Annotated in this window: 33 protein-coding genes and 14 pseudogenes (2 of these 47 cut by a window edge); 25 read left to right on the forward strand and 22 right to left on the reverse strand. The window is 68.2% G+C overall.

Annotated elements, in window-relative coordinates; genetic code table 11:
* The 4 genes and pseudogenes from efeU to ACHMXE_RS34405 form a co-directional block, all read right to left on the reverse strand.
* On the reverse strand, positions 1-556 hold the 5' portion of the coding sequence (efeU, locus tag ACHMXE_RS34390; RefSeq protein WP_395348446.1) for an iron uptake transporter permease EfeU. Its footprint begins 278 nt before the window's first position; only the first 556 of its 834 coding nucleotides appear in the window; its start codon is at positions 554-556; its stop codon lies beyond the left edge, outside the window.
* A gap of 168 nt (positions 557-724) precedes the next feature.
* Entirely contained in the window at positions 725-1,186 is a 462-nt protein-coding gene (locus ACHMXE_RS34395; protein ID WP_395348447.1) for a metallophosphoesterase family protein, read from the reverse strand.
* Between the two features lie 4 nt (positions 1,187-1,190).
* On the reverse strand, positions 1,191-4,067 hold the full coding sequence (locus ACHMXE_RS34400; RefSeq protein ID WP_209541269.1) for an aconitate hydratase: 2,877 nt from the start codon (positions 4,065-4,067) through the stop codon (positions 1,191-1,193).
* 190 nt (positions 4,068-4,257) lie between these two features.
* A pseudogene (locus ACHMXE_RS34405) lies at positions 4,258-4,684 on the reverse strand (hypothetical protein).
* Positions 4,685-4,822: 138 nt separating this feature from the next.
* On the opposite strand from ACHMXE_RS34405, the pseudogene ACHMXE_RS34410 reads away from it, so the two are divergent.
* A pseudogene (locus tag ACHMXE_RS34410) lies at positions 4,823-5,684 on the forward strand (helix-turn-helix domain-containing protein).
* A 213-nt stretch (positions 5,685-5,897) separates the two neighbouring features.
* Here ACHMXE_RS34410 and ACHMXE_RS34415 read toward each other — a convergent pair.
* The 6 genes and pseudogenes from ACHMXE_RS34415 to ACHMXE_RS34440 form a co-directional block, all read right to left on the reverse strand.
* On the reverse strand, positions 5,898-7,001 hold the full coding sequence (locus tag ACHMXE_RS34415; RefSeq protein WP_395348448.1) for an acyl-CoA dehydrogenase domain-containing protein: 1,104 nt from the start codon (positions 6,999-7,001) through the stop codon (positions 5,898-5,900).
* The gene (locus ACHMXE_RS34420; protein ID WP_395348450.1) at positions 6,989-7,645 is read right to left on the reverse strand and encodes an acyl-CoA dehydrogenase family protein; all 657 of its coding nucleotides are present in this window, start codon (positions 7,643-7,645) and stop codon (positions 6,989-6,991) included. Before ACHMXE_RS34420 ends, ACHMXE_RS34415 begins: the two co-directional genes overlap by 13 nt.
* A gap of 350 nt (positions 7,646-7,995) precedes the next feature.
* On the reverse strand, positions 7,996-8,619 hold the full coding sequence (locus ACHMXE_RS34425) for a hypothetical protein (protein WP_395348451.1): 624 nt from the start codon (positions 8,617-8,619) through the stop codon (positions 7,996-7,998).
* Positions 8,620-8,645: 26 nt separating this feature from the next.
* Positions 8,646-9,775: pseudogene (locus ACHMXE_RS34430) on the reverse strand (DUF2827 domain-containing protein).
* Entirely contained in the window at positions 9,772-10,860 is a 1,089-nt protein-coding gene (locus ACHMXE_RS34435) for a DUF2827 family protein (protein WP_395348452.1), read from the reverse strand. The pseudogene ACHMXE_RS34430 and the gene ACHMXE_RS34435 overlap by 4 nt, the downstream one beginning before the upstream one ends.
* A gap of 246 nt (positions 10,861-11,106) precedes the next feature.
* Positions 11,107-11,409 carry a hypothetical protein gene (locus ACHMXE_RS34440; RefSeq protein ID WP_395352923.1) on the reverse strand — a complete coding sequence of 101 codons (303 nt, stop codon included), beginning with the start codon at positions 11,407-11,409 and terminating at the stop codon, positions 11,107-11,109.
* On the opposite strand from ACHMXE_RS34440, the gene ACHMXE_RS34445 reads away from it, so the two are divergent.
* Positions 11,375-12,043 (forward strand): hypothetical protein, encoded by a 669-nt coding sequence (locus tag ACHMXE_RS34445; protein WP_395348454.1) that lies wholly within the window; start codon positions 11,375-11,377, stop codon positions 12,041-12,043. The genes ACHMXE_RS34440 and ACHMXE_RS34445 overlap by 35 nt on opposite strands.
* Positions 12,044-12,078: 35 nt before the next feature.
* Here ACHMXE_RS34445 and ACHMXE_RS34450 read toward each other — a convergent pair.
* Both ACHMXE_RS34450 and ACHMXE_RS34455 read right to left on the reverse strand, forming a co-directional pair.
* A pseudogene (locus tag ACHMXE_RS34450) lies at positions 12,079-16,082 on the reverse strand (hemagglutinin); the annotation flags it as partial.
* Positions 16,083-18,316: 2,234 nt separating this feature from the next.
* Positions 18,317-21,118 (reverse strand): YadA family autotransporter adhesin, encoded by a 2,802-nt coding sequence (locus tag ACHMXE_RS34455; RefSeq protein ID WP_395348456.1) that lies wholly within the window; start codon positions 21,116-21,118, stop codon positions 18,317-18,319.
* Positions 21,119-21,681: 563 nt separating this feature from the next.
* On the opposite strand from ACHMXE_RS34455, the gene ACHMXE_RS34460 reads away from it, so the two are divergent.
* A complete protein-coding gene (locus ACHMXE_RS34460; protein WP_395348457.1) occupies positions 21,682-22,818 on the forward strand; it encodes a DUF2827 domain-containing protein in 1,137 nt (378 codons plus the stop codon).
* Here the strand turns inward: ACHMXE_RS34460 and ACHMXE_RS34465 are convergent.
* Positions 22,740-23,222, reverse strand: a complete 483-nt coding sequence (locus ACHMXE_RS34465) for a hypothetical protein (protein WP_395348458.1) — start codon at positions 23,220-23,222, stop codon at positions 22,740-22,742. The genes ACHMXE_RS34460 and ACHMXE_RS34465 overlap by 79 nt on opposite strands.
* A gap of 55 nt (positions 23,223-23,277) precedes the next feature.
* Between ACHMXE_RS34465 and ACHMXE_RS34470 the strand changes: the two genes are divergently transcribed.
* On the forward strand, positions 23,278-23,694 hold the full coding sequence (locus tag ACHMXE_RS34470; RefSeq protein WP_395348459.1) for a hypothetical protein: 417 nt from the start codon (positions 23,278-23,280) through the stop codon (positions 23,692-23,694).
* Positions 23,695-23,795: 101 nt separating this feature from the next.
* On the opposite strand, the pseudogene ACHMXE_RS34475 reads toward ACHMXE_RS34470, so the two are convergent.
* From ACHMXE_RS34475 to ACHMXE_RS34495, 5 genes and pseudogenes are all read right to left on the reverse strand, one after another.
* Positions 23,796-26,380, reverse strand: a pseudogene (locus tag ACHMXE_RS34475) (bifunctional aconitate hydratase 2/2-methylisocitrate dehydratase).
* Positions 26,381-26,492: 112 nt separating this feature from the next.
* Positions 26,493-27,069: pseudogene (locus ACHMXE_RS34480) on the reverse strand (hypothetical protein).
* Positions 27,070-27,101: 32 nt separating this feature from the next.
* A complete protein-coding gene (locus tag ACHMXE_RS34485) occupies positions 27,102-28,073 on the reverse strand; it encodes an HpcH/HpaI aldolase/citrate lyase family protein (protein WP_395348461.1) in 972 nt (323 codons plus the stop codon).
* Positions 28,074-28,112: 39 nt separating this feature from the next.
* A complete protein-coding gene (tam, locus tag ACHMXE_RS34490) occupies positions 28,113-28,895 on the reverse strand; it encodes a trans-aconitate 2-methyltransferase (protein ID WP_395348462.1) in 783 nt (260 codons plus the stop codon).
* Positions 28,896-28,908: 13 nt separating this feature from the next.
* Entirely contained in the window at positions 28,909-29,895 is a 987-nt protein-coding gene (locus ACHMXE_RS34495) for a malate dehydrogenase (protein WP_057595824.1), read from the reverse strand.
* 208 nt (positions 29,896-30,103) lie between these two features.
* Between ACHMXE_RS34495 and ACHMXE_RS34500 the strand changes: the two are divergent.
* The 7 genes and pseudogenes from ACHMXE_RS34500 to gltA all read left to right on the forward strand — a co-directional run bounded on the left by ACHMXE_RS34500 (position 30,104) and on the right by gltA (position 36,199).
* Positions 30,104-30,864: pseudogene (locus ACHMXE_RS34500) on the forward strand (GntR family transcriptional regulator).
* 228 nt (positions 30,865-31,092) lie between these two features.
* Entirely contained in the window at positions 31,093-31,539 is a 447-nt protein-coding gene (gene sdhC / locus ACHMXE_RS34505) for a succinate dehydrogenase, cytochrome b556 subunit (protein WP_057595822.1), read from the forward strand.
* A 13-nt stretch (positions 31,540-31,552) separates the two neighbouring features.
* Entirely contained in the window at positions 31,553-31,918 is a 366-nt protein-coding gene (gene sdhD, locus ACHMXE_RS34510) for a succinate dehydrogenase, hydrophobic membrane anchor protein (protein ID WP_203204885.1), read from the forward strand.
* A 15-nt stretch (positions 31,919-31,933) separates the two neighbouring features.
* Positions 31,934-33,742: pseudogene (sdhA, locus tag ACHMXE_RS34515) on the forward strand (succinate dehydrogenase flavoprotein subunit).
* Positions 33,743-33,847: 105 nt separating this feature from the next.
* A pseudogene (locus tag ACHMXE_RS34520) lies at positions 33,848-34,491 on the forward strand (succinate dehydrogenase iron-sulfur subunit).
* Between the two features lie 6 nt (positions 34,492-34,497).
* The gene (locus ACHMXE_RS34525) at positions 34,498-34,875 is read left to right on the forward strand and encodes a succinate dehydrogenase assembly factor 2 (protein WP_395348463.1); all 378 of its coding nucleotides are present in this window, start codon (positions 34,498-34,500) and stop codon (positions 34,873-34,875) included.
* 12 nt (positions 34,876-34,887) lie between these two features.
* Positions 34,888-36,199 (forward strand): annotated as a pseudogene (gene gltA, locus ACHMXE_RS34530) (citrate synthase).
* A gap of 82 nt (positions 36,200-36,281) precedes the next feature.
* Here gltA and ACHMXE_RS34535 read toward each other — a convergent pair.
* The 3 genes from ACHMXE_RS34535 to ACHMXE_RS34545 form a co-directional block, all read right to left on the reverse strand.
* Positions 36,282-40,751, reverse strand: a complete 4,470-nt coding sequence (locus tag ACHMXE_RS34535; RefSeq protein WP_395348464.1) for an autotransporter outer membrane beta-barrel domain-containing protein — start codon at positions 40,749-40,751, stop codon at positions 36,282-36,284.
* Entirely contained in the window at positions 40,673-41,530 is an 858-nt protein-coding gene (locus ACHMXE_RS34540) for an ESPR domain-containing protein (protein ID WP_395348465.1), read from the reverse strand. The genes ACHMXE_RS34535 and ACHMXE_RS34540 overlap by 79 nt, the downstream gene beginning before the upstream one ends.
* A gap of 136 nt (positions 41,531-41,666) precedes the next feature.
* A complete protein-coding gene (locus ACHMXE_RS34545; RefSeq protein ID WP_395348466.1) occupies positions 41,667-42,656 on the reverse strand; it encodes a GyrI-like domain-containing protein in 990 nt (329 codons plus the stop codon).
* Positions 42,657-42,829: 173 nt separating this feature from the next.
* Between ACHMXE_RS34545 and ACHMXE_RS34550 the strand changes: the two genes are divergently transcribed.
* The 12 genes and pseudogenes from ACHMXE_RS34550 (at position 42,830) to accD (ending at position 55,952) form a co-directional block, all read left to right on the forward strand.
* Positions 42,830-43,780 (forward strand): LysR substrate-binding domain-containing protein, encoded by a 951-nt coding sequence (locus ACHMXE_RS34550; protein WP_203204880.1) that lies wholly within the window; start codon positions 42,830-42,832, stop codon positions 43,778-43,780.
* A 43-nt stretch (positions 43,781-43,823) separates the two neighbouring features.
* Positions 43,824-45,246, forward strand: a pseudogene (leuC, locus tag ACHMXE_RS34555) (3-isopropylmalate dehydratase large subunit).
* Positions 45,247-45,260: 14 nt separating this feature from the next.
* Complete coding sequence (leuD, locus tag ACHMXE_RS34560; RefSeq protein WP_093348732.1) at positions 45,261-45,917, forward strand: 3-isopropylmalate dehydratase small subunit; 657 nt, start codon at positions 45,261-45,263, stop codon at positions 45,915-45,917.
* Between the two features lie 34 nt (positions 45,918-45,951).
* Positions 45,952-47,051, forward strand: a pseudogene (gene leuB / locus ACHMXE_RS34565) (3-isopropylmalate dehydrogenase).
* Between the two features lie 93 nt (positions 47,052-47,144).
* Positions 47,145-48,286: pseudogene (asd, locus tag ACHMXE_RS34570) on the forward strand (aspartate-semialdehyde dehydrogenase).
* A gap of 261 nt (positions 48,287-48,547) precedes the next feature.
* Positions 48,548-51,100 (forward strand): FimV family protein, encoded by a 2,553-nt coding sequence (locus tag ACHMXE_RS34575; protein WP_395348467.1) that lies wholly within the window; start codon positions 48,548-48,550, stop codon positions 51,098-51,100.
* A complete protein-coding gene (locus tag ACHMXE_RS34580; RefSeq protein ID WP_395348468.1) occupies positions 51,024-51,260 on the forward strand; it encodes a FimV/HubP family polar landmark protein in 237 nt (78 codons plus the stop codon). The genes ACHMXE_RS34575 and ACHMXE_RS34580 overlap by 77 nt, the downstream gene beginning before the upstream one ends.
* 32 nt (positions 51,261-51,292) lie before the next feature.
* Positions 51,293-52,105: a tRNA pseudouridine(38-40) synthase TruA gene (truA, locus tag ACHMXE_RS34585; RefSeq protein WP_209541289.1), complete on the forward strand. Its 813-nt coding sequence runs from the start codon at positions 51,293-51,295 to the stop codon at positions 52,103-52,105.
* On the forward strand, positions 52,102-52,803 hold the full coding sequence (locus tag ACHMXE_RS34590; protein WP_057592269.1) for a phosphoribosylanthranilate isomerase: 702 nt from the start codon (positions 52,102-52,104) through the stop codon (positions 52,801-52,803). Before truA ends, ACHMXE_RS34590 begins: the two co-directional genes overlap by 4 nt.
* A gap of 48 nt (positions 52,804-52,851) precedes the next feature.
* Positions 52,852-54,131 (forward strand): annotated as a pseudogene (trpB, locus tag ACHMXE_RS34595) (tryptophan synthase subunit beta).
* Complete coding sequence (gene trpA, locus ACHMXE_RS34600) at positions 54,131-54,976, forward strand: tryptophan synthase subunit alpha (protein ID WP_057592271.1); 846 nt, start codon at positions 54,131-54,133, stop codon at positions 54,974-54,976. Before trpB ends, trpA begins: the two are co-directional and overlap by 1 nt.
* A gap of 103 nt (positions 54,977-55,079) precedes the next feature.
* Entirely contained in the window at positions 55,080-55,952 is an 873-nt protein-coding gene (accD, locus tag ACHMXE_RS34605) for an acetyl-CoA carboxylase, carboxyltransferase subunit beta (protein WP_057592272.1), read from the forward strand.
* 76 nt (positions 55,953-56,028) lie between these two features.
* Here the strand turns inward: accD and ACHMXE_RS34610 are convergent, their stop codons facing one another.
* Positions 56,029-56,583, reverse strand: a complete 555-nt coding sequence (locus ACHMXE_RS34610; RefSeq protein WP_057592332.1) for a YggT family protein — start codon at positions 56,581-56,583, stop codon at positions 56,029-56,031.
* Positions 56,584-56,632: 49 nt separating this feature from the next.
* Here ACHMXE_RS34610 and ACHMXE_RS34615 point away from each other — a divergent pair, with 49 nt between their 5' ends.
* On the forward strand, positions 56,633-57,286 hold the full coding sequence (locus ACHMXE_RS34615; protein WP_281081179.1) for an LON peptidase substrate-binding domain-containing protein: 654 nt from the start codon (positions 56,633-56,635) through the stop codon (positions 57,284-57,286).
* A 172-nt stretch (positions 57,287-57,458) separates the two neighbouring features.
* On the forward strand, positions 57,459-57,671 hold the 5' end (the start) of the coding sequence (gene lysS, locus ACHMXE_RS34620) for a lysine--tRNA ligase (RefSeq protein ID WP_395348470.1). 1,338 nt of this gene lie beyond the right edge of the window; 213 of the gene's 1,551 nt are visible here — the first part of the coding sequence; the start codon lies at positions 57,459-57,461; its stop codon lies off the right edge, out of view.

The raw sequence follows: 57,671 nt of genomic DNA on the forward strand, positions 1-57,671 counted from the left end.
CGGTGAAGCGGAAGAAGCGCCGCAGGTCGAGCCGCACGCCGCCCGAATAGAGGCCGTAGCCGACCACCACCGACACCGCGATGCCTGCGAGCGCGCCCACGGGCGCCTCCCAGCCGCTGCTCTGCTGGAAGATCGCGAGCAGGAAGAACACCGACTCCAGGCCTTCGCGCGCGACCGCGAGGAACACCATGCCGATCAGCGCCCAGCCCTGGCCGTCCGAGCCCTTGGCGAGCGCCTGGTCGATCGAGGCCTGCAGCTCGCCCTTGATCGAGCGCGCGGCCTTGCGCATCCAGAACACCATCGAGGTCAGCATCACCACCGCGATCAGCCCGACCACGCCCTCGAACAGCTCCTGCTGCTTCTGCGGGAATTCGGCCGCGAGCAATTGCAGCCCGGCGCCCGCAAACAGCGACAGCGCGGTGGCCAGCAGCACGCCGACCCACACCGCGGGCATCAGCGCGCCGCGTCCGCTCTGCTTGAGGTAACTGGCGACGATGCCGACGATCAGCGCGGCTTCGATGCCTTCGCGCAGCATGATGAGAAAGGGGATGAGCATCGGCTTCGGAAATCAGGGCGAGAGGAGCCCTCCGGAACCGTCGCGATCAGCGGCGCTGCCTGTCGGCTCCACGGAGGAGCGGACGAGGATAACCCATCAAACAAGAACCATTCTCATCTGATGGGCTTTTCTTACCAAATGGTAATGAAAGCCCTGTGACAGGCGGGCTCAGACCGCCAGTTCGACGATGCGCGCGTCGACCGCGCCGCCCTCGATCCGAAGTTCGGCAACGGCGATCGGCAGGCTGAAGCGCCGCGGCCCCGCGCTGCCCGGGTTCACGTAGAGCACGCCGCCGCGTTCCTCGATCCTGGGCTTGTGCGAATGGCCCGAGACCACCACGCGCACGCCGGCCACGGCCGGGTCGATGGCGAGTTGCGCGAGATCGTGAATGGCATAGAGATGCACGCCGCCGAAGGCCACGCGCTCGGTCTCGGCAATGCCCTCGGCCCAGGCCTCGCGGTCGTTGTTGCCGCGCACCACGGTCAGCGGCGCGATCGCGCGCAGCGCGTCGAGGATGGCGGGACTGCCGATGTCGCCGCCGTGCACGATGAAGTCGCAGCCCTGCAGGGCCGCCACGGCCTGCGGGCGCAGCAGGCCGTGGGTGTCGGAGATCAGTCCGACGCGCGTCACCGGATCAGGCCGCCAGCAGCTGCCGCAGCACGAACGGCAGGATGCCGCCGTGCTTGTAGTAGTCGACCTCGATCGGCGTGTCGATGCGCAGGCGCACCGTCACCTCCTGGTGCGTGCCGTCGGGGCGGTGCACGACCAGCTTCACGTCCATCTGCGGCTTGAGCTCGCCGCCGATCACCACGTCGATCTGCTCGTCGCCCGTGAGGCCCAGCGTCTGCCAGGAATCGGCGCCGCGGAACTGCAGCGGCAGCACGCCCATGCCGACCAGGTTGGCGCGGTGGATGCGCTCGAAGCTGCGCGCCACCACGGCCTTGATGCCCAGCAGCTGCGTGCCCTTGGCGGCCCAGTCGCGCGACGAGCCGGTGCCGTACTCCTCGCCGCCGAACACCACCGTGGGCGTGCCCTGGGCGATGTACTTCATGGCCGCGTCGTAGATGAACATCTTCTCGTTGCCGGGCTGGAACAGCGTGACGCCGCCCTCCTCCTGCGTGCCGTTGGCGTCCGGCGGAATCATCAGGTTCTTGATGCGCACGTTGGCGAAGGTGCCGCGCATCATCACGTCGTGGTTGCCGCGGCGCGAGCCGTAGCTGTTGAAGTCGGCCTTGGGCACGCCATGCGCCTTGAGCCAGATGCCCGCGGGCGAGCTTTCCTTGATCGAGCCGGCCGGCGAGATGTGGTCGGTGGTGATCGAGTCGCCGAACAGCGCCATGATGCGCGCGCCCTTGAAGCCCGCGTCCGAGGCGTGCGGCTTCATCTTGAAGCCCTCGAAGAACGGCGGCTCGGCGATGTAGGTCGAGGTGGGCCAGTCGTAGACCTGGCCCGTGGTGCCCTTGATGCTGCTCCAGAACTTGCCCGGATCGGTCTTGACCTTGTCGTAGTTGGCGCGGAACGACTTGGCGTTCATCGCGAAGCGCAGGTTCTGGTCGATCTCCTTCGGCGTGGGCCAGATGTCGCCGAGATAGACGTCCTTGCCGCCCTTGCCCTTGCCCACCGGCTGGGTCATCAGGTCGACCATCACGTTGCCCGCGATCGCGAAGGCCACCACCAGCGGCGGCGAGGCCAGGAAGTTGGCCTTGAGGTTCGGATGGATGCGCGCCTCGAAGTTGCGGTTGCCCGACAGCACGGCCGCGCCGATCAGGTCGTTCTTCGTGATGATCTCGTTGATCTCGGGCGTGAGGTCGCCCGCGTTGCCGATGCAGGTGGTGCAGCCGTAGCCCGCGAGGTAGAAGCCCAGCTTCTCGAGGTAGGGCAGCAGGCCGGCCTTCTCGAGGTACTCGGTCACGATGCGCGAGCCGGGCGCCAGCGAGGTCTTGACGTGCGGCTTGACCGAGAGGCCGGCTTCCACCGCCTTCTTGGCCAACAGGCCCGCGGCCAGCATCACGCTCGGGTTCGAGGTGTTGGTGCACGAGGTGATGGCGGCGATCAGCACGTCGCCGTTGCCGATGGTCACCTCGCCCTTGGACTTGGACGGCGCCGCCGGCGCGGTGGCGCTCACGTGCGCGGCCGCCTTGGTCGTGCGGTTGGCCACCATCTCGACCAGGTCGCGCGGTGCGCCCGGCGCGGGCGCGGCGGTCTCCTCGTCGTTGCCGGCACCGGCCGGCGCGAGCGGGTAGCGCAGCTTGAGCTTGTCGGCCGGCTGGTTGAAGCCGTTGGCGTCGTTGGGCTTGCTGTAGAGCTCGGAGAACTTGGTCGACAGGTGGCCCAGGTCGATGCGGTCCTGCGGCCGCTTCGGGCCGGCCAGGCTCGGCGAGACGGTGCCGAGGTCGAGGCGCACGACCTTGGTGTAGTCGATGTCGCCGGGGTTGGGCATGCCGAACAGGCCCTGCGCCTTGTAGTAGGCCTCGAAGCGCTCGACCTCCTCCTTGGTGCGGCCCGTGCCCTCGAAGTAGGCGACGGTCATCTCGTCGACCGGGAAGAAGCCCATGGTGGCGCCGTACTCGGGCGCCATGTTGCCGATGGTGGCGCGGTCGGGCACGGCGATCGAGGCGGCGCCCGGGCCGAAGAACTCGACGAACTTGCCCACCACCTTCTCGGCGCGCAGGATCGCGGTGACGAACAGCACCAGGTCGGTGGCGGTCACGCCCTCGCGCAGCTTGCCGGTGAGCTCGAAGCCCACCACGTCGGGCGTGAGCATGTAGACCGGCTGGCCCAGCATCGCGGCCTCGGCCTCGATGCCGCCCACGCCCCAGCCGACCACGCCCACGCCGTTGATCATGGTGGTGTGGCTGTCGGTGCCGACCAGCGAGTCGGGGTAGTAGACCGGGACCTCGCCCTTGTCGTTCGGGTTCGAATAGACGCCGCGCGCGAAGTACTCGAGGTTGACCTGGTGCACGATGCCGAAGCCCGGCGGCACGACGCGGAAGGTGTCGAAGGCCTGCATGCCCCACTTCATGAACTGGTAGCGCTCGTTGTTGCGCTGGAACTCGAGCTTCATGTTGAGGTCGAGCGCCTTGGGTGTGCCGTAATAGTCGACCATCACCGAGTGGTCGACCACCAGGTCGACCGGCACCAGCGGCTCGATGGTCTTCGGCGACTTGCCGAGCTTGGCGGCCACGCTGCGCATGGCGGCCAGGTCGGCCAGCAGCGGCACGCCGGTGAAGTCCTGCAGCACCACGCGGGTCACGACGAAGGGGATCTCGTCGGTGCGCTCGGCGTTCGGTGCCCAGTGGGCCAGTTCCTCGACGTGCTTGGCCGACACCTTCTGGCCGTCGCAGTTGCGCAGCACCGACTCGAGCACGATGCGGATCGACACCGGCAGCCGATCGACGCTCGGATGCTGCTTGGCCAGTTCCTTGAGGGACCAGTACTTGCCGGACTTGCCCGATGCGGTCTTGAAGGTCTTGAGGGTGGACGCAAAGGCGTGAGCCGGTGCTTTGGCCATGTGTGGAACTCCTTGGGAATGTGTTCGTGAAGCGCCTCAAAGGTTAGCAGGGATGAATGTCAATTGCTGTAGTCAGGCATCGCATCGGCGGGGGCGGAAGGCCATGGCGGCCATTGACGAAAAGACCTCCCGCACGGCCATGAAAAAGGCGCCCTCGCGGGCGCCTCGACGGCCTGAGGGCGAAGGGCGTTCAGGCCAGCGCCATCCGCGCCGCCGGCCGGCTCGCGCGCAGCCCGCTCCATTGCAGCTCGGCCAGCACCAGCACGCACACCGCCTGCGCCAGCACCCAGGCCACGCCCAGCGCAGTCACCGGGAACAGGCCGCCGGCCAAGCAGCGCGGCGCAGCCCACGGCCCAGCCCAGGTTGCCGAGCATGACCACGCCGATCAGCGTGCGCGGCGGCGTCGCACGGCTGGCCATGAAGGCGGCCGCGGCGGCATAGGCCAGCAGGAACACGCCGGTGCCCATCAGCAGCGCGGCCGGCAGGCCGGTGAGGCGGGCCAGGGTGTCGGTGACAGCGACCTGCAGCGCGCCGGTGCCGGCGCAGGAGGCGGCGTCGGCCCACATCACGCGGGGCAGGAAACGCGGCGAGGCGAAGAGCGTGGAACGTGCGGTCATGAGGTTTCTCCTTCGGTTCGGGTGGTACGCCGCAAGAGGATCTCGCTGCGTTGGGGTCGATGATTCCGGGACCGGCGCACAGCGTCCATGACCTGCCAGGTCATGGCGATGCGCGGCCCGCGCGCCAGAATGCGGCCCATGAACACCCCCCGCCCCCACCCCACGAAGCCCGGCCAGCCGGGCGCGCGCGACCCCTTCGGCGTGCACCTGCGGCACTGGCGCACGCACCGCCGCCTGAGCCAGCTCGACCTGGCGCAGGAGGCCGAGGTCTCGACCCGGCACCTGAGCTACGTGGAAACCGGCCGCGCCGCGCCCAGCCGCGAGATGGTGCTGCGGCTGGCCGAGCGGCTGGACGTGCCGCTGCGCGAGCGCAACGCGCTGCTGGTGGCCGCGGGCTTCGCGCCGATGTACCGCCAGCGCTCGCTCGACGACCCGGCCATGGCCTCGGCGCGCCGCGCGGTCGATCTGGTGCTCAAGGGCCATGAGCCCTTTCCCGCGCTGGCGGTGGACCGCCACTGGAACCTCGTGGCCTACAACGCGCTGGTGCCGCTGTTGATGGAAGGCGCCTCGGCCGAGCTGCTGAAGCCGCCGGTCAACGTACTGCGCCTGAGCCTGCGGCCGACGGGCTGGCCTCGCGCATCGCCAACCTCGCGCAGTGGCGCACCCACCTGCTCGAACGGCTGCAGCAGCAGATCGCGGCCACCGGCGACCGCGTGCTGGTCGAGCTGCACGACGAACTCGCGGCCTACCCCGTGCCCCACGTGGGCCACGACACCCCGCCCGCGGGCGGCGAGCTGTCGGCGTGGTGGTGCCGTTCCAGCTCGTGACGCCGAACGGCGTGCTGAGCTTCATCAGCACCACCACCATCTTCGGCACGCCGGTCGACATCACGTTGCAGGAACTCGCGGTGGAGTCGTTCTTTCCGGCCGATGCGCAGACGGCGGCGGCCCTGCCGGCGCTGGTTGCGCAGGCGAAGGCGCTGGCTGGCGCCGCGGGCTGAGCGCGCCCTCCCCCGCCTCGTCTTCGTCGCGCGCCTTCGGCCCCGGCACGTCGTCGACCTGGATCACCTTGTCGGCCGCGCGCAGATAGGCCAGCGCGAGCGCCGGATCGGCCGCCGTGCGGGCCGCGGCCTCGAGCGAGTTCGTGCGCCGCAGCACCTTGTTGAGCGCCGCGGTTTCGTCGCCGAGCCGGTCGCCGAGTTCCAGCGCGCTCATCAGGTCGCGCAGGCCGCCGGCCGCGGGTTCGCTGAGATCGGGCACCAGCCGCTCGACCACGTCGGCCGGGTGCGCAGCGTCTCGGCCAGCGCCAGCAGCTGCACGTCGCGCAGCGGCGCCAGGTGCGCGGTGCGCCGCAGCACCAGCGCACCGATGAAGCGCCGGCCCGGCGTGGGCAGGTCGGCATAGAGGTCGTGCAGGATCGCCGCCGCCTGGTCGAGCTGCACGCGGATCGCGGCCTGCGCGAAGGGCAGCATCTGGGGCGCCGCCTCCACGCCATAGCGCCAGACGCAGGCGCTCGCCAGGTACAGGTGGGCCAGCACGTCGCCGAGCCGCGCCGACAGCAGTTCCATGCGCTTGAGCTTGCCGCCGAGCATGCCCATGGCGAGGTCGGCGGTGAGCGCGTACTTGGCGCTCATGCGCGCGATCAGCCGGGCCTCGGGTGCCAGCGCCTCGGGCGGGCGGCCCAGCACCGGCGCGCCGAACAGGCTGTGCCAGAGGTTGCGCGCCACGTGCCCGCCATGCGTCATCAGCGCCTTGCCGAGCGCGGTCTCGTCGTTCGCCTGCACCGCCGCCATCTCGTCGAGCACGTGCGGATGGCAGCGCACCGCGCCCTGGCCGAACACGATCAGCGCGCGTGTGAGGATGTTGGCGCCTTCCACCGTGATCGCGATCGGCGCCTGCCTGTAGGCCACGCCCAGCAGGTTCGAGGGGCCGGAGATGATGCCCTTGCCGCCGAGGATGTCCATGCCGTGGTTGACCGCGCGCCGGCCGGCCTCGGTCAGCTGCACCTTGAGGATCGCGCTCGCCACGCTGGGCCGCTCGCCGGCGTCGAGCGCGCAGGCGGTGAAGCGGCGCGCGGCATCGCTCGCGTAGAGCTGGCCGACGTATCGCGCCACCAGCCCCGCCACCGCGTGGAACTTGCCCACCGGCAGGCCGAACTGCTCGCGGATGCGGCCATAGCCGTTGCTCACGAACAGCGCGGTCTGCTGCATCGCCGAGCCGAGCGCGGGCAGCGAGATGGCGCGGCCCGCGGCCAGGCACTCCATCAGCATGCGCCAGCCCTGGCCGACCTGCGGCTCGCCGCCGATCACCCAGTCCATCGGCACGAAGACCTGGCGGCCGTGGATCGGCCGTTCATGAAGGCGCTGTCCATCGGACGATGGCGCCGGCCGATCTCCATGCCCGCGTGCGGCACCGGGATCAGCGCGCAGGTGATGCCGAGATCGCGCTGGCCCTCGGGCCGGCTCTCGTCGACCGCGTGGAAAGCGAGGCCGACCACGGTGGCCACGGGCGCCAGCGTGATGTAGCGCTTGTCGAAGTCGACCAGGAAGCCGCGCGTTGGCCGGCCCTCGAATTCGCGTTCCACCAGCACGCCGCGGTCGGGGATCGAGGCGGCATCGGAGCCCGCGTAGGGCGAGGTCAGGCCGAAGCACGGCAGCTCGCGGCCATCGGCCAGGCGCGGCAGGTAGTGGTGCTTTTGATCGTCGGTGCCGTAGCGCAGCAGCAGCTCGGCCGGGCCGAGCGAGTTGGGCACCATCACCGTGACCGCGGTAGCGACGTTGACGGTGGCGATGCGCGCCACCACCGTCGCATGGGCGTGGTGGCCGAAGCCGAGGCCGCCGAACTCCTCGGGAATGATCATCCCGAAGAAGCGCTTTTCGCGCAGGTGGCGCCACACCTCGGGCGGCAGGTCCTTCGCTTCGTCGATCGCATGGTCGTCGAGCATCGCGCACAGCGTGCGCACCTCGCCGGTCGATGAAGTCCTGTTCGCGCTCGGTCAGGCGGTTGGGCCCGAAGGCCGCAAGCGCGTCGAAATCGGGGCGGCCGGCGAGACAACTGGCCTTCGAAACCGACGGTGCCCGCCTCGAGCGCGGCGCGTTCGGTGTCGCCCAGCGGCGGCAGCGCCTTCGAGAAAAGGCTTCATGGCCCAGCGGCCGATCAACGAGGCCAGCGGCATGCGTGTCTCCTTCGCCGCGAGGCAGGCGCGCGGCGCTCAGCCATGGTGCGGCCGCAGGGGCCCGGGACGGCCGGCCGAGGACGACCGCGCGTGTCGGAGACGGGCTTGCATTGCCGGCGCGCCCGGCGCCGCGCGGCTCAGCGCCGCTTCGGTGCCTGCTGCGCGGCCGGTGCGGGCGCGGCCGCCGGGGCCGCTGCCGCGGCAGTCGGCTCGCGCCAGCCGTATTCGACATAGCGCCGGATCACGAGGCAGCCCGGCGGCGAATCGATCAGCGACACCGACGAGGTCGGCTCCTTGTCGTCGGTGTAGACCGTGTAGACCGGCAGCAGCCTGGTCGCGCGGTAGTTCGGCAGCTCCTGCTGGGCGATGCTCGCGCAGGTGAAGGGTGCCACCGAGATGCGTTCGGCCGCCACGGTGCAGGCGCCGCTGTCGTCGGGGATCGCGGTGATCGAGCCCGCCACGCCCGCATTCGGGAACTCGATGCCGATCAGCGAGAACACCGGGCCGCTGTCGGGGCGCTTGCGGTCCCAGTCGACAGCACGTCGTGGCTGCGACTGCCCTGCACGGTCAGCGAGGAGCAGCCGCGTGATCGCCGGCAGGCAGCGCTCCACGCCCACGCTGGTGGCCGCGCGCGTCAGCACGTCCTGCGGCGGCGCGGGCGGTGCCTGGGGCACGAGCACGCCCTGCGCGAAGGCGGTGGCCGTCAGGGTGCAGGCCGCGGCGCACGGCAGCAGACGAAGGAGAAGCGATGTCGGGGTCATGGGGGTCGTTCCGAAGTCGGCCGCGTTCAGGCGTAGAGCGCCTCGATCGCGGCGGTGTAGATGCACGCGTCTCCTCGCCCTCGGGATCGAGCCGCTCGAGCAGCGCCCGCGCGCGCTCGCGGTAGCCGGGCAGGTCGGCGTCGTGCTCGGCGAAGGCGCGCCGCAGCGCGCGGCCGCCCTCCTCGCAGTCGAAGCCCTGGTAGCGGTAGCCGCAGTCGCCGATCAGGTGCGAGTTGTGCACCAGCGGATAGCCGCCGTACAGCGCCTCGTAGTAGAGGTAGTTCTGGCCGTTCTCCCAGTGGTGCGCGAACACGCAGTCGACGTTGGGCGGCACCACCTGGTAGACCGGGAAGCGCCCCTCGAACGAGGCCAGCCCGTGCTGCACCAGGTCCAGGCTCTGGGCGAAGCCGACGAACTGCGGCTTCTCGCGCAGGTGGAAGCTGTTGTAGACCCACAGGCGCTCGATCAGGTCGGGCTGCGCGCGGTGCGCCGCCTCGCAGCCCAGCATCGGGATGAAGCTGGTCTTCACCATGCAGATGTTGGGCTCGAAGATCGCCACGCGCCAGTGCCGGCGTCCGGGCTCGTAGGCGAAGGGCTTGCCGCCGCCGCTGCGCGCCAGGGCGCGCTCGAGCACCATCGGGCTCCACAGGTGCGGCATCAGGCGCACCGGCGTGCGGAACGCGGCCTCGAAATAGGGTTTGCAGGTGGCCTCGTACTCGGGCAGCGTCCAGACCTCGTTGTAGGGCGCGAGCGTCAGCAGCAGGCCGTGCGGCTTGTCGAAGATCATGCGCTCGATGTCGATCACGTAGTCGTTGCCGACGCGCATCGACACGATCTTGCCGCCGCATTCGCGGAAAGCCACGGCCCAGTCGCGCCCGAGCTGGGCGCTCATCTCGATCATCACGTCGAGTTCCTGCGCGGCGGTCGCCATGTCGATGATCGGCACCGGCGAATCGGCCAGGAAGCCGGCCGCATCGGCCGGCGCGCCGTCGCCGCCGCCGGCCACGAGCACCGTGCTGGCCACGCGCGGCGAGCGCAACAGCAGCATCACGAGGAACAGGCAGTTCTGGTAGACGCCGTTCTCCCACAGGCTCTGCTCGCCCTTGCGGATGAAGATCGAGACGCCGACGCGCAGCTTGTCGGGCATGGCGTTCATCGCGCGGCACCTCCAGCGCGGAAGTTCGCATCGCCGCCCACGAGCTGCAGCAGCCGCTGCGCATAGCCCTCGACATTGGCGCGCGCCAGCGGATCGAGCGCGTCGAACACGCGTTGCGAGCGCGCCCTGTAATCGTCGAGTTGCCCATCGTGATGGCGCGCCGCGTTCAGCAGCTGCTCGACGCCCGCGCCGACCTCGAAGCCCGGGTAGTAGTAGCCCGCGTCGCGCAGCCAGGGCGAGTTGTGCACCAGCGGGTAGTTGCCGTAGAGCGCGTCGAGGTAGCTGTAGTTCTGGTCGTTCTGCCACTGGTGCGAGACCACCGCGTCGGCATGCTGCACCATCAAGCCCGCGAAGTCGTTCCGGCCATGGAAGATCGCCTTGTGCTCGCGCACGATGTCGAGCGAGTTCGCGAGGTAGAGCATGGTCGGGTGGTCCTTCATGTGCAGCGTGTTGAGCGCATGCATCCAGTTCACCGCCTTCGGGTCGGCGCGGTAGGCGCCGTCGCAGATCAGCATCGGCAGGGTGCCGGCCTTCACCACCGAGATGTTGGGTTCGAAGATCGCGACCCGCAAGCCAGGCTGCTCGGCCGTGCGCGGCGCGTAGCCGAAGCGGAAGCCCGCGGCCTCGACCTCGGCCACGCGCTGCGCGAGGAACTCGGGGACCGGAGGTAGGGCACCACGTGCACCGGGCAGCGGTTGTACACGCGCATCATCGGCGCGAAGCTTTTCGTCCTTGGGCAGCAGCCAGACCTCGTCGCAGCGGTCGGGCCGGCTGAAGTGGCCCTTGTCGGAGAACACGATCGGCTCGGCCAGCGACACGAAGGGCTGGCCCACGCAATGGAACACCACGCGCCCGCCGCGCGCGCGGAAGTACGACAGCCACGAGACCTCGAGCGCGCCCGCCATCTCGAACACCACGTCGAGCGCATCGGTGAGCTCGCGCGCCCGGCCGATCGCGAGCCCCCGCGCCGCGAGGTCGACCTGCGGCGGCATCGCCGACTGGTCGCCCGCGTCGATCAGCGTGACCGATTCGACGAAGGGGATCTGCCGCAGCAGCCGCGCCAGGAACAGCACGTTCTGCCCCATGCCGTTCTCCCAGATGTTCTGGCCGGCGTGGGTGAGGACCGAGTACCGATGCGCATGGACGGTGAGTGTCCCTCAAAAAGAGGGCTCCCGCACCCCTGGCGCGGGAGCCTTCCCATGGGGCTTTTTTCTCTCCCTGTGGCCTACTTCCACTTCCAGCCGATGCCGGCGTTGATGCCCCATTCCTTGCCCGTGGTCGGAGGCCCGCGCCCCACGACATCTTGCCGTCGTCCGACAGTGCCTTGAAGGTCAGCGCCACCGCGCTGTAGCCCTTGTAGCTGCCCAAGCCCACGCCCACGGTCTTCTCGCCCGGGTAGAGCGTCGGCAGGTAGGTGCCCGACATCGCGAACGCCATCGCCGTGCCCAGTAGGCGACGCGCGCCACGTCGCCGATCTGGTTGCGCACGTCGTTCAACTGCTGCACGTTGACCGCGTCGCCCGGCAGGATGCCCGGCGCCACGTTGCCGATGCGCGTGCCGCCCGGCGCCTGGCCGGCGCCCAGCGTGATCTGGTTGTAGTTGACCGACCCGTCGGGGTTGGTGTCGTATTGCACGCTGCTGGCCTTCGATGCCGCCGAGGCCGCCTTCGAGCTGCGCCACATTGGTGGCGTCGCTGTCGGCCGAGCCCGCGGCCACGCCGGTGATCTGGCGGAACTGGCCGTTGGCCGCATCGCCGACCGACACCGCGCCCTGCGTGCTGGTGGTGGCCTTGATCGCCGCCTCCTGCGCCGCGGTGGCGCTGCCTGGCACGTAGCCAGCCACGCCCGCGCCCCTGGAGGCCACCGAGCCCGAGCCCAAGGCCACGCCGCCGGTCTGCTGGGCCACCGCGTTGAAGCCGACGGCCGTGCCGTTCGAGACGTTCGACGCCGCGCTCCTCGAGGTGCCGCCCGCATCCGCGCCGTCGCCGATCGCCACGCCCTTGCCGCCCGCGCTGGCACCCGCACCGATCGCCTGCGAACCGGTGGCCAGTGCTCCGGTACCGATCGCGATCGCGTTGGTGCCCGTGGCCTGCGCCCGAAGCCCACCGCCACCGCGCCGTCGGCCGTCGCCTTCGCACCGTTGCCCGCGGCGAAGGAATTCGCGCCGCTGGCCACCGATTGCGGTCCGATCGCCACCGACTCCTGGCCGATGGCCTGCGAGTCGCCTGCCGTCGAATTGGCGTGGAAGTACTTCGTGCCGTTGTTGTAGATGTTGGTGACGGTGCTGTTGGTGGTGCTCAACCCCGTCGACAGGCTGCCGATGCCGCTGACCGACCCGCTGATGCTCGTCGACAGGCTGCTGAGGTTGCTGTTCGTCGTGCTCAGCCCGCTCGACAGGCTGCCGAGGCCGCTGGTGACGGTGCTCAGGCCGGTCGAGGTCGAGGTCGACAGGCTGGAGACGTTGCTGTTCGTCGTGCTCAGGCCCGACGACAGGCTGCCGATATTGCTGGTCGCGGTGCTCAGGCCGGTCGACAAGCTGCCGATGCTGCTCGTGGCCGTGCTCAGACCGGTCGAGGTGGAGGTCGACAGGCTGTTGATGCTGCTGGTCGCCGTGCTCAGCCCGCTCGACGTGGATGTCGACAGGCTGTTGATGCTGCTCGTTGCCGTGCTCAGGCCGCTCGAGGTGGATGTCGACAGGCTGTTGATGCTGCTCGTCGCCGTGCTCAAGCCGCTCGACGTGGACGTCGACAGGCTGTTGATGCTGCTCGTTGCCGTGCTCAGGCCGCTCGAGGTGGATGTCGACAGGCTGCTCACGGTGCTGTTCGTCGTGCTCAGGCCGATCGACAGGCTGCCGATGCCGCTGCTCACGGTGCTCAGGCCGACGGACAGGCTGCCGATGGAACTGATCGCAGTGCTCAGGCCGGTCGAGGTCGAGGTCGAGAGGCTGTCGATGTTGCTCGTGGCGGTGCTCAGACCCGTGGAGGTCGAGGTTGACAGGCTGCCGATGCTGCTCGTGGCGGTGCTGAGGCCTGTGGACGTCGACGTCGAGAGGCTGCTGACGCCGCTGGTGGCGGTGCTCAGGCCGGTGGACAGGCTGTCGATGCTGCTGGTGGCGGTGCTGAGGCCGGTCGACGTGGACGTCGACAGGCTGCCGATGCTGCTCGTGGCGGTGCTTAGGCCCGTCGAGGTAGACGTGGACAAGCTGCCGATCGAACTCGTCGCCGTGCTGAGGCCGGTAGACGTCGAGGTCGAGAGGCTGCCGATGCTGCTCGTAGCCGTGCTCAGACCGGTCGAGGTCGATGTGGACAGGCTGCCAATCGAACTTGTCGCAGTGCTCAGGCCAGTCGACGTCGAGGTCGACAAGCTGCCGATGGAGCTCGTTGCCGTGCTGAGGCCAGTAGACGTCGAGGTCGAGAGACTGTCGACGCTGCTCGTTGCAGTGCTCAGACCCGTGGAGGTTGAGGTGGACAAACTACCTATGGAGCTTGTCGCTGTGCTCAAACCGGTCGAGGTGGAGGTCGAGAGGCTGCCGATGCTGCTGGTCGCTGTGCTCAGGCCCGTCGAAGTGGACGTGGACAGGCTATCGATGCTGCTCGTGGCGGTGCTGAGACCGGTCGAAGTCGACGTGGACAGGCTACCGATCGAACTCGTCGCCGTGCTGAGGCCAGTAGACGTCGAAGTCGACAGGCTATCGATGCTGCTCGTGGCGGTGCTGAGACCGGTCGAGTCGACGTGGACAGGCTACCGATCGAGCTCGTTGCCGTGCTCAGGCCCGTCGACGTGGAGGTCGACAGACTGCCGATGCTGCTCGTGGCCGTGCTCAAACCGGTCGACGTCGAGGTCGACAGGCTGCCGATGGAGCTTGTTGCCGTGCTGAGGCCAGTAGACGTCGAGGTCGAGAGACTGTCGATGCTGCTCGTCGCAGTGCTCAGGCCCGTGGAGGTTGAGGTGGACAAGCTACCGATGGAGCTTGTCGCTGTGCTCAAGCCCGTAGAGGTTGAAGTCGACAAACTGTCAATAGAGCTCGTTGCCGTGCTCAGGCCAGTGGACGTCGAGGTCGAGAGGCTGCCAATGCTGCTCGTGGCCGTGCTCAGACCTGTCGAGGTCGACGTCGAGAGGCTACCGATGGAGCTCGTTGCCGTGCTCAAGCCAGTCGACGTCGAAGTCGACAGGCTATCGATGCTGCTCGTCGCGGTGCTCAGACCGGTCGACGTGGAAGTCGACAGGCTGCCGATCGAGCTCGTTGCCGTGCTCAACCCCGTGGAGGTCGAAGTCGACAGGCTGTCGATAGAGCTCGTTGCCGTACTCAGTCCAGTCGACGTGGAGGTCGAGAGGCTGCCGATCGAACTCGTCGCCGTGCTCAAGCCAGTGGACGTAGAGGTCGACAGGCTGCCAATGCTGCTCGTCGCGGTGCTTAGACCCGTCGACGTGGAGGTCGACAGGCTGCCGATCGAGCTAGTCGCCGTGCTGAGGCCAGTCGAAGTCGATGTTGACAAGCTGTCGATGCTGCTGGTCGCGGTGCTCAGACCTGTCGAGGTCGACGTCGACAGGCTGCCAATGGAGCTCGTTGCAGTGCTGAGGCCAGTCGACGTCGAGGTCGACAGGCTATCGATGCTGCTGGTCGCCGTGCTCAGGCCCGTCGAAGTCGAGGTCGACAGGCTATCGATGCTGCTGGTCGCGGTGCTCAGGCCCGTGGAGGTCGAGGTGGACAGGCTACCGATGGAGCTTGTCGCAGTGCTAAGCCCCGTCGACGTGGAGGTCGACAAACTGCCGATGCTGCTCGTGGCCGTGCTCAAACCGGTCGACGTAGAGGTCGACAAGCTGTCGATGCTGCTCGTCGCCGTGCTCAAGCCGGTCGACGTCGATGTGGACAGGCTGCCGATCGAACTCGTTGCCGTGCTCAAGCCGGTCGACGTCGAGGTCGACAGGCTATCGATGCTGCTCGTCGCGGTGCTCAGACCCGTCGAAGTCGACGTGGACAGGCTGCCGATCGAACTCGTTGCCGTGCTCAACCCGGTCGACGTGGAGGTCGACAGGCTGTCAATAGAGCTCGTTGCCGTGCTCAAGCCAGTCGATGTCGAGGTCGACAAGCTACCGATGCTGCTGGTCGCCGTGCTCAGACCGGTCGACGTCGACGTCGACAGGCTACCGATCGAACTCGTCGCGGTGCTCAAACCCGTGGAGGTCGAAGTCGACAAGCTGTCGATAGAGCTCGTTGCCGTGCTCAGACCAGTCGACGTGGAGGTCGAGAGGCTGCCGATCAAACTCGTCGCGGTGCTCAAGCCAGTGGAGGTCGAGGTCGACAGGCTGTCGATACTGCTGGTCGCCGTGCTCAGGCCCGTGGAGGTGGAGGTGGACAGGCTACCGATGGAGCTCGTCGCAGTGCTCATACCGGTCGACGTCGATGTAGACAGGCTGCCAATCGAGCTCGTTGCCGTACTCAGACCAGTCGACGTCGAGGTCGACAAGCTGTCGATGCTGCTCGTCGCGGTGCTCAGACCCGTAGAGGTCGAGGTGGACAGGCTGCCGATCGAACTCGTTGCCGTGCTCAGGCCCGTCGAGGTCGACGTCGACAAGCTGCCGATCGAGCTTGTCGCCGTGCTCAACCCGGTCGAGGTGGAAGTCGACAGACTGTCAATAGAGCTCGTTGCTGTGCTCAAGCCGGTGGACGCCGAGGTCGAAAGGCTGCCAATGCTGCTGGTGGCAGTGCTCAAACCCGTGGAGGTCGAGGTCGACAAGCTGCCGATGGAGCTCGTTGCCGTGCTCAAGCCGGTGGACGTCGAAGTCGAGAGGCTGCCGATGCTGCTGGTCGCCGTACTCAGACCCGTCGAAGTGGACGTAGACAGACTGCCGATCGAGCTCGTTGCCGTGCTCAACCCGGTCGATGTCGAAGTCGACAAGCTACCGATGCTGCTGGTCGCCGTGCTCAGACCCGTGGAGGTCGACGTGGACAAGCTGCCAATGGAGCTCGTCGCGGTGCTCAGGCCGGTCGACGTGGAAGTCGAGAGACTGTCGATGCTGCTGGTCGCCGTGCTCAAACCGGTCGAAGTCGACGTGGACAGGCTGCCAATCGAACTCGTCGCAGTGCTCAGCCCGGTCGATGTCGAGGTCGAAAGGCTGTCGATGCTGCTGGTCGCGGTGCTCAGGCCCGTGGAGGTCGAGGTGGACAAACTACCGATGGAACTCGTGGCCGTGCTCAAGCCAGTCGATGTCGAAGTCGACAGGCTGCCGATGCTGCTGGTCGCGGTGCTCAAGCCCGTGGAGGTCGAAGTCGACAAACTGCCGATGGAGCTCGTGGCCGTGCTCAAACCGGTCGACGTCGAGGTCGAAAGGCTGTCGATGGAACTCGTTGCCGTGCTCAGACCCGTCGACGTGGAAGTCGACAGGCTGCCGATGGAGCTTGTTGCCGTGCTCAGACCCGTCGAGGTCGACGTGGACAGGCTACCGATCGAGCTGGTTGCCGTGCTGAGGCCAGTCGACGTCGAAGTCGAGAGGCTATCAATGCTGCTCGTCGCGGTGCTCAGCCCGGTCGAGGTCGACGTCGAGAGGCTGCCGATGGAGCTCGTTGCCGTGCTGAGGCCAGTCGACGTCGAAGTCGAGAGGCTGTCAATGCTGCTCGTAGCAGTGCTCAGACCCGTCGAGGTCGACGTCGACAAGCTGCCGATGGAGCTCGTTGCCGTGCTGAGGCCAGTCGACGTCGAAGTCGAGAGGCTGTCGAATGCTGCTCGTAGCAGTGCTCAGACCCGTCGAGGTCGACGTCGAGAGGCTGCCGATGGAGCTCGTTGCCGTGCTGAGGCCAGTCGACGTCGAAGTCGAGAGGCTGTCAATGCTGCTCGTAGCAGTGCTCAGACCTGTCGAGGTCGACGTCGAGAGGCTGCCGATGGAGCTCGTTGCCGTGCTGAGGCCCGTCGACGTCGAGGTCGAAAGGCTGTCGATGCTGCTGGTCGCGGTGCTCAGGCCCGTGGAGGTCGAGGTGGACAAGCTACCGATCGAGCTCGTGGCCGTGCTCAAGCCAGTCGACGTCGAGGTAGACAGGCTGTCGATACTGCTCGTAGCAGTGCTCAGCCCCGTAGAAGTCGAAGTCGACAAGCTACCGATGGAGCTCGTCGCTGTGCTCAGACCGGTCGAGGTCGACGTGGACAGGCTACCGATCGAACTCGTTGCCGTGCTCAGGCCCGTGGAGGTCGAGGTGGACAGGCTACCGATCGAACTCGTCGCCGTGCTCAGGCCGGTCGACGTAGAAGTCGAAAGGCTGCCGATGGAACTCGTTGCGGTGCTGAGACCCGTGGACGTCGAGGTCGACAGACTGCCGATCGAGCTGGTCGCAGTGCTCAGGCCTGTCGAGGTCGACGTGGACAAGCTACCGATACTGCTCGTCGCGGTGCTCAGACCCGTGGAGGTCGAAGTCGACAGGCTGCCGATGGAGCTAGTTGCAGTGCTCAAGCCGGTCGACGTCGAGGTCGAGAGGCTACCAATGCTGCTCGTTGCCGTGCTCAGGCCCGTCGAAGTCGATGTCGAAAGGCTGTCGATCGAGCTGGTGGCGGTGCTCAGACCCGTCGAGGTGGAGGTCGACAGGCTGCCGATGCTGCTGGTCGCAGTGCTCAAGCCCGTGGACGTCGACGTCGAGAGGCTGCCGATGGAACTCGTTGCTGTGCTCAAGCCGGTGGAGCTGGAAGTCGACAAGCTCGACACGCTGCTGTTCGTCGTGCTCAGGCCCGACGAGAGACTTCCGATGCTGCTGCTTGTGGTGCTCAGTCCGGTCGACAGGCCGTCGATGCGGCTGTTCGCCGTGCTCAGACCTGTGGAGGTCGAGGTCGAAAGGCTGCCGATCGAGCTGGTCGCAGTGCTCAGGCCCGTCGAGGTCGAGGTCGACAAGCTGCCGATCGAACTCGTTGCCGTGCTCAGGCCAGTCGACGTCGAAGTCGAGAGGCTGCCGATCGAGCTGGTTGCGGTGCTCAGACCTGTCGAGGTCGAGGTGGACAAGCTACCGATGCTGCTCGTGGCGGTGCTCAAGCCCGTGGACGTGGAGGTCGACAGGCTGCCGATCGAACTAGTAGCCGTGCTCAGCCCCGTGGAACTGGAAGTCGACAAGCTCGACACACTGCTGTTCGTCGTGCTCAAGCCCGACGACAGACTGCCGATGCTGCTGGTCGTGGTGCTCAGTCCGGTCGACAGGCCATCGATGCGGCTGTTTGCCGTGCTCAAGCCAGTGGAGGTCGACGTCGACAGACTACCGATGCTGCTCGTGGCGGTGCTCAAGCCGGTCGAAGTCGAAGTCGAGAGGCTACCGATGGAACTGGTCGCGGTGCTCAACCCCGTCGACGTCGACGTGGACAGGCTCGACACGCTGCTGTTCGTCGTGCTCAAACCCGTGGAAGTCGAGGTCGAGAGGCTGCCGATCGAACTGGTGGCGGTGCTCAACCCCGTCGACGTCGAGGTCGACAAGCTCGAAACGCTGCTGTTCGTCGTGCTCAAGCCCGACGACAGGCTGCCGATGCTGCTCGTGGCCGTGCTCAATCCCGTGGACGTCGACGTGGAGAGGCTACCGATCGAGCTGGTTGCAGTGCTCAGCCCCGCGGAGGTCGACGTGGACAAGCTGCCGATGCTGCTGGCCGCCGTGCTCAGCCCCGTAGAGGTCGACGTCGACAAGCTCGACACCCGGCTGTTCGTCGTGCTCAGCCCCGACGACAGGCTCCCGATGCTGCTCGTGGCCGTGCTCAACCCCGTCGAGGTCGACGTCGACAAGCTGCCGATGCTGCTGGCCGTCGTGCTCATGCCCGTGCTCAGCTGCGCCACCGTCACGGCGTCCTGCAGCGCCGCGCCGTCGGCGACATTGGTGATGCGCCGCAGGGCGGACGACGAGCCCACCGAGACTTCGGAGGCAGGGGCGGCGGTGCCCGTGAGGAAGCCGGTGCCGGTCGGACCCTTGGCGCCCCGTCACGCTGCCCGCGCCCAGCGCGACGCTGCTGGCGTAGGCGGCGTTGGCACCCGTGCCCATCGACACGGCGTTCGAGCCCAGCGCCACGGCGTTGGCGCCGAAGGCGATGGCGGCGTCGGTGACCGACAGGTCGGCCGACTTGACGACGGCGCCGTTGCCGATCGCGATGCTGCGGGTCGTGCGGTCGTCGGTCGTGGCATTGCCGCCGATCGCGATCGAGGCGTTCTGGGCCGAGGTGCCGATCTGGTCGGCGGACGCACCGGTGCCCAGCGCGATGCTGCCGCCCCAGCTGTTCGCGTTGGTGCCGATCGCGATGGTGTTGACGTCGGTGTTCGAGCCGATGGCGGCGTTCTTGCCGATGGCGATGGCGCCGTCGGCGATCGAGCGCGCACCCGAGCCCAGCGCGACGCTGGCGTTGCCCGAGGCCAGGGTGCTTTGTCCTATGGCGACGGCGGCCGCGGCCGCGGCGTTCGCGCCTGTGCCGACACCGATGGCATTAGCGGCCGATGCGCTGGCCGCGTCGCCGACGGCGAGCGTGCCGGCGGCGCTGGCACTGGACTTGTTGCCCAACGCGACCGAGCCCTGCCCGATCGCATTGTTGGCATTGCCGATGGCCACCACGCCGCTCGCCGCGGTCGCGCCGTCCAGGCTGCCGGCGGCGGTGTTGTTGGCACCCATCGTCACGGCGCCCGTGCCGTTCGAGACATTGGGATCGCCGATGGCAACCGCGCCGTCGCCCGTGGCCTTCTGGCCGCGACCGATGGCCACCGCGCCACCCGCGGCCGTGCCGGCGTTCGCGGTCGTGCCCGACGCACCGATGGCGACGTTCTGCCCCGTGGCGCCACTGACGACGCCATCGCCCTGGGCAATGCCGAAGGCACCGTTGACGATCGCGCCGCGGCCGAGCGCGATGCCCGAGGTTGCCGCCGCGACGACGCTGGACTGGCCGCCGATGGCGATCGCATCGGCTGCGGCGGCGGATGCGCCGCCGACGGAATTCGTTCCGAGTGCCAGGGCGCCGGCGGCGGTGGCGCTCGCCGTGCGGCCCAGGGCCGAGGAGAAATCGCCGGTGGCGGTGGCCCCCGCGCCGATGGCGGTGCTGCGATTGCCGTAGGCGTTCGCCAGGGTGCCGACCGCCAGGGCGTTCTCCGCGCCGGCGTTCGAGGAATAGCCGAAGGCCACCGAAGTCTTGCCCCAGGCCTGTGCGAACACGCCAAACGCCGTGGAACTGCCGCCCCAGGCGTTGGCGTTGTTGCCGAAGGCCGTGGAAGGCGCCAGCGAACTCGCATCGCCGCGGGCCATCGCGTTCGTGCCGAAGGCCATGTCGTTGCCGAAGGCGGCATTGGCGCCGGCACCGATGGCCGTCGCGCCGCCGCCGTTCGCCTTGGCGCCGGCACCGACCGCCAGGTTGTTCGTCTTGTTGGTCGCGCTCGCATTCGCGCCGATGGCGATGCCCGAATCCGCGCCGGCTCCCACGCTGGCACCGCTTCCCAGGGCCAGGGTGGCATTCGACTGCGCATTGGCGTTGAGGCCGATCGCGATGCCCGCATCGGCCGCGCTGCCGACGACGGCCTGGCCTCCGATCGCCACCGAGTTGTTGCCCAGCGCGCGCGCCGCGGCGGTGCCGCTGGCGCCGATGGCCGTCGCGCCGGTGCCGCTCGCGGTCGCGCCGGCGCCCACCGCCGTCGCGTAGTTGCTGGTTGCGTTGGAGCCCACACCGATGGCCGACGAATTGGTGCCGGATGCGCCACCGTCGTTGCCACCGATGGCCAGGGCATTGGTGCCGCTCGCGTTGGCCTGGCCGCCGATCGCCACCGCGTCCTGCGCCGTGGCCTTGGCGCCGGTGCCGATGGCCAGCGAATCCCCGACCGTGGTGTTGGACGAGGCGACGGCGTTGGCACCGATCGCGATGGCCGTGCCCGCGCTGATCGCCGCCGCGTTCGCGCCCGCGCCGATGGCGATGTTGTTGTTGCTCGCCGCAAGGGCGTTCTGGCCCATCGCGATGCTGGCGATGCCGAAGGCGTTGGCCTGGAGGCCGAAGGCCGAGGCGTACTGCCCGGCCGTCGAGCCCATGCCGAACATGCTGGAGCCCTTGCCGCGCGCCGTCGTGAACGACCCGAACATCGTGACGCCCAGGAAGCCGCCGCCATTGGCCGAGCAGCCGCCGACCACGGTCGAGTACACGCCGGAACCGTCGACCGGGTCGACCGTCGCCGGGTAGGCCTTGCCGTCGGGACCGGTGTTCGCGCCCGTGTTGCAGGCGCCGTTCGGCGGTCCGACGATGTAGGCGTTCGCGCTCCCCATCAAGCCGAAGGACGCGAGGGCGACGCTCAGCACGGCACCCGAGATCACCGCAGCCGAGCTGCTGCGCTTGCCCCGGGCGGAAGTGATTTCCGAAGCGGCCACCCAGGCGCCAAGCGACTCGTTCCAGATACTTCTGTATGACTTATTCATTGACTGCCAACTGCGTGTGGAATCTCAGGACCGGCGCGCGAGGTCCTTGGAAAAATGGGAAGGGTCGTGCTTGGCACTCGTCGTCGAGATCCCAATCACCGCGCTGTTCACAAGAGCGGTGGAATGTACATACTTGTTTACATTCAGAACGAAGTGCACTAAATCACTCAAAAAGCTTCGATGATTTAGTTCACAAAAAACACGCAAAAATTAGCATCCACAATGATTAACAATTGTCTCTCGAAGGTGGCAGAAGCGCCCGAAAACATAGAATCTCGCCAGCCCTTGGATAAGTCTTTCTCCTCAACACAAGCCCTTGTTTTACAAAGACTTTTTCCTCGACGATGCGGAATTTATTCACATTGAATGGCATGAAGACTGGTAGCGGTCAGTGGGTGAAAAGCGCGCTCGATACGCCCCAAAGATGGAACTTGTTCACGAATCAATTTATTCATCCGTGATCTATTTCTCGACCCAAGCTGGGCATGGCGCCAATTAACAATTGAATAACAAAAGTGAATTCAAACAGCTCCCTACGCATCGGCATCACCATCGGTCTTCACCATGAAGCCGAAACCCTCTGGAACAACGGCATCAAGCAGAACGCCGTGTTCCTGGCCGAGGCGCTCGAGCACTGCCCCGGCGTGGCCTCGGTGGTGCTGGTCAACACCACGGCCACGCCGATCACGCCGGCCTTGCCCTGGGACCAGGCGCGCTGGCCCACGACGAACTTCGAGGGCGCCAAGGACGAGGTCGACGTGCTGATCGAGCTCGGCGGCCAGATCGACGCGCTGCAGACCGACTACCTCAAGCAGCGCGGCGCGCGGCTGGTGTCGTACTGCTGCGGCTTCGAGTACGTGCATGCGATGGAGTCGATGCTGTTCGACAAGCCGCTGTGGGGCCGCAACCTGTTCGTCAACCAGCGCTACGACGACATCTGGATGGTTCCGCAGGTGGCGCGCATCAGCCAGCCCTACTTCGAGGTGCTGCGCCGGATCGAGGCACGCGCCGTGCCCTTCGTCTGGAGTCCGGTGTTCCTCGAAGAAACGCACGCGCGGGCTGCCCGAGGACGGCGTTACCAGCCGCGCGTCGGCCCGCGGCGCCTCAGCGTGATGGAGCCGAACATCAACGTGGTGAAGTTCTGCCTCTACCCGATCCTGGTCGCCGAACTGGCCCACCGCGCGCGGCCCGAGGCGATCGCGCTGCTGCAGGTGGCCAACGCCGAGAAGATGGCGCGCGAGAACATGGAGTTCATCACGCTGATGAACCAGCTCGACCTGGTGCGCGAGCACAAGGCGGTGTTCCTGGGCCGGCACGACACGCCGACCTTCCTGGCGCACAACACCGACATCGTGATCTCGCACCAGTGGGAGAACCCGCTCAACTACTTCTACCTCGAGACCTGCTGGCAGGGCTATCCGCTGGTGCACAACGCCCATCTCTGCGCGGACCTCGGCTATTACTACCCGGACAACGACGTGGCCGCGGGCAGCGCGCGCGTGCTCGAGGCGATCGACGCGCACGATGCGCAGTCGCTCGACTATCGCGAGCGCCAGCGCGGCCTCATCGCGCGCTACCTGCCCGGCAGCGCGGCCGCCACCGAGGTGTACAACACGCTGCTGCTCGGCCTGATGCAGCGCCCCGCCCGATAACCGGAGCCGCCATGCTCGAACCCTCCGCTCTCCAACGCTTCTTCCCCGTGGTCGTCACGCCGAGCCACGACGGCAAGTTCTTCCAGAACTACGTGATGTCGATGATGAACTTCGCGATCGAGGCCGAACGCGCCGGCATGCGGATGCAGGTGCTGTTCCACCAGGGCGAAAGCCTCGTGACCCGGGCGCGCAACAACTGCGTGGCGCAGTTCCTCGCCAACCCGGAATGGACCCACCTGTTCTGGATCGACGCCGACATCGGCTTCTCGGCGCAGGCGGCGTTCCGGCTGCTGCTCTCGGACCACGACATCGCGGCCGGCGTCTATCCGCTCAAGCGCGAGGACTGGCCGCAAGAAAGGCGTCGCGGCCGGCACCACGCGCGCGCAGTTCGATGCCTCCTTCACGCGCTACACCGTCAACGCGGGCGCCTCGGAAGCCAGCGGCAAGGTCGAGCTCGAGGTGCAGCCCGACGGCTTCATGAAGATGACCGAGGCGCCCACGGGCTTCATGGCGATCAAGCGCGGCGTGTTCGAGCGACTGATGGCGAGCTATCCCGAGCTCAGCTACGTGCCCGACAGCATCGGCGAGGCCGACCTCGGCCTGCACTACCGCTTCTTCGACGTGATGGTCGACCCCGTGACGCGCCGCTATCTCTCGGAGGACTACGGCTTCTGCCGCCTCTGGTCGGGCCTGGGCGAGGCGATCCACATCGATGCCAACTCCAACCTCACGCACCAGGGCGCGAAGCTCTATCGCGGCGACTTCGCGACCTCGCTCATGACCTCGCTGCCGAATGCGGTGGGCGGTCCCGCGGGCGCGGCGATGGAACTCAGGGGCACGCAGTACCTGAGCCCGAACCGCCCGCCGGCGCTCTGAGCGCCCTGCCCCGGCAGCCCCGGCGCGCGCGCCATGAAAAAACCCCGCGGATGCGGGCTTCTTCGTGGGTGCCGGCCGAAGCGGTCCGGCCGTCATCGGGCTCAGGCCGTGACCGAATCCGCCACGCCCTTGTAGTCCTCGATCTTGTCGAAGTTCAGGTACTGGTAGATCTGCGCGCTGGACGCATCGAGCACGCCGGTGCTGGCCATGTACTCTTCCCGGGTCGGGATGCGGCCGAGGCGCGAGCAGATGGCGGCCAGTTCGGCCGAGCCCAGGTACACGTTGGTGTTTCTGCCCAGGCGATTCGGGAAGTTGCGGGTGCTGGTCGACATGACCGTCGGCGCCTTCGCGCACCTGGGCCTGGTTGCCCATGCACAGCGAGCAGCCCGGCATTTCGGTGCGGGCACCGGCATTGCCGAACACGCCGTAGTGGCCTTCCTCGGTCAGCTGCTGCGCGTCCATCTTGGTCGGCGGCGCGATCCACAGCTTGACCGGGATGTCGCGCTTGCCTTCGAGCAGCTTCGACGCGGCGCGGAAGTGGCCGATGTTGGTCATGCACGAGCCGATGAACACTTCGTCGATCTTGGCGCCGGCCACGTCCGACAGCGTCTTCACGTCGTCGGGGTCGTTCGGGCAGGCCACGATGGGTTCGTGGATGTCGGCCAGGTCGATCTCGATGACCGCCGCGTACTCGGCGTCGTCGTCGCCCTTGAGCAGTTGCGGATCCTTGAGCCAGGCTTCCTGCGCGGCGATGCGGCGCTGCAGCGTGCGCGCATCGGCATAGCCCTCGGCAATCATCCACTTCATCAGCGTGATGTTGCTGTTGATGTACTCCTGGATCGGTTCCTTGTTCAGGTGCACCGTGCAGCCGGCGGCCGAGCGTTCGGCCGAGGCGTCGCTCAGCTCGAAGGCTTGTTCCACCTTGAGGTCGGGCAGGCCCTCGATCTCGAGGATGCGGCCCGAGAAGATGTTCTTCTTGCCCTTCTTCTCGACCGTCAGCAGGCCGCTCTTGATGGCGTACAGCGGGATCGCGTTGACCAGGTCGCGCAGCGTGACGCCGGGCTGCATCTTGCCCTTGAAGCGCACCAGCACCGACTCGGGCATGTCCAGCGGCATCACGCCGGTGGCGGCCGCGAAGGCCACGAGGCCGGAGCCCGCGGGGAAGCTGATGCCGATCGGGAAGCGCGTGTGGCTGTCGCCGCCGGTGCCCACGGTGTCGGGCGTCAGCAGGCGGTTGAGCCAGCTGTGGATCACGCCGTCGCCCGGGCGCAGCGAAACGCCGCCGCGGTTGGCCATGAACTCGGGGAGTTCGTGGTGCATCTTGACGTCGACCTTCTTCGGGTACGCCGCCGTGTGGCAGAACGACTGCATCACGAGGTCGGCCGAGAAGCCCAGGCAGGCCAGGTCCTTGAGCTCGTCGCGCGTCATCGGGCCGGTGGTGTCCTGCGAGCCGACCGAGGTCATCTTGGGTTCGCAGTAGGTGCCCGGCGCACGCCCTGGCCTTCGGGCAGGCCGCAGGCGCGGCCGACCATCTTCTGCGCCAGCGAGAAGCCCTTCTTGGTATCGACCGGGCTTTGCGGCAGGCGGAACAGCGTGGAGACCGGCAGGCCCAGCGCTTCGCGCGCCTTGGCCGTGAGGCCGCGGCCGATGATCAGCGGAATGCGGCCGCCGGCGCGCACTTCGTCGAACAGCACGTCGCTCTTGACCTGGAATTCGGCGATGACCTGGCCGTCCTTCAGGGCCTTGCCTTCGTAGGGACGCAGCTCGACCACGTCGCCCATGTTCATCTGCGTCACGTCGAGCTCGATCGGCAGCGCGCCCGAGTCTTCCATCGTGTTGTAGAAGATCGGCGCGATCTTGCCGCCGAGGCAGACGCCGCCGAAGCGCTTGTTGGGCACGAACGGGATGTCTTCGCCGGTGAACCACAGCACCGAGTTGGTGGCGCTCTTGCGCGACGAACCCGTGCCGACCACGTCGCCGGCGTAGGCCACGAGGTGGCCGCGCGCGCGCAAGTCCTCGATGAACTTCACCGGGCCGCGCTTGCCGTCTTCCTCGGGAACGATGCCGGGGCGCGCGTTCTTGTGCATCGCCAGGGCGTGCATCGGGATGTCGGGACGCGTGGTCGCGTCGGGCGCGGGCGACAGGTCGTCGGTGTTGATTTCGCCGGCCACCTTGAAGATGCTGACGGTGATGCTCTGCGGCACTTCGGGACGGCTGGTGAACCACTCGGCATCGGCCCAGCTCTGCAGCACGCCCTTGGCGTTGGCATTGCCCTTGTCGGCCTTTTCCTTGACGTCGTGGAACTGGTCGAACATCAGCAGCGTCTTCTGAGGCCCTCGGCCGCGACGGCGCCGACTTCGGCGTCGTCCAGCAGGTCGATCATGGGGCTGATGTTGTAGCCGCCGAGCATCGTGCCGAGCAGTTCGGTGGCACGGGCGCGCGTGATGAACGCGCTCTTCTCGGTGCCATGCGCCACGGCCGCGACATAGCTGGCCTTGACCTTGGCGGCGTCGTCCACGCCCGCGGGCACGCGGTGGGTCAGCAGGTCGAGCAGGAAGGCACCGTCCTTTTCGTTCGCGCTCTTGAGGAGCTCGATCGCTTCAGAGGTCTGCTTCGCGCTCAGGGGCAGCGGCGGGATACCGAGCGCGGCGCGTTCGGCGACATGGTCAACGTAGGCTTGCAACATCTTCTTTTCTCCGGAAACTTGGGGCTGGAGGGCATGCGGCGCGGTGTTCGACCCGCCGTCCGGCTTTCGCCGGTCGGCAAGCAAGAGCCGCGCCGCCCCTCGTGGGGTCGACTTACTTCTTGTCGCCGTCAGCGCCTTCGAAAAGGCTCTTCGGCGGGTTCTTCTTCATCTCTTCGGCAAAGGCGATCTGGGCCGGGGTCTGGCATTCGTCGGCGATGCGCAGGCCAGCCTTCTGGTTCATCAGCATCGACTTGTTGCCCAGCTGGAGCCACATGGCGCCAGCGCGGGGGGTCTTCGAGGCGGATGGCGCCGGTGCGGCTTTCGACCGGGTGCATGCGATAGCGCAGGCCCTTGGTGGTCACGGTGAAGAAGCCGGGCTTCTTCTCGTCCTCGGTCACGGTCACGTCGGCGCCGAGTTCGCACTGGGCCTTGCCGGTCGACACGCGCTTGGCGACCTCGAGGTCGGACTCGGTGAGCACGACGTTGGTGTCGTCGCTGATCGGCGTGACCTCCTCGACGGCCTTGGCGGCCTTGCGGGTGACCTGGCGCTTGGGCGGGGCCTTCTTGGCTTCGGTGGACTTGGCGGCGGGCTTGGCAGCGGCCGGCTTGGCGGGCGTGCTGCTGCTCTGGGCCAGGGCACCGAACGGCAGAGCCAGGGCCACTGCGGCGATCAGGGCGATTTTCTTCATGTGAGGGTTTCCTTGAGGCTGGTTCGGAGGTTTCAGGAGACCGCGGGCGTCAGCCAGGCCTTGGCCTCTGGCGGCAACGCGCGCCCTGTTGCGTGGGCACGCGTCAGTACCTGCCAGAAATGACGGTAGCTCGCGCGGTCGTGCAATGTGCCATCAATTTGTGTCGGCGCCCAATCCGCGGCCGCCGCCTTGACCAGGATATTTGTGGCAATTTGAATCTGCGCCTCGTCGGGCGCGAAGGCCTCGAGGATCGGCCGGATCTGGTTCGGATGGATGCTCCACATGCGCGTGTAGCCGAATTCGCGGGCCGCCTTGCCAGCCGCGGTGCGCATGGCGTCCATGTCGTTGAACTCGGTCACCACGCAGTGCGAGGGCACCTTGCCGTGCGCATGCGCGGCGGAGGCGATCGCCAGCTTGGCGCGCACCACCAGCGGATGCGTGAACTGGCCCGCGGCGCCCATGCCCTCGGCGGGGATGGCGCCGGCGTGGGCCGAGACGAAGTCCATCAGGCCGAAGCTCAGCGACTGCACGCGCGGATGGGCCGCGATGTCGAAGGCGTTGTGCACGGCAAAAGGCGATTCGATCAGCACATGCAGCGGCAGCGTCTCGGCATCGGCGGCGTCGAGCGCGGCCACGGCCTGCTCGACATCGGCCACCGACTCGACCTTCGGCACCATCAGGTGACTGAGCCGCTGGCCGGCGCGGCCCGCGATGGTGATCACGTCGCCCGCGAAGGCCGGGTGGTCGACCGGGTGCACGCGCACGCCGACGCGCATGCCGGGCCTGGCGGCCAGCGCGAGCTCGGTGACCAGCGCCGCATGCTCGGCCTCGCCGCCCACCGGGGCGCCGTCCTCGCAGTCGAGGGTGACGTCGAACACGCAGGCGCCGAACTCCTCGGCCATCTCGGCCTGGAGCGCGAGGCTCTTCTTCATGCGCGCCTCGACGCCGCTGTAGTGGTCGCACACCGGCAGGCTGACGGCGCCGGCCTGCGCGCCGAGCAGCACGGCGGCGGGATGGGGCGGGGGTGCGTTCGCTCACGGTGCTCACGCCTTCTTCTGCGCCACGATGAACATGCGCGGGAAGGCCAGCAGCCGCTTGCCGTCGGTGCGTGCCGGGTAGGCCTCGTTCACGCGGCGCTCGTATTCGGCCAGGTAGCTGGCCTGCAGGTCGGGCGGCAGCCGATCGACGAAGGGCTTCAGGCCCGTGCCGCGCACCCATTCGACGATGGAGGCGGCATCCGTCATGCGGTGCTGGTAGATCGTGTGCCAGACATCGACGTTGGCCGCGCGCGGCGCCAGCAGGTCGTAGTAGCCGCCCAGCGGCAGCAGCCTGGTACGCAGCCGGTCGGCATCGCCGATGGGTTCGGCCCAGGGCGCTTCGGCCGCGAGCGCGCGCATCAGGCGATGCGTGGGTTCCTGGCGGTTGTCGGGCATCTGGATGGCCAGCACGCCGCCGGGGGCGAGCGCGTCGAACAGGCGCGGGATCAGCGTTTCGTGATCGGGCACCCATTGCAGCGACGCATTCGCATAGATGAGGTCGGGCGCCGCTTCCGCGGAAGGCGCCCAGGTCGCGATGTCGCTCAACTCGAAGCGCGCGCCGGGCAGGCGCTCGCGCGCGCTGACCAGCATGGCTTCGGAGTTGTCGGTGCCGAGGGCCTCGGCCTTCGGGAACCGGTGGACCAGCAGCTCGGTGGAGTTGCCCGGACCGCAGCCGAGGTCGACCACGCGGGCCGCCTCCGCCAGAGGCACCCGCGCCAGGAGTTCCTGCGCGGGGCGGGTGCGCTCGTCCTCGTAGCGACGGTAGAGCGCGGGGTTCCAGTCGAGCATGCCGGTGCCTGGCTTACAGCAGGTGGGCGACGCCGGCCTGCTCGTCCTGCAGTTCCTTCAGCGTCTTGTTGATGCGTTCCTGGCTGAATTCGTCGATGGCCAGGCCTTCGACCAGCTTGTATTCGCCGTTCTCGGTGGTGACCGGGAAGCCGAAGATCACGTCCTTCGGAATGCCGTACTGGCCGTCCGACGGGATGCCCATCGTGACCCACTTGCCGTTCGAGCCCAGGGCCCAGTCGCGCATGTGGTCGATGGCGGCGTTGGCGGCCGAGGCGGCCGACGACAGGCCGCGCGCTTCGATGATCGCGGCGCCGCGCTTGCCGACGGTCGGCAGGAAGGTGTCGGCATTCCAGACCTGGTCGTTGATCAGGTCCTTGACGCTCTTGCCGCCGACGGTGGCGAAGCGATAGTCGGCGTACATCGTGGGCGAGTGGTTGCCCCAGACGGTGAGCTTCTCGATGTCGCCCACTGCCGTGCCGGTCTTGGCGGCGATCTGGCTGGCGGCGCGGTTGTGGTCCAGGCGCAGCATGGCGGTGAAGTTCTTGCGCGGCAGGTCCGGCGCGCTCTTCATCGCAATGTAGGCGTTGGTGTTGGCGGGGTTGCCGACCACCAGCACCTTGACGTCGCGGCTGGCGACGGCGTTGAGCGCCTTGCCCTGGGCCGTGAAGATCTGCGCGTTGGCGGCCAGCAGGTCGGCGCGCTCCATGCCGGGGCCGCGCGGACGGGCACCCACGAGCAGCGCGTAGTCGGCGTCCTTGAAGGCCACCAGCGGATCGCCGCTGGGGATCACGCCGGCCAGCAGCGGGAAGGCGCAGTCTTCGAGCTCCATGATCACGCCCTTGAGCGCCTTCTGGGCCTTCTCGTCGGGGATCTCGAGCAATTGCAGGATGACCGGCTGGTCCTTGCCGAGCATTTCGCCGGACGCGATACGGAACAACAGGGCATAACCGATTTGACCGGCGGCACCGGTGACGGCAACGCGGACGGGCTTTTTGCTCATGGGAAGACTCCAGAAGTGATGTGACGGTGTCGGCGCACGCGCGAAACGCGGCGGCGGAAGTCTCGCGGGGCGGTCGGGAGGTCCGAAAAGGGCCGGTCGGCCGCGGCGCGGGAACGGCGGGCATTTTAAGCCGATTCGATGAGGCCCGTCTTATGTCTTATATAAGATATCCTCCGGGTTCCGCCACGGCGCTTATCCACGCCCTGCCATGAACAGCCCCACCACCACCCTCGACGAGCCCACGACGCCCTCGTTCAGCCCGCTCTACCAGCAGATCAAGACCCTGATCCTGCAGAGCCTGCAGGCGGGCGAGTGGAAGCCGGGCGAGCCGATCCCCAGCGAGATGGACCTGGCCGTGCGCTTCCGCGTCAGCCAGGGCACGGTGCGCAAGGCGATCGACGAGCTCGCGGCCGAGAACCTCGTGGTGCGGCGCCAGGGCAAGGGCACCTTCGTCGCCACGCATGCCGAGCAGCATGTGCAGTACCGCTTCCTGAAGCTGGTACCCGACACCGGCCATCCGAATGCCGAGGGCCCGGCCGAGCGCACCATCGTCGACTGCAAGCGCCTGCGCGCCTCGGCCGACGTGGCACGCGCGCTGGGCCTGCGCACCGGCGACGCCGTGCTGCAGGTGCGGCGCGTGCTCGCCTACGGCGGCGTGCCGACCATCCTCGAGGACCTGTGGCTGCCGGGCACGCCGTTCAAGGGCCTCACGGCCGAGCGGCTGCGCGCCTGGCCCGGTCCGATGTACGCGCTGTTCGAAACCGAGTTCGGCGTGCGCATGGTGCGCGCCGAGGAAAAATCCGCGCGGTGCTGCCCGATGCCGAGCAGGCGCAACTGCTCGACGTCTCGCTGCAGATGCCGCTGCTGAGCGTCGAACGCGTGGCCCACACCTACCACGACATGCCGATGGAGCTGCGCCGCGGCCTCTATCGCACAGACACGCACCACTATCGCAACCAGCTCGGCTGAATGCGCCTCACGATGGACCACGTAACGAATCCGCTTCGAGCCGCCGCGCGACGCGCGCAAGATGCTATGAAGTCAAGAGCATCCGACTGCCGCGGTGCGTCGACGCGAGCGCGACCGATGCGCGATGGTGCATTGCAATAGAATTTTGCGTTGTTTGCATTTCCCGAAGAGAAAACAAAAGCGTTCGCTCTCAGAACAAGTCAATCAACAAGCCACGAAAGCCCCTCCATGACAGAGCTTGCATCCTCCTCCACACCACGGCGTCGCGAATTCCGCAACATCAACGCCTTCACCGATCTCACGACCTACCGTCTGCCTCCCGCGGGCATCGTGTCGATCCTGCACCGCGTCAGCGGCGCGCTGATGTTCCTGCTGCTGCCGTTCATCATCTGGATGTTCGACACCTCGCTCTCGTCCGACTATTCGTTCGCCAAGTTCAAGGCCGCCTTCAACAGCGGCCTTGGTTTCGTTCCGGGCTGGTTTTTCAAGCTCGTCGTGCTCGCGCTGATCTGGGCCTACCTGCACCACTTCATCGCCGGCGTGCGCCACCTCTGGATGGACGTGAGCCACAAGGCCGTGACCAAGGAGTTCGGCAAGAGCTCGGCCATCTTCACGCTGGCCGCGAGCGTCCTGCTGACCATCGTGCTCGGCGCCAAGCTGTTCGGCCTGTACTGAGAAGGAGCCTGAAATGTCTGTGAACTACGGCTCCAAACGCATCGTCGTCGGCGCGCACTACGGTCTGCGCGACTGGCTCAGCCAGCGCGTCACGGGCGCCCTGATGGCGCTCTTCACGATCATCCTGCTGGCGCAGCTGATCTTCACGCGCGGCCCGATCGGCTACGACCTGTGGGCCGGCATCTTCGCCGCCCAGTGGATGAAGGTCCTGACCTTCTGCGTCATCGTGTCGCTGCTCTATCACGTGTGGGTCGGCATGCGCGACATCTGGATGGACTACGTCCAGCCCGTCGCGATCCGTCTCGTGCTCCAGATCTTCACCATCGTCTGGCTGGTCGGTTGTGCGGGTTGGGCCATTCAAGTGCTTTGGAAAATCTGACGACCCCCTCCCACCATGACCTACACAAAAGAACAAATCACCAAGCGCAAGTTCGACGTCGTGATCGTCGGTGCCGGCGGTTCCGGCATGCGCGCCTCGCTGCAACTGGCGCGCGCGGGCCTCAACGTGGCCGTGCTCTCCAAGGTGTTCCCCACCCGTTCGCACACCGTCGCCGCGCAAGGTGGCGTGGGCGCCTCGCTCGGCAACATGAGCGAGGACAACTGGCACTACCACTTCTACGACACGATCAAGGGTTCCGACTGGCTCGGCGACCAGGACGCGATCGAGTTCATGTGCCGCGAAGCACCGAAGGTGGTGTACGAGCTCGAGCACTTCGGCATGCCCTTCGACCGCAACCCCGACGGCACGATCTACCAGCGTCCGTTCGGCGGCCACACGGCCAACTACGGCGAGAAGCCCGTGCAGCGCGCCTGCGCCGCGGCCGACCGTACCGGCCACGCGATGCTGCACACGCTCTACCAGAAGAACGTCGAAGCACGCACCCAGTTCTTCGTCGAATGGATGGCGCTCGACCTGATCCCGCGACGACGAAGGCGACGTGGTCGGCGTGACCGCGCTCGAGATGGAAACCGGCGACCTGCACATCCTGCAGGCCAAGACCGTGCTGCTGGCCACCGGCGGCGCGGGCCGCATCTTCCAGGCCTCGACCAACGCCTTCATCAACACCGGCGACGGTCTCGGCATGGCCGCGCGCTCGGGCATCCCGCTGCAGGACATGGAGTTCTGGCAGTTCCACCCGACCGGCGTGGCCGGCGCGGGCGTGCTGCTGACCGAAGGCTGCCGCGGCGAAGGCGCGATCCTGCTCAACAGCAACGGCGAACGCTTCATGGAGCGCTATGCGCCCACGCTGAAGGACCTGGCGCCGCGCGACTTCGTCTCGCGCTCGATGGACCAGGAGATCAAGGAAGGCCGCGGCTGCGGTCCCAACAAGGACTACGTGCTGCTGAAGCTCGACCACCTCGGTGCCGAGACCATCCACAAGCGCCTGCCTTCGGTGTACGAGATCGGCGTCAACTTCGCCAACGTCGACATCACCAAGGAACCGATCCCCGTGGTGCCGACCATCCACTACCAGATGGGCGGCATCCCGACCAACATCAACGGCCAGGTCGTGATCCAGAAGGGCGAGGACAACAGCGCCGTCGTCAACGGCCTCTACGCCGTGGCGAATGCTCGTGCGTGAGCGTGCACGGCGCCAACCGCCTGGGCACCAACTCGCTGCTCGACCTGCTGGTGTTCGGCCGCGCGGCCGGCAACCACATCGTCGAGTTCAACGACAAGCTGAAGGAACACAAGCCGCTGCCGGCCAATGCCGCCGACCGCACGCTCGAGCGCCTCAACGAACTGCAGAACTCCACCGGCGGCGAATACGCGCAGGACGTGGCCAACCAGATCCGCGTCACCATGCAGCAGCACGCCGCGGTGTTCCGCAAGCAGGCCTCGATGGACGAAGGCGTGGTCAAGATCGCCGAAGTGCGCGAGCGCGTGAAGGCCATCGGCCTGAAGGACAAGTCCAAGGTGTTCAACACCGCGCGCATCGAAGCGCTGGAAGTCGACAACCTGATCGAAGTGGCGCAGGCCACCATGGTCTCGGCCGCGGCCCGCAAGGAATGCCGCGGTGCCCACACCGTCGAGGACTACGAGCGCCCGGCCGACGATCCGGTCGCGCCGCTGGGCCGCGACGATGCCAACTGGATGAAGCACACGCTCTGGTACAGCGCCGACAACCGCCTCTCCTACAAGCCCGTCAAGCTGCAGCCGCTCACGGTCGCCTCGGTTCCGCCGAAGGTTCGCACCTTCTGAGCGCCAGCTAATGATCAGCCACGTAAAAGCATTCACAAGGTCACAACGATGAAGCGCACATTCCAGATCTACCGCTACGACCCGGACAAGGACGCGAAGCCCTACATGCAGACCATCGAGATCGAACTCGACGGCCACGAACGCATGCTGCTCGACGCCCTGATGAAGCTCAAGGCGCAGGATCCGACGCTGTCGTTCCGCCGCTCGTGCCGCGAAGGCGTCTGCGGTTCCGACGCGATGAACATCAACGGCAAGAACGGTCTGGCCTGCCTGACCAACATGAACACGCTCAAGGGCACCGTCGTGCTCAAGCCGCTGCCCGGCCTGCCGGTGATCCGCGACCTGATCGTCGACATGACCCAGTTCTTCAAGCAGTACAACTCGATCAAGCCGTACCTGCAGAACGACACCGTGCCGCCCGAGAAGGAACGCCTGCAGTCGCCGAAGAGCGCGAAGAGCTCAATGGCCTGTACGAGTGCATCCTGTGCGCGAGCTGCTCGACGAGCTGCCCGAGCTTCTGGTGGAACCCCGACAAGTTCGTGGGCCCGGCCGGCCTGCTGCAGGCCTACCGCTTCATCGCCGACAGCCGCGACGAAGCCACCGCCGAGCGCCTCGACAACCTCGAGGACCCGTACCGCCTGTTCCGCTGCCACACGATCATGAACTGCGTCGACGTGTGCCCGAAGAGCCTGAACCCCACCATGGCCATCGGCAAGATCAAGGAACTGATGGTGCGTCGCGCCATCTGACCCGACATGGCTGCTTTGCCCGGCACCCCATCGCCCTCGGCGCCTCCTGCGGGAAGCGCGGCGGCCGAGCCGCTCGGAGAACGGGCGCTCAGCAAGCTCAAGTGGCGCTGCCGGCGCGGCCTGCTCGAAAACGATCTGTTCATCGCCCGCTTCTTCGAGCGGCACGAATCTCGCATCACCGTCGGCCAGGCCGGCGCGATGGAGGTTCTGATGGACCTCTCGGACAACGATTTGCTCGATCTTCTCCTTCGTAGAAAGGAGCCCGAGCCCGCATGGGCCGGGGCCGAGGTGGTCGAGCTTCTGCAGCTGATGCGCGCCGACGGTGCGCAGCGGCCCGCAGCCTCCACGACCTCTTCCTCCTCGCCCTCTCGAACAATCCTCTGAAAGAAACCCGAAATGAAAGCCTCCGATACCAAGGCCACGCTATCGTTCAGCAACGGCGCCGACAAGGTCGAGCTGCCGATCTACAAGGGCACCGTCGGTCCCGACGTGATCGACATCCGCAAGCTGTACGCGCAAACCGGCATGTTCACCTATGACCCGGGGTTTCATGTCCACCGCGGCCTGCCAATCGGCCATCACCTACATCGACGGCGACAAGGGCGAGCTGCTGTATCGCGGCTATCCCATCGAGCAGCTCGCGACCAACTGCGACTTCCTCGAGACCTGCCACCTGCTGCTGTACGGTGAACTGCCGGATACGGCCAAGAAGGCCAACTTCACCAAGCTCGTGACCAACCACACGATGGTCAACGAGCAGATGCAGTTCTTCCTGCGCGGCTTCCGCCGCGACGCGCATCCGATGGCCATCATGACCGGCCTGGTGGGCGCGCTGTCGGCCTTCTATCACGACAGCACGGACATCAACAATCCCGAGCACCGCGAGATCGCCGCGATCCGCTTGATCGCGAAGATGCCCACGCTCGTGGCCATGGCCTACAAGTACACGATCGGCCAGCCGTACATGTACCCGAAGAACGAACTCAGCTATGCGGGCAACTTCCTGCACATGATGTTCGCGACGCCCTGCGAGGAATACAAGGTGAACCCGGTGCTCGAGCGCGCGCTCGACCGCATCTTCATCCTGCACGCCGACCACGAGCAGAACGCCTCGACCTCGACCGTGCGCCTGTGCGGCTCGTCGGGCACCAACCCCTTCGCGGCCATCGCGGCCGGCGTGGCCTGCCTCTGGGGCCCGGCCCACGGCGGCGCCAACGAAGCGGCGCTCAACATGCTCTACGACATCCAGAAGGAAGGTGGCGTGGAGAAGATCGGCGAGTTCATCAAGAAGGTCAAGGACAAGAACTCGAACGTCAAGCTGATGGGCTTCGGCCACCGCGTGTACAAGAACTACGACCCGCGCGCCAAGCTGATGCAGGAGACCTGCAACGAAGTGCTGACCGAGCTGGGCCTGGAAAACGACCCGCTGTTCAAGCTCGCCAAGGAACTGGAAAAGATCGCGCTCGAAGACGAGTACTTCGTGTCGCGCAAGCTCTACCCGAACGTCGACTTCTACTCGGGCATCGTGCAGCGCGCCATCGGCATCCCGGTGCCGCTGTTCACCGCGATCTTCGCGCTGGCCCGCACCGTCGGCTGGATCGCCCAGCTCAACGAAATGATCGGCGACCCCGAGTACAAGATCGGCCGCCCGCGCCAGCTGTTCGAAGGCTCGCCCAAGCGCGACGTGAAGCCGATCTCGGCCCGCTGATCCGCTTCGACTGAATGCCGCCTCCGGGCGGACCGATGCCGCCCTGGCGCAAGCCGGGCGGCATTTCTTTTGGCGCGGGCCGTTACCACTTCACGCGCACACCCACCCCTGCATTGACCGAGCTGCCCACGCGAGCGACGCCACCCGAGGCCCACTGCTTGCCCAGCTCGCCATACAGGCTCGTGCGCTGGCTCAGTGCCAGCGTGAAGCCCGCCGCCAGCTCGGTGCTCGTGCCGCCGATCGGTGCGCCCACCGGCGTGATCGCCGCCGGGTTCACGAAGCGCGCGATGTCGTTGCCCTTCGAGCTGCGGTAGACGTTCAGCCGCGCATACGGCTGCAGCGTGCCCGCGCTCGTCGCGAAGCTGCCCTTGATGCGCACACCAGCGCGTGCGGTCCAGCTGCTGTCGGCGTCCTGCTGCACCAGCGCGCCAGGGATCGCCACATCGTCCAGGCGCAGGCGCTGATGGATCAGCTGCAGCTGCGGCTCCACTGACCAGCCGCCCGTGCCCAGCGCGAAGGCCTTGCCCACCTCGATCGAGGCCAGGAAGCTGTTGCCCTTGCCCGTGACGCCCGCGCTCAGTTGCGGTTGCACCGTGTAGCGATGGCGGCCGGCCTGCAGCACCGTGTCGGCATAGAAGCCGTCGTCGCTCGTGAAGGTGCCGTACAGGCCCAGGTACTGGCTGCGCAGGTCGTTGCGGCCGGTGGCCGTTTTGAGCAAGCCACTGGCTGCGCCGCTGACACGCGTGTCGCCCTCGAGCTGGCCGACATAGATGCCCGCGCGCCAGTTCGCGTTGGCCCACAGGTCGGTACCGGCCTGCAGCCCGCTTACGCGACCCTCGGCATGCGGCGAGACGGTGCCGCCCTGGCGGATGTCCATGTCGGTGGAGATCAGACGGCCCCAGGCTCGGCGGTTGCCACCATCGATGCTCGAGCTCGCACCACCGCTGCCGCGCACGTCGTCGTCGCCGATGCGCTGGCTCAGGCTCGCGAGCATGCCTAGGTTGCTTTGGCGCAGCTGGTTTGGAAGCGCTGCGAAGAGGGAGGCCTCAGCGCGGTAGGTCGGCAGCGAGGCTCCGGGCTCTGCTTCTGTGCGCAGGTACCAGTTCTCGCCTTCACCGCCTGCGTCGCCCGCGTACAGGCGGTACTCGTAGGCACCGGCGTCGACGCGGCCGCCCGAGAGCACGAAGGCGTCCTTGCTGGTTTGCGCGGTGGTGGTGGCGCCGTTCTTCGCGCTGATCAGCTCGATGCCTGCACCACTGGTGCGTGCGCCCAGGCCGCCTAGGTTGGTGACTTGCACGGTGGTCTTGCCGCTGGCGGATGCGGTGGCGCCGTCGAGCACCAAGCGGTCTGCGATGCCCGGGTTGTCGAGCTTGGCGCCGAGGCGCAGCACGCCGTTGTTGCCGACGTAGGGACCAGTCAAGGTGAGCGTGGTGCCCGGGACCGTGCCGAGCAAGGAGACCGTGCCCGCGTTGGTCAGGCCGGCCATCTTCTGGCTGAAGCCACCGAGGTCGAGCGTGGCGCCGCTGGCGACCACAGCGCTCGATGCGGCGCTGAAGGCGTTGGTGGCGCCGGCCTTAAGAGTGCCGCCGGTCACGCGGGTCTCGCCTGCGTACGTTGCAGAGCCTGCGAGTGTGAGCGTGCCTGCGCCGACCTTGACGAGCGAGCCCGTCGTGCCGGTGATGGCGCCCGAGATCGTGTTGTCACCACCAATGGCGCCGGTGGTCAGCGTCTTCGCGCCGAGCACCACATCGCCTGCACCGCCAAGCGAGCCGATGCTCGTCCCAGTGGTCGTCAGATCGATGCGCACCTGGCCACCCGCTGCATTGGTCACCGTGGCGCCTGCAGCGCTCGCGGTGTCTTGCAGACGCAAGGTGCCTGCATTGGCGATCGCGAGCTTGCCCGCATCGGCCTTGCCGCCGAACTGCAGCGTGGCGCCCGATGCAACGCTTGCCGCGCCGCTGCCGAGTGCGCCTGTCACTTCTGTGGCGAGCGTGCCTGCATCCACCAGCGTGCCGCCGCTGTAGCTGTTGGCGCTGCTCAAGGTCAAGGTACCCGTGCCGATCTTGCGCAGCTTGCCCGTGCCGCTCATCGTGCCCGCATAGATACCAGCAGTCTTGCCCTGGTCGAACGCGACTTCGGCGTTGTTGACGATATTGCCCTGCAGGCTCGTCGCACTGCCCTGCAGCACGCCGCCCTTCACCGTCGTGCCGCCCGTGTAGGTGTTCGTGCCACCGAGGATCAACCGGCCGGCATCCTCCTTCGAGATACCGCCCGTGCCGCTGAGCGCAACATTGAGGGTCGCGGTCATGGTCGCACCTGCAGCAGTGCCATCCCCCACGCGGATCACCGAGTTGGCGTTGTCCACCACGATGCCATCGCCCTGCACCACATAGCCATCGGTGGCGAACTGCGCACCCGCGATGCGCACAGCACCACCAGCCGCATCCACCGTCACGGTGCCGGCCTTGCCGCCGAACACCGCGAACTGGTTCTGCGCCCAGTTGCCGTTGAGCTTGCCGTCCATGTCGGCCCAGGCATCCATCGAGGGCTGCGGGTTGCCCACGCGCCAGGTGCCCGAACCGCCGGCGATCTGGCCGTCGTTGTACTTCGTGCTGTCGCCGCCGTCCCAGAAGTTCAGCGACAGGCCGGCCCTGTTCACCAGGTTGACCTGGTTCGCCACCGAGGTCTGCACCTGCAGGTCGGCCACCTTGGCAGAGCCAGGCACCGTGCCGATGTCCAGGCCGTTGTCGGTGAAGCTGCCGCCGTAGCTCATGAGCCTGTAGAGGCCAGGGCCGAAGCTGCCGCCCGCCGACTGCGCGATGTTCAGAGTGCCATCGAGTTGCAGGTTGCCGGTGACGTTGATCAGGTCGTTCAGCGCGCCGCCAGGAACGCCGGCTTGCCCGAGTTCGTAGTTCAGCGTGGAGCCGCCGGCCAGGGTCAGCGCACCCAAGGTCAACGTGCCCGGGCTGTTGCCCGCCGCGAGGATGCCACCCTTGTCGATGGTCACCGCGCCAGCAATGCTGCCGCTGCCCGCAAGGGTCGCGCCGCTCTGGACCTGCACCGCGCCCGTGCCCGTCGCACTGCCGCTCTTGTTGTTCACGCTCAGCGTGCCCGCGCCAACCGTGGTGCCACCGGTGTAGGTGTTGGCGCCCGTGAGCGTCAGCGTGCCAGCGCCCGCCTTGACGAGCGAACCGCCCGCACCACTGATCGTGCCCGACACCGTCGTGCTGGTGTTCAACCCGCCCGTGGTCAGCGCCTTCGCGCCCAGCAGCACGCTGCCCGCGCCTTCGAGCGAGCCGATGCCCACGCCCGCGTTCGTCAGGTTGCCGATGCGCAGCCGCGCGCCCGCGTTGTTCACCACCGTCGCCTGGTCCGCGCTCACGCGGTCGAACAGGTCGATCAGGCCGCCACTGTCGTTGACGAAGCGCGCCTGTCCGGCGCTCGCATCGTCGAGCAGGTTGATCTGTCCGCCATCGAAGTTGGTGATCTGCGCCTTGCCTGCGTTCGCGTTGAACCACAGGGTGGTGATGCCGCCGCGGTTCTCGATCACCGCATTGCCCGCGCTCGAGCTGTCGCGGAACTCGACCGCGGCGTCCTTGTTCGCCGTGATGATCGCATTGCCGGCCGAGCTGCTGTCGCTGAACGCCAGGAAGCCGCCGTTGTCGGTCGGCGCACTGCCGCGCTGTGCCAAGGTGATCGCGAGCTGGCCCGCGTCGGCCTTGTCGGTGAAGGCCAGCGAGGCATTGCCCGCGACCGACACCGGCCCCGTGCCCAGCGCGCCCGTGACCAGCGCCTGCAGCGAACCGCCGCGACTACGGTGCCGCCCGCGTAGCCGTTGGCCGCGCCCAACTGCAAGGTGCCCGGCGCCGCTCTTGCGCAGGCCGCCCGGGCCGATCACGGCACCGTTCAGGTCCACCGTGCGGCCCCGATCGACGTCGAACACGCCGCCGGCCTTGCCGAGCGTGACGCTGCGGGTGCCCGCCGTGTCGCCGGTCACGCGCAGCGTTCCGCCGTCGAGCGTGAGCGCGCCATCGGCGCTGCCGAGGGCGGCGTCGTCGGCGATCGAGAGCGCGCCGCCCAGCACCCGCCAGGGCGTGCGCTCGCCCGTGCCGCCGACCAGTGTCCAGGTGCCGGCACCGGTCTTCTCGTAGCCGGCGAAGCCGCGGTAGCTCGCGGCGGCCAGCGAGGTCGTGGCGTCGGTCGCGTCGCCGGCCAGGCGCAGCAGGTTGCCGCTGCCGTTCGCCACCAGTGTGCCGGCGATCGCGGAGCCGGCGCGCAGTTCGAGCGTGTTGTCGTTGCCGCTGATGCGCACCGCATCGCCGCGCGTGACGCGGTCGCCCGCGAGACCGCCGAGCAGGCTGCCGCTGTTGACGACGGCATTGCCGTCGCCCCGGATGCGCAGCCCCGCGCCGCCGATCCCGTTCTGCCCATTCGAGGCACCGCCCGCGCCGCCCGCCAGGGTGCCGGTATTGCTCAGGGTGTTGCCGTTCGATCGAGCGCCAGGCCGGCACCGCCCTCGCCGCCCGCGGCCGCGATGCCGAAGCCGCCCCAAAGGGCGGCGCCGCCAGCGCCACCGGTGGCGATGCCGCCATTGCGAACCGTCGCGCCGCCGCCCTGCAGCACGATGGCATCGCCGCCACCACCTCCGCCGCCGGCCCACTGCCCGTTGGCGCCCGCACCGCCGTTGCCGCCGCCGATGCGGCCGCCCAGGTTGTCCAGCACGAGCCCCGCGGCCGTGGCTTGCAGTCCCGCGCCGCCGCCGCCACCACCGCCGCTGAGGCGGGCCGGCGCGCCATCGCCGCCATTGCCGCCGAGCAGGGTGGTCGCGCCAGTCACCGTGAGGGCACCGGCGCTCGTGTAGTAGACCGCCGCGCCGCCGCCACCACCGCCGCCACCGCCATAGAAGGGATCGGGATCGGACAGCCCGTTGCCGCCATGGCCCCCGCTCGTCGCACCGGCCGTCACCGCGGTGGCGCCGACCGACCCGCCGGCGCCACCGGCGCCCGCCGCGCCGTTGCCGCCGGCACCGCCATGTCCGGTCGCCGACGCCTGGCCGTTGCTGGTCGGATATTCGCCGACGTTGCCGCCTCCGGCGCCGCCGCCATTGCCAGGACCGCCACGCCCGCCGGTACCGCCGCTGACGGCGGGCGCGTCGCCGCCGGCCGGCTGCCCCCACGCCGCGCCGGGATCGGCCAGCAGGCCCACGAACGTCAGCAGACCGGCCGCAACCCGTGTCGCCGAAGGGCGCCGACCGCGTCGCCGCGACAGTTCGGAAACGGCGACCCACGCGCCGAGCGCAGCGTTCCAGACGCTGCAATGGATGTTGTTCATGCCCTCGCTCCCTGTGCTTCTGGTGCGTGCGGATCCGGACGATCCGCACGCCGGGAAGTGTGGGAACGAGTGCGCGCGCGGATTTGATCGCGCTTGCGGTCGTCGGGGAAAAACGACGGAAATCCGTGGCTGCGACTCAGATCAGCATCACCATGATCGAGAACGACTGGACCTGTCCCATGCGCCGCCACGGCGGCGCGTGGTAGCGCTCCATCGCTGGCGCCTCGGCGAAATGCTCGCCGTGGCGCGCGGTCCAGACATTCGCGATCGCGCGATAGGCCGCGAACACCTTGCGGTACGGTGCTTCGAGCAGCAGCGTGGCACAGCGGCTGATCTGCATCGGCGGCAGGCGCGCGAATGGCGCGGGCAACTTCTCGGGCAAGCCCGGATCGGCGAAGCAGCAGTCGTAGCGGATCAGCCCCTGCGGCGTGATCAAGGGGTTGTCACGGATCAGCGCGTAGCACTCGAGCGTATCGGGGTCGAGCCCCAGCCGCAGCCGCACCTCGTCGGCGAAGCGCGCCCAGTAGCACTCCGCCTGGTCATAGCCGCCGTGGAAGCGCAGACCGACCAGCGGCCGGATCTCCCAGCGCTCGAGCCGCACGCGGTCGGCCATCGCCAGTTGCTCGGGCACCGGCGGCCGCACCGCCGCACGCGCGGCGGGCCGGTAGACGGTCGGCGCGACGCCGAACTGGCGCTGGAACGCGCGCGAGAACGCCGCGAGGCTGCCGTAGCCCGCCACGGTGCCGATCTCGAGCATCGAGAGTTCGCTGGCCGCGAGCCGGATCGCCGCGGCGTCGAGGCGCTGGCGCCGGATGAAGCCGCTCATGGCCTCCCCCATGACCTCGGCGAACAGGCGGTGGAAATGGAAAGGACTCAAACCATTGGCGCGCGCGAGTTCGGCCAGTTGGTGGTCGTGCGGAAGGTCCTGCTCGATGCGGCGCACGGCCTTGATCACGCGCGGCTCGGCCAGCAGCGTGGGCGGAAGATGGCGCCGCACATGCTGCACGCGCGGACCTGCCGGCGGCAGCTCGTAGCGCAGGCGGGCCTCCTCCGATGTCGGATCGGCCGGAAGCATCCTGCGATCGGCATGAGGCGGCGGCTTGTCGTCGGCAGCGGAGTGGGTCATGCCCAGGCGTCCTTGCAACACTTACCAACAATTGATGGTATGCCAGACCCCGCATTTGCGAACGGCACCCGTCGCCTCCGGGCAATGAAGCCATCTCTCATCACGATGACCATGGCGAAAAAATAAGGAGAAAATAGCCGACTCATCGCCAGATGCGATGCCCAAGCCCCCCCATGAGCACGTCCGAACGCAACTTCGCCCGCCGCATCGACCTCACGTCGCTGCAGCTGTTCGTGGCCGTGTGCGAACTGGGCAGCATCGGCCGCGCCGCGGAGCGCGAATTCATCGCCGCCTCGGCCATCAGCAAGCGGCTGTCGGACCTCGAGGCCACGCTCGGCACCACCCTGCTCTACCGCCATGCGCGCGGCGTCGACCTGACGCCGGCCGGCGAGAGCCTGCTGCACCACGCCCGCTCGGTGCTCTACAGCCTCGAGAAGATGCAGGGCGAGCTCAGCGAGTACGCCGACGGCGTGCGCGGCCACGTGCGGGTGCACGCCAACATCTCGGCCATCGTGCAGTTCCTGCCGGAAGACCTGGGCGTGTTCACGCGCGCCCACGAGGCGATCAAGATCGACCTCGAGGAGCACCTGAGCACCGAGGTGATCCGCGCGGTGCAGGAAGGCGCGGCCGACCTCGGCGTGTGCCACGTGGCCGGCGGCGCGGGCGAGTTGCAGAGCCTGCCCTACCGGCACGACCGCCTCGCGCTGATCGTGCCCGCGGGCCACGCGCTGGCCGACCAGGGTGCGATCGAGTTCATCGCCGCGCTCGACTACGACCACGTGGGCCTGCACACCAACAGCTCGATCTACGTGGCGATGCACGAGGCCGCGCTGCTCGCCGGCCGCAGCGTCAAGCTGCGCATCCACGTCACCGGCCTCGATGCGATGTGCCGGATGATCCAGAACGGCCTGGGCATCGGCGTGATGCCGCAGCGCGCCTTCGAGCTGATGCAGGACGGCATCGGCCGCGGGCTGGTCAGCGTGGCGCTGTCCGACGCCTGGGCCGCGCGCGAGATCCGGCTGGTGGCGCGCGATTTCTCCACGCTGCCGGTGGCGGCCCGCACGCTGGTGAATCACCTGCATGCAGCCGCCGCCGAGGCCGAAGCCGACCGGCTCGCGGCCTGAAACCCAAGACAATCCATTTCCCCACGAAAGAGAAGAGACCGACATGGCACGCACGCTCTACGACAAGATCTGGGACGAACACGTCGTCCACACCGAGGAAGACGGCACCGCGATCCTCTACATCGACCGCCACCTGGTGCACGAAGTCACCAGCCCGCAGGCCTTCGAAGGGCTGCGCGAAGCCGGCCGCAAGCTGTGGCGCATCAGCTCGGTGGTGGCCACGGCCGACCACAACACGCCGACCACCGGCTGGGAGCGCGGCTACGAAGGCATCGCCGACCCGACCAGCAAGGAGCAGGTCACCACGCTCGACCACAACATCGCCGAGTTCGGCGCCGCCGCGTTCTTCCCGTTCCTGAGCAAGCGCCAGGGCATCGTGCACGTGATCGGCCCCGAGACCGGCGCCACGCTGCCGGGCATGACGGTGGTCTGCGGCGACTCGCACACCTCCACGCACGGCGCCTTCGGCGCGCTCGGCGCACGGCATCGGCACCAGCGAGGTCGAGCACGTGATGGCCACGCAGACGCTGCTGGGCAAGAAGGCGAAGAACATGCTCGTGAAGGTCGAGGGCAAGCTGCCCCTGGGCTGCACGGCCAAGGACATCGTGCTGGCCATCATCGGCAAGATCGGCACCGCCGGCGGCACCGGCTACACGATCGAGTTCGCCGGCTCGGCCATTCGCGACCTCAGCATGGAAGGCCGCATGACGGTGTGCAACATGGCGATCGAGGCCGGCGCGCGCGCGGGCCTGGTGGCGGTCGACGAGAAGACCGTCGCCTACATCAAGGGCCGCCCGCTGGCGCCCACCGGCGTCGAATGGGACCAGGCCGCGGCCTACTGGCGCACGCTGCAGTCCGACCCCGGCGCGAAGTTCGACACCGTGGTCGAGCTCGACGCGACCCAGGTCAAGCCGCAGGTCACCTGGGGCACCTCGCCGAGATGGTGGTGGCGATCGACGGCCGCGTGCCCGATCCCGACAAGGAAAAGGACAGCAGCAAGCGCGGCGCCATCGAGCGCGCACTGGTCTACATGGGCCTGGAGCCGAACAAGCAGATGAACGACATCTTCATCGACAAGGTGTTCATCGGCTCGTGCACCAACAGTCGCATCGAGGACATGCGCGAGGCCGCGGCCGTGGTGAAGAAGCTGGGCCAGAAGGTCGCGAAGAACGTGAAGCTGGCACTCGTGGTGCCCGGCTCGGGCGTGGTGAAGGAACAGGCCGAGCGCGAAGGACTCGACCAGATCTTCAAGGCCGCGGGCTTCGAATGGCGCGAGCCCGGCTGCTCGATGTGTTCTGGCGATGAACGCCGACCGCCTCGAGCCCGGCGAGCGCTGCGCCTCGACCAGCAACCGCAACTTCGAAGGCCGCCAGGGCGCGGGCGGCCGCACCCACCTCGTGAGCCCGGCCATGGCCGCCGCGGCCGCCGTGCACGGCCATTTCGTCGACGTGCGCACCTTCGCCTGACCAGGAGACACCCCATGCAGAAATTCACCGTGCACAAGGGCCTCGTTGCCCCGATGGACCGCGAGAACGTCGACACCGACGCGATCATTCCGAAGCAGTTCCTCAAGTCGATCAAGCGCACCGGCTTCGGCGTGAACCTGTTCGACGAATGGCGCTACCTCGATCCGGGCGAGCCCGGCCAGGACCCGGCCAGCCGCAAGCCGAACCCCGACTTCGTGCTGAACCAGCCGCGCTACGCGGGCGCCTCGGTGCTGCTGGCGCGCAAGAACTTCGGCTGCGGCTCGTCGCGCGAACACGCGCCGTGGGCGCTCGACCAGTACGGCTTCCGCGCCATCATCGCGCCGAGCTATGCCGACATCTTCTTCAACAACAGCTTCAAGAACGGCCTGCTGCCGATCGTGCTGTCCGAGACGCAGGTGGCCCAGCTGTTCGACGAGACCTTCGCCTTCCCGGGCTATTCGCTGACCATCGACCTCGAGCGCCAGGTGGTGGTGAAGCCCGACGGCCAGGAGTTCGCCTTCGACGTGCAGGCCTTCCGCAAGTACTGCCTGATCAACGGCCTGGACGACATCGGCCTCACGCTGCGCCACAAGGACAAGATCAAGGCCTTCGAGGCCGAGCGGCTGGCGCAGAAGCCCTGGCTCGCGCACACGATGCTCGCCAACGCCTGAGCGTTCCCGTTTCACTTCCTTCGACAACCACCCAATGAAAATCGCAGTTCTCCCTGGTGACGGCATCGGCACCGAAATCGTGGCGGAAGCCGTCAAGGTGCTCCAGGTGCTCGACCTGAAGTTCGAGCTGGAGACCGCCCTGGTCGGCGGCGCCGCCTACGAGGCCCATGGCCACCCGCTGCCCGATTCGACGCTCAAGCTCGCCAAGGAGGCCGACGCGGTGCTGTTCGGCGCGGTGGGCGACTGGAAGTACGACAAGCTCGACCGGCCGCTGCGCCCCGAGCAGGCCATCCTGGGCCTGCGCAAGAACCTCGGCCTGTTCGCCAACTTCCGCCCGGCCATCTGCTACGAGCAGCTGGTGGACGCCTCGAGCCTCAAGCCCGAGCTGATCGCGGGCCTGGACATCCTCATCATCCGCGAGCTGACCGGCGACATCTACTTCGGCCAGCCGCGCGGCCGCCGCACCGCGGCCGACGGCCATTTCCCGGGCGCCGAGGAAGCCTTCGACACGATGCGCTACTCGCGCCCCGAGATCGAGCGCATCGCGCGCGTGGCCTTCGAGGCCGCCCGCAAGCGCAGCAAGCGCGTGACCAGCGTCGACAAGGCCAACGTGCTCGAGACCTTCCAGTTCTGGAAGGACGTGGTGACCGAGGTCGGCAAGGACTATCCGGACGTCGAGCTCGACCACATGTACGTCGACAACGCCGCCATGCAGCTCGTGAAGGCGCCCAAGAAGTTCGACGTGGTGGTCACCGGCAACATGTTCGGCGACATCCTCTCGGACGAGGCCGCGATGCTCACCGGCTCGATCGGCATGCTGCCCTCGGCCTCGCTCAATGCCAGCAACCAGGGCCTGTACGAGCCCAGCCACGGCAGCGCGCCCGACATTGCGGGCAAAGGGGTTGCCAATCCCCTCGCTACAATACTGTCCGCTGCCATGATGCTCCGTTTCTCCCTCAACCAAGCCGAAGCTGCCGACCGGATCGAGTCGGCGGTCAGCATGTGCTGGCCTCCGGCCTGCGCACGGGGGACATCTGGTCGGAGGGCACCCGCAAGGTCGGCACCATCGAGATGGGCGACGCCGTGGTGGCGGCACTCTCGGCCTCGATCACCAAAAAGACGATTACCGGCTAACCGCAGCCCGCTTCGTCACGCCCACCCGGCTCCTGACGAGTCGGGCGCAAAGAGAAACCAGCGACTTTCTTTTTTCTTAAAGGGCACACTCAAATGGCGAACGCATCTCAACCTCTGGTCGGCCTCGTGGGCTGGCGCGGCATGGTCGGCTCGGTCCTGATGGACCGCATGCAGGCCGAAAACGACTTCGGCCTCATCGAGCCGGTCTTCTTCTCGACCTCCAACGCCGGCGGCAAGGCCCCGGCGATGGCCAAGAACGAAACCGCCCTCAAGGACGCGCACGACATCGAGGCCCTGAAGAAGTGCGACATCGTCATCACCTGCCAGGGTGGCGACTACACGACCGAGGTGTTCCCCAAGCTGCGCGCCGCCGGCTGGAACGGCCACTGGATCGACGCCGCTTCCACGCTGCGCATGAAGGACGACGCGGTCATCGTGCTCGACCCGGTCAACCTGCCCGTGATCCAGAACGCGCTCACCAACGGCGGCAAGAACTGGATCGGCGGCAACTGCACCGTGAGCTGCATGCTGATGGGCGTGGGCGCGCTCTACAAGGCCGGCCTGGTCGAGTGGATGACCAGCATGACCTACCAGGCCGCCTCGGGCGGCGGCGCGCAGCACATGCGCGAGCTGCTGACGCAGTTCGGCACGCTCAACGCCGAGGTCCGCTCGCTGCTCGACGACCCCAAGTCCGCCATCCTCGAGATCGACCGCAAGGTGCTGCACAAGCAGCAGAACCTGAGCGCAGCCGAGACCGCCAACTTCGGCGCGCCGCTGGGCGGCTCGCTGATCCCCTGGATCGACAAGGACCTGGGCGACGGCATGTCGAAGGAAGAGTGGAAGGGCGGCGCCGAGACCAACAAGATCCTCGGCCAGGGCGCGGGCTTCGGCACCGCGGCCGTGCCGGTCGACGGCTTCTGCGTACGCATCGGCGCCATGCGCTGCCACAGCCAGGCGCTGACCTTCAAGCTCAAGAAGGACGTGCCCGTGGCCGACATCGAAGCCATGATCGCCGCCGACAACGCCTGGGTGAAGGTGGTGCCGAACACCCGCGAAGCCACCCTGCAGGACCTGACGCCCGTGGCCGTGACCGGCACCATGGGCATCCCGGTCGGCCGCATCCGCAAGCTGGCGATGGGCCCGGAGTACGTCGGCGCCTTCACCATCGGCGACCAGCTCCTCTGGGCGCCGCCGAACCGCTGCGCCGCATGCTGCGCATCCTGCTGGAAGCCTGATGGGGGGAGTTCGCGCCCGTTGCCTACCCCCTTGTTGCCGAAAGGCGACAGAAGATGTGATCGTAAGTATGCGCGCACTGGGTAGAACGGGCGCATTGCCTTGTCAGTAGGGGGTGATGATGCTAACGTCCTCTTACAATTTCTGGGCCTGAGCCGCCCCCTATCAGCATGACAAGACATCTGTTGCCCGCGGCCCGCCCATCGGCCGCTCGCCCCTCCCTTCCCCTGAACGGCGTCCGTCTGTCCGTCCTGAGTGCGGCGGTGGCCGTGGCGATGGGTCTGGCCAGCACCGATGCCAGCGCGCTGGCGCTGGGTCCGCTCAAGGTGCAGTCGGCGCTGGGCGAGCCACTGCGGGCAGAGATCGACGTCACCGAGATCACGGCGGCCGAGGCCGAAAGCCTCAAGATCAACGTGGCGACCGCCGAAGCCTTCAAGACGGCCGGCGTGCCCTACAACCCGGCACTGAGCGACGTGCGTGCCACGCTGCAGCGCCGCGCCGGCGGCCAGTACGTGGTGCGCCTCAACGGCAATCGTCCGCTCAACGATCCCTTCATCGACCTGCTGCTCGAGGCCAACGGCAGCACCGGCCGCATCGTGCGCGACTACACCGTGCTGCTCGATCCGCCGGCCGCGCGTCCCGCGGCCGATGCCGGCACGCCGATCGCCCCCGTGTCGCCGCGCGTCGCGGCGCCCGTCGAACGCTCCGCCCCGGTCGTCGCGCGCACGCGCCGCGCACCGGCCACCGCGCCTGCCCCCGTCACCGCTGCTCCGGCGCCGTCCGCGGCCACCTCCGCGGCACCTGCGTCGCCCACCGCCCCCGCCGCGTCCTCGCCCCGCCCCGCGGGCAGCGGCGAACAGATCACGGTGCAGCGCGGCGACACCGCCGGCAAGATCGCGGCGGCCAACAAGCCGGCCGACATCTCGCTCGACCAGATGCTGGTCGCGCTGCTGATGGCCAACCCCGATGCCTTCATCGGCGGCAACGTCAACCGCATCCGGGCCGGCGCCGTGCTCGACCTGCCGAGCGCCGCCGAAGCCGGCGCCGTGCCGGCCGCGGAAGCCCGCCGCACGGTCACGGCCCAGAGCCGCGACTTCGGCGCCTACCGCCAGCGGCTGGCCGAGAACGCCCCGACCTCGAACGTGGCCGCCGCCAGCCGCCGCGCCGGCGGCCGGGTACAGGCCAATGTCGAGGACCGCAACGCCACGGCCACCGCGCCCGACAAGCTCACCATCTCGCAAGGCGGCGCCTCCGCGCGCGCCGCCGAGGAAAAGGTCGCGCAGACCCGCCAGGCGCAGGATCGCAGCAACCGCGTCGCCGAACTGTCGAAGAACATCGAGGAGCTCAACAAGCTCAAGGCCGCAGGCGGCGCGACCGCCGCGGCGCCGTCGGCAGCGCCCACGGCCGCACCGGCTGCCACTCCCGCTGCCCCCGCCGCGACGCCTGGCATTCCGGTGCCGGTCGCCGGCCCGGCCGCCACCGTGGCGCCCGCGGCTCCGAGCCCCGCACCCGCCGCAGCACCCGCGCCGGCACCCGCCGCGGCAGCCACGCCGCCGGTCACGCCGGCACCGGCCGCAACGGCGCCCGCCGCCGAAGCCGCGCCAGCCACTGCGCCAGCCCCAGCCGCCGCGGCCGCCACCCCCGCCGAAGGCGCTGCAGCCACCGGTGCTCCCACCCCGAGCCCCGCCGCCAGCGCCGCGGCGACCGCGCCCAAGCCCGCCCCCAGGAAGGTCGTGGCACCGCCACCTCCGCCGCCCGAGCGCAGCTTCCTCGACGAACTGCTCGACAACCCGCTGATGCTGGGCGGCATCGCGCTGATCGCGCTGCTGATCGGCTTCCTGCTCTACCGCGTGCTGGGCCGCCGGCGCGAGGAAATGAGCGAGAGCGTGTTCCTCGAGAGCCGCATTCCCAAGGACTCCTTCTTCGGCGCCAGCGGTGGCGAATCGGTCGACACCAAGAACCGCGGCGACTCCACCGTCTCGTCGCTGTCGTACTCGCCGAGTCAGCTCGACGCCGGCGACGTCGACCCGGTGGCCGAGGCCGACGTCTACCTGGCCTATGGCCGCGACCTGCAGGCCGAGGAAATCCTGCGCGAAGCGCTGCGCGTGAACCCCCGACCGCACCGCGATCCACCTGAAGCTGCTCGAGATCCACGCCAAGCGCCGCGACCTGCGCGCCTACGAGGGCCTGGCCACCGAGGTGCACAAGCTGACCGGTGGCAACGGCGCCGACTGGACCCGCGTGGTCGACATGGGCAAGGAACTCGATCCGGGCAACCCGCTGTACGAATCCGGCACGCCGCGCAGCGCCACGCCCGCCGAGAGCGCCGCCCTGGCCACCGCGCTGGCGGCCGCATCGGCACGCCCGCCGGCCGCCGCCAAGCCCGCGCCCGCCCCGGCCCCGGTGTCGGCCGCTCCGGCTTTCGTGCCCTCGGTGGCACCGCTGGATTTCGACCTGGACCTGAGCCAGCCGCCCGCGCCGCCGCCGCTCGCACCGGTCGGCGCCAGCCTGCCGAAGTCGGCCTACGCGCCCGCCCCGGCCGCGCAACCGACGACACCGCCGTCGGCCAGCCTCGGCGCGCAACCGACGGTCGATCTCGAGAACGATTTCGACACCGCCCCCGGCGCGCTGCAGCTCGACACCCTGCCCGGCTCGCTCAACGACGCCGACAACGCCCGCCCGGCCGTGCTGCGCGGCGGTGCCGGCCTGCCCGCCGACTCGGGCTTCATCGAGTTCGACATGAGCGCCCTGGCCGGCCTGCCGGCCCGCGCGGGCAACGGCGCCGACCATGCCGCGCCGTCGGCCTCGGCCGATGAAGACGACGAGAGCCCGCATGCCGTCAAGCTGTCGCTGGCGCGCGAGCTGCAGGCCATCGGCGACGTCGAAGGCGCGCGCTCGCTGGTCGAGGAAGTCGAAGCCGAAAGCGCCGGCGAACTCAAGTCGCAGGCGCGGCAACTGCTCGCCGAGCTGCGCTGAGCGCGCGGCGCCGGCCTCCTGCATCTGGTTTCGTGAGGCTGGCGCTCGGCATCCGCTACAACGGCCAGGCCTACGAGGGCTGGCAGAGCCAGTCCTCGGGCCGCACGGTGCAGGACAAGCTCGAGAAGGCCCTGTCCCAGTTCGCCGCGCAGCGCATCTCCACGCTCTGCGCCGGCCGCACCGACACCGGCGTGCATGCGCTGATGCAGGTGATCCACTTCGACACCGAGGTGCAGCGCGAACCCTTCTCCTGGATGCGCGGCACCAACCGCTACCTGCCCGACGACATCGCGGTGCAGTGGGCGCACCCGGTGCCGGCCGAATTCCACTGCCGCGCCAGCGCCCTCGCGCGGCGCTACGTCTACGTGCTCTCGCAATCGCCGGTGCGTCCCAGCCTCGATGCGGGCCGGGTCGGCTGGTCGATGAACCTGCTCGATGGCGACGCGATGCGCGCCGCGGCCGCGCTGCTGATCGGCGAACACGATTTCAGCTCGTTCCGCGCCTCGGCCTGCCAGGCGCGCTCGCCGGTCAAGAACCTGCGGCGCATCGAGATCACGCGCCACGGCGAGGGCGAGCGCTGCCGCTGGCACTTCGAGTTCGAGGCCGATGCCTTCCTGCACCACATGATCCGCAACCTCATGGGCTGCCTGGTGCGCGTGGGCCGGGGCGCCGAGTCGCCCGCGTGGATCAGCGAGGTGCTCGCGGCACGCAGCCGCGACGCGGCGGCACCGACCTTCTCGCCCGACGGGCTGTACTTCCTCGGCCCGTTGTACGACGCCAAGTGGGGTCTGCCGGCCGAGGCCACCTTCCAGGCCGACCGCGCGGCCTATGATGGCCCGCCATGAGCCCTCTCCCGCCGCGCACCCGCATCAAGATCTGCGGCCTCACGCGCGAAGCCGACCTCGATGCCGCCGTGGAAGCCGGTGCCGATGCCGTCGGCTTCGTGCTCTACCCGAAGAGCCCGCGCGCCATCGCGCCCGAACGCGCGGCCGTGCTGGCCGCGCGCCTGCCGCCCTTCGTCACGCCGGTGCTGCTGTTCGTCGATGCGCAACCCGCCGAGGCCATCGCCGCGCTGGCCCGGGTGCCGGGCGCCATCGCCCAGTTCCATGGCGATGAAACGCCCGCCGACTGCCTCGCGGCGAGCGGAAACGGCCGCTTCCGCTTCATGCGCGCGGCCCGCATTCCCCTCGGCGAGGCCGGCGCCCGCTTCGACCTCGTAAAATACGCATCCGATTTCTCAAACGCCCAGGCCATCCTGCTCGACGCCCATGTCGACGGTTATGGCGGTGGCGGCAAGGCATTCGATTGGTCACTTCTTCCACCCGCCGTCGACGCTCACCTCGTCTTGAGTGGTGGACTCACACCTGCAAACGTGGGCGATGGCATTCGCACGCTGCGGACACGCTGCAAGACGCTGTCCGTTGATGTGAGCTCGGGCGTCGAGATCGACGGTCCCGGGAACAAGGGCCTGAAGGACGCCGGCAAGATCCGGCAATTCGTCGCCGCCGTGAGAGCGGCCGACGCCTCGTCCTTCTCCAGTTAGCCGCCGCACCCGGTTGTCGACCGGGCCGCGGCCCAACGATCGAGAACCATGCAAAGCACCTACCAGCAACCCGACGCCACCGGCCATTTCGGCAACTACGGCGGCACCTTTCGCGAGCGAGACGCTCACCCACGCGATCAACGAGCTGCGCGACGCGTACGCGAAGTACAAGGAAGACCCGGCCTTCCTGGCCGAATTCCACTACGAGCTCAAGCACTTCGTCGGCCGGCCCTCGCCGATCTACCACGCCGCGCGCACCAGCCGCGAGATGGGGCGGCGCGCAGATCTACCTCAAGCGCGAGGACCTCAACCACACCGGCGCCCACAAGATCAACAACGTGATCGGCCAGGCGATGCTCGCGCGCCGCATGGGCAAGCCGCGCGTGATCGCCGAGACCGGCGCCGGCCAGCACGGCGTGGCCACGGCCACCATCTGCGCGCGCTACGGCCTCGAATGCGTGGTCTACATGGGCAGCCAGGACGTGAAGCGCCAGAGCCCCAACGTCTACCGCATGAACCTGCTGGGCGCCACGGTGGTGCCGGTGGAATCGGGCAGCAAGACGCTGAAGGACGCGCTCAACGAGGCGATGCGCGACTGGGTCACGAACGTGGAGAACACCTTCTACATCATCGGCACCGTGGCCGGCCCGCACCCCTACCCGATGATGGTGCGCGACTTCCAGAGCGTGATCGGCACCGAGTGCATCGAGCAGATGCCCGCGATGCTGGCGGCCGACGGCATCACGGGCGAGGCCGAGGGCAGGCAGCCCGATGCGGTGGTCGCCTGCGTGGGCGGCGGCAGCAATGCGATCGGCATCTTCCATCCCTACATCCCGTTCGCGGGCACGCGGCTGATCGGCGTCGAGGCCGCGGGCGAAGGCCTGGACAGCGGCAAGCACGCCGCCTCGATCCTGCGCGGCAGCCCGGGCGTGCTGCACGGCAACCGCACCTACCTGCTGCAGAACGAGGACGGCCAGATCACCGAGACGCACAGCGTCAGCGCCGGCCTCGACTACCCCGGCGTGGGCCCCGAGCATGCGCACCTGGCCGACATCGGCCGCGCCGAGTACGTGGGCGTCACCGACACCGAAGCCCTCGAGGCCTTCCACTACCTGTGCCGCACGGAGGGCATCATTCCCGCGCTCGAATCCAGCCACGCCGTGGCCCATGCACTGAAGCTCGCGAAGACCATGCGCCCCGACCAGTCGATCCTGGTCAACCTCTCGGGCCGCGGCGACAAGGACATCGGCACCGTCGCCGACCTCGCGGGTGTCGACTTCTACGACCGGCCGTCGATGCGCGGCCTGAGCGTGAAGGGAGGCAAGTGATCAGCCGCATCGCAGCCACCTTCGAAGCGCTGAAGAAGGACGGGCGCCGCGCGCTCATCCCCTACGTCACCGCCGGCTTCCCCTATGCCGACATCACGCCCGAGCTCATGCACGGCATGGTCGCGGCCGGTGCCGACGTGATCGAGCTCGGCGTGCCCTTCTCCGACCCGATGGCCGACGGCCCGGTGATCCAGCAGGCCGGCGAAGCCGCGCTCGCGCTGGGCATCGGCATGAAGCAGGTGCTGGCGATGGTCGCGGCCTTCCGCGCGAAGGACACGAGCACGCCGGTGGTGCTGATGGGCTATGCCAACCCGGTCGAGCGCTACGACCTCGTGCACGGCAAGCACGCCTTCATCCGCGATGCGGCCGCGGCCGGCGTCGACGGCCTGCTGGTGGTCGACTATCCGCCCGAGGAGTGCGAGCAGTTCGCCGCCGATCTGCGCGAAGCGGGCATCGACCTGATCTTCCTGCTGGCGCCGACCAGCACGGACGAGCGCATGGCGCAGGTCGCGCGCATCGCGAGCGGCTACGTGTACTACGTGTCGCTCAAGGGCGTGACCGGCGCCGGCCACCTCGACACCGAGGCGGTCGGCCGCATGCTCCCGCGCATCCGCCAGCACGTGGGCATCCCGGTCGGCGTGGGCTTCGGCATCCGCGACGCGAGCACCGCGCAGGCGGTCGGCTCGGCGGCCGACGCGGTCGTGATCGGCACCAAGATCATCCAGTTGATCGACGGCCAGCCGCGCGAGAAGGTGGTGCCCGCGGTGCATGAATTCCTCGCCGGCATCCGCGAGGCGCTCGATGCCTTGCCGGCGGCTACCGCGAAGAATGCGGCTGGCCGATAATCGCCGCTGCCCTCGTCAGGCCCCTTTCGTCATGCGAAAAGCACGAAAGGGGCACTGACGGCCCCGAAGGCTCTCCCGCCTTCGCGCGAACCTAGGAATGCCCATGAGCTGGCTTGAAAAACTGCTACCCGCCAAGATCGCCCAGACCGACCCCGCCGAGCGCCGCCAGGTGCCCGAGGGCCTGTGGATCAAGTGCCCGGCCTGCGAGACGGTGCTCTACAAGACCGACCTCGAGCACAACCAGAACGTCTGCCCGAGCTGCAGCCACCACCACCGCATCGGCGCGCGTCCGCGCCTCGACGCGTTTCTCGATGCCGAGGGCCGCTACGAGATCGGCCAGGAAGTGCTGCCGGTCGACGCGCTCAAGTTCAAGGACAGCCGCAAGTACCCCGAGCGCCTCAAGGAAGCGCTGGAGAACACCGGCGAGACCGACGCGCTGGTCGTCATGGGCGGCTCGGTCCACAGCATCAGCGTGGTGGTCGCCTGCTTCGAGTTCGAATTCATGGGCGGCAGCATGGGCAGCGTGGTCGGCGAGCGCTTCGTGCGCGGCGTCGAGACCGCGATCGAGCAGAAGGTGCCGTTCATCTGCTTCACCGCCACCGGCGGCGCGCGCATGCAGGAAGGCCTGCTGTCGCTGATGCAGATGGCCAAGACCAATGCCGCGCTCACGCGCCTCGCGAAGAAGGGCCTGCCCTACATCAGCGTGCTGACCGACCCGACCATGGGTGGCGTGTCGGCTGGCTTCGCCTTCATGGGCGACGTGGTGATCGCCGAGCCCAAGGCGCTGATCGGCTTCGCCGGCCCGCGCGTGATCGAATCGACCGTGCGCGTGACCCTGCCCGAAGGCTTCCAGCGCGCCGAGTTCCTGCAGACCAAGGGCGCGATCGACTTCATCAGCGACCGCCGCGAACTGCGCAAGACCATCGCCAGCACGCTCGCGATGCTGCTGCGCCAACCGGCGGATGCGGTGAGCTGAAGTCCCGGCTTCCCGAAAGACGAAGCGCCCGGAACCTCGCGGTTCCAGGCGCTTTTTTCATGGGGCCCGCAAACGGTCAGAGCCGGTAGGCCAGCACCAGCAGGTTGTTCAGCACGATCGCGATCACCTGCAGCACGACGATCGCGGCCAGCGGCGACAGGTCGACACCGCCGAGCAGCGGAATGACGCGGCGGAACGGCCGCACCAGCGGCTCGGCCAGGCGCGAGATCAGGTCGAGCAGCATCGGCGAGGCGCCCGGCACCCACGAGAGCACCGCGTACACCACCAGCAGCGCGGTCAGGCCCGACACCGCGAGCTGCAGCAGGCCGATGAACGACACCAGCGGCAGCGCGCCGATGCGCCCGAGGTTGCCGATCAAGAGCCACAGCACGAGGAACTTGGCGATCACCAGCAGCCAGGCGGCTACGGCGCTCGCGAGGTCCCACTTCTTGACGGCCGGCAGCAGGCGCCGCAGCGGCAGCACGATCCAGTCGGTGATGGCGAAGATGAAGCGACCCAGCGGATTGCCGAAGGGCACGCGGTGGTACTGCATGTAGAGCCGCAGCAGGCAGGCGCCGCCGAGCAGGCCGACGATCACGTCGAGGAGGAACGATGGGATCTGATAGAGCATGGCGCGCGAGGTGGAGCGGAGTGCGATGATAGCCACGCAAGGCTCTTCGATGACGACACAACCCCTTCTGAACTCCCTGCCTTTGTTCCCGCTCGGCACGGTCCTCTTCCCCGGCGGCCTGCTGCCGCTGCGCATCTTCGAGGTGCGCTACCTCGACATGATCGGCAAGTGCCGCAAGGGCGGCGTGCCCTTCGGCGTGGTGAACCTCACGAGCGGCACCGAGGTGCGCAAGGCCGGCGCGCAGGCCGAGCGCTTCGCCGAGGTCGGCACGCTGGCCGTGATCCGCGAATTCGAATCGCCGCAAAGCGGCCTGCTGCAGATCGAGTGCGTGGGCACGCAGCGCTTTCGCGTGCGCCACAGCGAACTGCAGAAGCACGGCCTGTGGATCGCCGACGTCGCGATCCTCGCCGACGATGTCGCGCTCGAGATCCCCGAGGACCTGCGGCACACCGCCACCGCGCTGCGGCGCCTGGTCGACACGCTCGAAGAACGCAAGCGCGCGCAGGACGCCACCGGCTCGCCGCCGGTGCGCCTGCCGATCGGCGCGCCCTACCGCTACGACGACTGCGGCTGGGTCGCCAACCGCTGGTGCGAGCTGGTGCCGATGCAGCTCGAGCTGCGGCAGCGGCTGATGGAGCTCGAGAGCCCGCTGATGCGGCTCGAGCTGGTCGGCGATCTGCTGGCGCGCACGGGCATCGCTTGAACGGCGGGCACAGGGCCACAGCGCCCGCCCCGCTTCGTTTCGCGCTTCGAATTTGATAGCTGATGGCGCAGGGCCGGCGACGGGTTCGCCGGAATTCGCGCGCCATCGCCTGGGCTAAAATCCCGCCTTTCGCGCCGAATTTCCCTGCGCGCGCCTCCCCCACCGCCTCCCCATGTCCGAACAACAGCCGCCCACCCCTGCTCCGGCCGCGACCACGCCCGCCGTCGACGACAACCAGCTCATCGCCGAACGCCGCGAGAAGCTCAAGCTGCTGCGCACCGCGCAGACCGAAGGCAAGGGCGTCGCGTTCCCCAACGACTTCAAGCCGGGCCACCGCGCCGCCGCGCTCGTCGAGGCGCATGGCGCCGTCGAAGCCGAAGCGCTC

This window comes from Variovorax sp. UC122_21, from assembly GCF_044056785.1.
Lineage (GTDB): Bacteria > Pseudomonadota > Gammaproteobacteria > Burkholderiales > Burkholderiaceae_C > Variovorax.

Excerpts from the sequence above, each read along its gene's own strand:
- ACHMXE_RS34400 (WP_209541269.1), bottom strand. The coding sequence starts at position 4,067 with ATGGCCAAAGCACCGGCTCACGCCTTTGCGTCCACCCTCAAGACCTTC.
- ACHMXE_RS34415 (WP_395348448.1), bottom strand. The coding sequence starts at position 7,001 with ATGGACTGGGTGATCGGCGGCGAGCCGCAGGTCGGCCAGGGCTGGCGC.
- ACHMXE_RS34425 (WP_395348451.1), bottom strand. The coding sequence starts at position 8,619 with ATGACCCCGACATCGCTTCTCCTTCGTCTGCTGCCGTGCGCCGCGGCC.
- ACHMXE_RS34435 (WP_395348452.1), bottom strand. The coding sequence starts at position 10,860 with ATGGGGCAGAACGTGCTGTTCCTGGCGCGGCTGCTGCGGCAGATCCCC.
- tam (WP_395348462.1), bottom strand. The coding sequence starts at position 28,895 with ATGCTCGACTGGAACCCCGCGCTCTACCGTCGCTACGAGGACGAGCGC.
- ACHMXE_RS34495 (WP_057595824.1), bottom strand. The coding sequence starts at position 29,895 with ATGAGCAAAAAGCCCGTCCGCGTTGCCGTCACCGGTGCCGCCGGTCAA.
- sdhC (WP_057595822.1), top strand. The coding sequence starts at position 31,093 with ATGACAGAGCTTGCATCCTCCTCCACACCACGGCGTCGCGAATTCCGC.
- sdhD (WP_203204885.1), top strand. The coding sequence starts at position 31,553 with ATGTCTGTGAACTACGGCTCCAAACGCATCGTCGTCGGCGCGCACTAC.
- ACHMXE_RS34525 (WP_395348463.1), top strand. The coding sequence starts at position 34,498 with ATGGCTGCTTTGCCCGGCACCCCATCGCCCTCGGCGCCTCCTGCGGGA.
- ACHMXE_RS34540 (WP_395348465.1), bottom strand. The coding sequence starts at position 41,530 with ATGAACAACATCCATTGCAGCGTCTGGAACGCTGCGCTCGGCGCGTGG.
- ACHMXE_RS34545 (WP_395348466.1), bottom strand. The coding sequence starts at position 42,656 with ATGACCCACTCCGCTGCCGACGACAAGCCGCCGCCTCATGCCGATCGC.
- ACHMXE_RS34550 (WP_203204880.1), top strand. The coding sequence starts at position 42,830 with ATGAGCACGTCCGAACGCAACTTCGCCCGCCGCATCGACCTCACGTCG.
- leuD (WP_093348732.1), top strand. The coding sequence starts at position 45,261 with ATGCAGAAATTCACCGTGCACAAGGGCCTCGTTGCCCCGATGGACCGC.
- ACHMXE_RS34580 (WP_395348468.1), top strand. The coding sequence starts at position 51,024 with ATGAGCGCCCTGGCCGGCCTGCCGGCCCGCGCGGGCAACGGCGCCGAC.
- ACHMXE_RS34590 (WP_057592269.1), top strand. The coding sequence starts at position 52,102 with ATGAGCCCTCTCCCGCCGCGCACCCGCATCAAGATCTGCGGCCTCACG.
- accD (WP_057592272.1), top strand. The coding sequence starts at position 55,080 with ATGAGCTGGCTTGAAAAACTGCTACCCGCCAAGATCGCCCAGACCGAC.
- ACHMXE_RS34610 (WP_057592332.1), bottom strand. The coding sequence starts at position 56,583 with ATGCTCTATCAGATCCCATCGTTCCTCCTCGACGTGATCGTCGGCCTG.
- ACHMXE_RS34615 (WP_281081179.1), top strand. The coding sequence starts at position 56,633 with ATGACGACACAACCCCTTCTGAACTCCCTGCCTTTGTTCCCGCTCGGC.